At 59.0% G+C, this 57220-nt stretch carries 52 protein-coding genes, 1 tRNA gene, 1 pseudogene and 1 riboswitch (1 of these 55 cut by a window edge); of the genes and pseudogenes, 28 read left to right on the top strand and 26 right to left on the bottom strand.

Features of this window, described 5'->3' with window-relative positions:
* Positions 1 to 483: pseudogene (locus tag VGC33_RS09645) on the top strand (phage late control D family protein); the annotation flags it as partial.
* A 113-nt stretch (positions 484 to 596) separates the two neighbouring features.
* The gene (locus VGC33_RS09650; protein WP_331120534.1) at positions 597 to 812 is read left to right on the top strand and encodes a DNA-binding transcriptional regulator; all 216 of its coding nucleotides are present in this window, start codon (positions 597 to 599) and stop codon (positions 810 to 812) included.
* Positions 813 to 991: 179 nt separating this feature from the next.
* Here VGC33_RS09650 and VGC33_RS09655 read toward each other — a convergent pair.
* Positions 992 to 1068 (bottom strand) — tRNA-Ile (locus VGC33_RS09655).
* A 133-nt stretch (positions 1069 to 1201) separates the two neighbouring features.
* Here VGC33_RS09655 and mug point away from each other — a divergent pair.
* The gene (gene mug, locus VGC33_RS09660) at positions 1202 to 1708 is read left to right on the top strand and encodes a G/U mismatch-specific DNA glycosylase (RefSeq protein WP_331120535.1); all 507 of its coding nucleotides are present in this window, start codon (positions 1202 to 1204) and stop codon (positions 1706 to 1708) included.
* Between the two features lie 119 nt (positions 1709 to 1827).
* Here mug and rpoD read toward each other — a convergent pair whose 3' ends face one another.
* The 3 genes from rpoD to rpsU all read right to left on the bottom strand — a co-directional run bounded on the left by rpoD (position 1828) and on the right by rpsU (position 5912).
* A complete protein-coding gene (gene rpoD, locus VGC33_RS09665; protein WP_331120536.1) occupies positions 1828 to 3669 on the bottom strand; it encodes an RNA polymerase sigma factor RpoD in 1842 nt (613 codons plus the stop codon).
* Between the two features lie 154 nt (positions 3670 to 3823).
* Positions 3824 to 5572, bottom strand: coding sequence for a DNA primase (dnaG, locus tag VGC33_RS09670; protein ID WP_331120537.1), 1749 nt, complete (start codon positions 5570 to 5572; stop codon positions 3824 to 3826).
* A gap of 124 nt (positions 5573 to 5696) precedes the next feature.
* Positions 5697 to 5912, bottom strand: coding sequence for a 30S ribosomal protein S21 (gene rpsU / locus VGC33_RS09675; RefSeq protein WP_001144069.1), 216 nt, complete (start codon positions 5910 to 5912; stop codon positions 5697 to 5699).
* 448 nt (positions 5913 to 6360) lie between these two features.
* On the opposite strand from rpsU, the gene tsaD reads away from it, so the two are divergent.
* Positions 6361 to 7374, top strand: coding sequence for a tRNA (adenosine(37)-N6)-threonylcarbamoyltransferase complex transferase subunit TsaD (tsaD, locus tag VGC33_RS09680; protein WP_331120593.1), 1014 nt, complete (start codon positions 6361 to 6363; stop codon positions 7372 to 7374).
* A gap of 34 nt (positions 7375 to 7408) precedes the next feature.
* Here tsaD and plsY read toward each other — a convergent pair whose 3' ends face one another.
* Positions 7409 to 8107, bottom strand: coding sequence for a glycerol-3-phosphate 1-O-acyltransferase PlsY (gene plsY / locus VGC33_RS09685; protein WP_331120538.1), 699 nt, complete (start codon positions 8105 to 8107; stop codon positions 7409 to 7411).
* A 105-nt stretch (positions 8108 to 8212) separates the two neighbouring features.
* Between plsY and folB the strand changes: the two genes are divergently transcribed.
* Positions 8213 to 8572 carry a bifunctional dihydroneopterin aldolase/7,8-dihydroneopterin epimerase gene (gene folB, locus VGC33_RS09690; RefSeq protein WP_331120539.1) on the top strand — a complete coding sequence of 120 codons (360 nt, stop codon included), beginning with the start codon at positions 8213 to 8215 and terminating at the stop codon, positions 8570 to 8572.
* A gap of 144 nt (positions 8573 to 8716) precedes the next feature.
* Positions 8717 to 9535: an undecaprenyl-diphosphate phosphatase gene (bacA, locus tag VGC33_RS09695; protein ID WP_331120540.1), complete on the top strand. Its 819-nt coding sequence runs from the start codon at positions 8717 to 8719 to the stop codon at positions 9533 to 9535.
* Between the two features lie 79 nt (positions 9536 to 9614).
* Here the strand turns inward: bacA and VGC33_RS09700 are convergent, their stop codons facing one another.
* Both VGC33_RS09700 and VGC33_RS09705 read right to left on the bottom strand, forming a co-directional pair.
* On the bottom strand, positions 9615 to 10868 hold the full coding sequence (locus tag VGC33_RS09700) for a multifunctional CCA addition/repair protein (RefSeq protein WP_331120541.1): 1254 nt from the start codon (positions 10866 to 10868) through the stop codon (positions 9615 to 9617).
* Between the two features lie 146 nt (positions 10869 to 11014).
* On the bottom strand, positions 11015 to 11635 hold the full coding sequence (locus tag VGC33_RS09705) for a TIGR04211 family SH3 domain-containing protein (RefSeq protein WP_331120542.1): 621 nt from the start codon (positions 11633 to 11635) through the stop codon (positions 11015 to 11017).
* 419 nt (positions 11636 to 12054) lie between these two features.
* Here VGC33_RS09705 and VGC33_RS09710 point away from each other — a divergent pair, with 419 nt between their 5' ends.
* The 3 genes from VGC33_RS09710 to hldE all read left to right on the top strand — a co-directional run bounded on the left by VGC33_RS09710 (position 12055) and on the right by hldE (position 17793).
* The gene (locus VGC33_RS09710; protein WP_331120543.1) at positions 12055 to 13362 is read left to right on the top strand and encodes a CYTH domain-containing protein; all 1308 of its coding nucleotides are present in this window, start codon (positions 12055 to 12057) and stop codon (positions 13360 to 13362) included.
* 51 nt (positions 13363 to 13413) lie between these two features.
* A complete protein-coding gene (gene glnE, locus VGC33_RS09715; RefSeq protein WP_331120544.1) occupies positions 13414 to 16281 on the top strand; it encodes a bifunctional [glutamate--ammonia ligase]-adenylyl-L-tyrosine phosphorylase/[glutamate--ammonia-ligase] adenylyltransferase in 2868 nt (955 codons plus the stop codon).
* A 78-nt stretch (positions 16282 to 16359) separates the two neighbouring features.
* On the top strand, positions 16360 to 17793 hold the full coding sequence (gene hldE, locus VGC33_RS09720) for a bifunctional D-glycero-beta-D-manno-heptose-7-phosphate kinase/D-glycero-beta-D-manno-heptose 1-phosphate adenylyltransferase HldE (RefSeq protein ID WP_331120545.1): 1434 nt from the start codon (positions 16360 to 16362) through the stop codon (positions 17791 to 17793).
* 161 nt (positions 17794 to 17954) lie between these two features.
* Here hldE and ubiK read toward each other — a convergent pair whose 3' ends face one another.
* The gene (gene ubiK, locus VGC33_RS09725; RefSeq protein WP_331120546.1) at positions 17955 to 18380 is read right to left on the bottom strand and encodes a ubiquinone biosynthesis accessory factor UbiK; all 426 of its coding nucleotides are present in this window, start codon (positions 18378 to 18380) and stop codon (positions 17955 to 17957) included.
* A 129-nt stretch (positions 18381 to 18509) separates the two neighbouring features.
* A riboswitch (FMN riboswitch) is annotated at positions 18510 to 18685 on the top strand.
* 108 nt (positions 18686 to 18793) lie between these two features.
* Between ubiK and ribB the strand changes: the two genes are divergently transcribed.
* Positions 18794 to 19447, top strand: a complete 654-nt coding sequence (ribB, locus tag VGC33_RS09730; protein ID WP_331120547.1) for a 3,4-dihydroxy-2-butanone-4-phosphate synthase — start codon at positions 18794 to 18796, stop codon at positions 19445 to 19447.
* Positions 19448 to 19511: 64 nt separating this feature from the next.
* On the opposite strand, the gene tehB is transcribed toward ribB, so the two are convergent.
* A complete protein-coding gene (gene tehB / locus VGC33_RS09735) occupies positions 19512 to 20375 on the bottom strand; it encodes an SAM-dependent methyltransferase TehB (protein WP_331120548.1) in 864 nt (287 codons plus the stop codon).
* A 274-nt stretch (positions 20376 to 20649) separates the two neighbouring features.
* Here tehB and ygiD point away from each other — a divergent pair, with 274 nt between their 5' ends.
* On the top strand, positions 20650 to 21435 hold the full coding sequence (gene ygiD, locus VGC33_RS09740) for a 4,5-DOPA-extradiol-dioxygenase (protein WP_331120549.1): 786 nt from the start codon (positions 20650 to 20652) through the stop codon (positions 21433 to 21435).
* A 45-nt stretch (positions 21436 to 21480) separates the two neighbouring features.
* Here ygiD and VGC33_RS09745 read toward each other — a convergent pair whose 3' ends face one another.
* The 3 genes from VGC33_RS09745 to tolC all read right to left on the bottom strand — a co-directional run bounded on the left by VGC33_RS09745 (position 21481) and on the right by tolC (position 25026).
* The gene (locus tag VGC33_RS09745) at positions 21481 to 22641 is read right to left on the bottom strand and encodes a glutathionylspermidine synthase family protein (RefSeq protein WP_331120550.1); all 1161 of its coding nucleotides are present in this window, start codon (positions 22639 to 22641) and stop codon (positions 21481 to 21483) included.
* Positions 22642 to 22648: 7 nt separating this feature from the next.
* A complete protein-coding gene (locus VGC33_RS09750) occupies positions 22649 to 23305 on the bottom strand; it encodes a DUF1190 family protein (protein ID WP_331120551.1) in 657 nt (218 codons plus the stop codon).
* A 194-nt stretch (positions 23306 to 23499) separates the two neighbouring features.
* On the bottom strand, positions 23500 to 25026 hold the full coding sequence (gene tolC, locus VGC33_RS09755) for an outer membrane channel protein TolC (RefSeq protein WP_331120552.1): 1527 nt from the start codon (positions 25024 to 25026) through the stop codon (positions 23500 to 23502).
* Between the two features lie 229 nt (positions 25027 to 25255).
* Here tolC and nudF point away from each other — a divergent pair, with 229 nt between their 5' ends.
* The 5 genes from nudF (at position 25256) to parE (ending at position 29738) form a co-directional block, all read left to right on the top strand.
* Entirely contained in the window at positions 25256 to 25888 is a 633-nt protein-coding gene (gene nudF / locus VGC33_RS09760; protein WP_331120553.1) for an ADP-ribose diphosphatase, read from the top strand.
* Complete coding sequence (locus VGC33_RS09765) at positions 25888 to 26313, top strand: DUF1249 family protein (protein ID WP_331120554.1); 426 nt, start codon at positions 25888 to 25890, stop codon at positions 26311 to 26313. The genes nudF and VGC33_RS09765 overlap by 1 nt, the downstream gene beginning before the upstream one ends.
* A gap of 25 nt (positions 26314 to 26338) precedes the next feature.
* Positions 26339 to 27166, top strand: a complete 828-nt coding sequence (gene cpdA, locus VGC33_RS09770) for a 3',5'-cyclic-AMP phosphodiesterase (RefSeq protein ID WP_331120555.1) — start codon at positions 26339 to 26341, stop codon at positions 27164 to 27166.
* Positions 27166 to 27747, top strand: a complete 582-nt coding sequence (yqiA, locus tag VGC33_RS09775) for an esterase YqiA (RefSeq protein ID WP_331120556.1) — start codon at positions 27166 to 27168, stop codon at positions 27745 to 27747. Before cpdA ends, yqiA begins: the two co-directional genes overlap by 1 nt.
* 95 nt (positions 27748 to 27842) lie before the next feature.
* Positions 27843 to 29738, top strand: coding sequence for a DNA topoisomerase IV subunit B (gene parE / locus VGC33_RS09780; RefSeq protein ID WP_331120557.1), 1896 nt, complete (start codon positions 27843 to 27845; stop codon positions 29736 to 29738).
* Positions 29739 to 29760: 22 nt separating this feature from the next.
* On the opposite strand, the gene VGC33_RS09785 is transcribed toward parE, so the two are convergent.
* Complete coding sequence (locus tag VGC33_RS09785; protein WP_331120558.1) at positions 29761 to 30378, bottom strand: TetR/AcrR family transcriptional regulator; 618 nt, start codon at positions 30376 to 30378, stop codon at positions 29761 to 29763.
* A 207-nt stretch (positions 30379 to 30585) separates the two neighbouring features.
* Here VGC33_RS09785 and VGC33_RS09790 point away from each other — a divergent pair, with 207 nt between their 5' ends.
* The 4 genes from VGC33_RS09790 (at position 30586) to VGC33_RS09805 (ending at position 33799) form a co-directional block, all read left to right on the top strand.
* Entirely contained in the window at positions 30586 to 31809 is a 1224-nt protein-coding gene (locus VGC33_RS09790) for an MFS transporter (protein WP_331120559.1), read from the top strand.
* A gap of 147 nt (positions 31810 to 31956) precedes the next feature.
* Positions 31957 to 32571 carry a methylthioribulose 1-phosphate dehydratase gene (locus VGC33_RS09795; RefSeq protein WP_331120560.1) on the top strand — a complete coding sequence of 205 codons (615 nt, stop codon included), beginning with the start codon at positions 31957 to 31959 and terminating at the stop codon, positions 32569 to 32571.
* Positions 32568 to 33257, top strand: coding sequence for an acireductone synthase (gene mtnC / locus VGC33_RS09800; RefSeq protein WP_331120561.1), 690 nt, complete (start codon positions 32568 to 32570; stop codon positions 33255 to 33257). The genes VGC33_RS09795 and mtnC overlap by 4 nt, the downstream gene beginning before the upstream one ends.
* Positions 33254 to 33799: a 1,2-dihydroxy-3-keto-5-methylthiopentene dioxygenase gene (locus VGC33_RS09805; protein WP_331120562.1), complete on the top strand. Its 546-nt coding sequence runs from the start codon at positions 33254 to 33256 to the stop codon at positions 33797 to 33799. The genes mtnC and VGC33_RS09805 overlap by 4 nt, the downstream gene beginning before the upstream one ends.
* A 105-nt stretch (positions 33800 to 33904) precedes the next feature.
* Here the strand turns inward: VGC33_RS09805 and mtnA are convergent, their stop codons facing one another.
* Complete coding sequence (gene mtnA, locus VGC33_RS09810; RefSeq protein ID WP_331120563.1) at positions 33905 to 34954, bottom strand: S-methyl-5-thioribose-1-phosphate isomerase; 1050 nt, start codon at positions 34952 to 34954, stop codon at positions 33905 to 33907.
* A 123-nt stretch (positions 34955 to 35077) separates the two neighbouring features.
* Here mtnA and mtnK point away from each other — a divergent pair, with 123 nt between their 5' ends.
* Together mtnK and VGC33_RS23330 are read left to right on the top strand one after the other, a co-directional pair.
* On the top strand, positions 35078 to 36277 hold the full coding sequence (gene mtnK / locus VGC33_RS09815; protein WP_331120564.1) for an S-methyl-5-thioribose kinase: 1200 nt from the start codon (positions 35078 to 35080) through the stop codon (positions 36275 to 36277).
* Positions 36278 to 36415: 138 nt separating this feature from the next.
* On the top strand, positions 36416 to 36499 hold the full coding sequence (locus VGC33_RS23330; protein ID WP_442976089.1) for a small membrane protein YohP: 84 nt from the start codon (positions 36416 to 36418) through the stop codon (positions 36497 to 36499).
* A gap of 163 nt (positions 36500 to 36662) precedes the next feature.
* Here the strand turns inward: VGC33_RS23330 and VGC33_RS09820 are convergent, their stop codons facing one another.
* From VGC33_RS09820 to VGC33_RS09850, 7 genes are all read right to left on the bottom strand, one after another.
* On the bottom strand, positions 36663 to 37913 hold the full coding sequence (locus VGC33_RS09820) for an LVIVD repeat-containing protein (protein ID WP_331120565.1): 1251 nt from the start codon (positions 37911 to 37913) through the stop codon (positions 36663 to 36665).
* A 12-nt stretch (positions 37914 to 37925) separates the two neighbouring features.
* Positions 37926 to 38990, bottom strand: a complete 1065-nt coding sequence (locus VGC33_RS09825) for a sugar ABC transporter substrate-binding protein (protein WP_331120566.1) — start codon at positions 38988 to 38990, stop codon at positions 37926 to 37928.
* Positions 38991 to 39358: 368 nt separating this feature from the next.
* Entirely contained in the window at positions 39359 to 40714 is a 1356-nt protein-coding gene (glpT, locus tag VGC33_RS09830) for a glycerol-3-phosphate transporter (protein ID WP_331120567.1), read from the bottom strand.
* 239 nt (positions 40715 to 40953) lie between these two features.
* On the bottom strand, positions 40954 to 41952 hold the full coding sequence (locus VGC33_RS09835) for an ABC transporter permease (RefSeq protein ID WP_331120568.1): 999 nt from the start codon (positions 41950 to 41952) through the stop codon (positions 40954 to 40956).
* Positions 41949 to 43469, bottom strand: coding sequence for a sugar ABC transporter ATP-binding protein (locus tag VGC33_RS09840; protein ID WP_331120569.1), 1521 nt, complete (start codon positions 43467 to 43469; stop codon positions 41949 to 41951). The genes VGC33_RS09835 and VGC33_RS09840 overlap by 4 nt, the downstream gene beginning before the upstream one ends.
* Positions 43470 to 43697: 228 nt before the next feature.
* Complete coding sequence (locus tag VGC33_RS09845) at positions 43698 to 44009, bottom strand: putative quinol monooxygenase (RefSeq protein ID WP_331120570.1); 312 nt, start codon at positions 44007 to 44009, stop codon at positions 43698 to 43700.
* A 42-nt stretch (positions 44010 to 44051) separates the two neighbouring features.
* A complete protein-coding gene (locus tag VGC33_RS09850) occupies positions 44052 to 44633 on the bottom strand; it encodes an NAD(P)H-dependent oxidoreductase (RefSeq protein ID WP_331120571.1) in 582 nt (193 codons plus the stop codon).
* A 223-nt stretch (positions 44634 to 44856) separates the two neighbouring features.
* On the opposite strand from VGC33_RS09850, the gene parC reads away from it, so the two are divergent.
* From parC to ftsP, 3 genes are all read left to right on the top strand, one after another.
* Positions 44857 to 47145 carry a DNA topoisomerase IV subunit A gene (gene parC / locus VGC33_RS09855; RefSeq protein ID WP_331120572.1) on the top strand — a complete coding sequence of 763 codons (2289 nt, stop codon included), beginning with the start codon at positions 44857 to 44859 and terminating at the stop codon, positions 47143 to 47145.
* A 162-nt stretch (positions 47146 to 47307) separates the two neighbouring features.
* Positions 47308 to 48060: a 1-acylglycerol-3-phosphate O-acyltransferase gene (locus VGC33_RS09860; RefSeq protein ID WP_331120573.1), complete on the top strand. Its 753-nt coding sequence runs from the start codon at positions 47308 to 47310 to the stop codon at positions 48058 to 48060.
* Between the two features lie 5 nt (positions 48061 to 48065).
* The gene (gene ftsP, locus VGC33_RS09865) at positions 48066 to 49478 is read left to right on the top strand and encodes a cell division protein FtsP (protein ID WP_331120574.1); all 1413 of its coding nucleotides are present in this window, start codon (positions 48066 to 48068) and stop codon (positions 49476 to 49478) included.
* A gap of 117 nt (positions 49479 to 49595) precedes the next feature.
* On the opposite strand, the gene dkgA is transcribed toward ftsP, so the two are convergent.
* Positions 49596 to 50423, bottom strand: a complete 828-nt coding sequence (gene dkgA, locus VGC33_RS09870; RefSeq protein ID WP_331120575.1) for a 2,5-didehydrogluconate reductase DkgA — start codon at positions 50421 to 50423, stop codon at positions 49596 to 49598.
* Between the two features lie 292 nt (positions 50424 to 50715).
* On the opposite strand from dkgA, the gene VGC33_RS09875 reads away from it, so the two are divergent.
* Positions 50716 to 51585: an AraC family transcriptional regulator gene (locus VGC33_RS09875; protein ID WP_331120594.1), complete on the top strand. Its 870-nt coding sequence runs from the start codon at positions 50716 to 50718 to the stop codon at positions 51583 to 51585.
* 31 nt (positions 51586 to 51616) lie between these two features.
* On the opposite strand, the gene VGC33_RS09880 is transcribed toward VGC33_RS09875, so the two are convergent.
* A complete protein-coding gene (locus tag VGC33_RS09880; RefSeq protein WP_331120576.1) occupies positions 51617 to 52282 on the bottom strand; it encodes a DedA family protein in 666 nt (221 codons plus the stop codon).
* Positions 52283 to 52393: 111 nt separating this feature from the next.
* The gene (gene metC, locus VGC33_RS09885) at positions 52394 to 53599 is read right to left on the bottom strand and encodes a cystathionine beta-lyase (protein ID WP_331120577.1); all 1206 of its coding nucleotides are present in this window, start codon (positions 53597 to 53599) and stop codon (positions 52394 to 52396) included.
* A 460-nt stretch (positions 53600 to 54059) separates the two neighbouring features.
* On the opposite strand from metC, the gene exbB reads away from it, so the two are divergent.
* Both exbB and exbD read left to right on the top strand, forming a co-directional pair.
* On the top strand, positions 54060 to 54998 hold the full coding sequence (gene exbB / locus VGC33_RS09890) for a tol-pal system-associated acyl-CoA thioesterase (protein ID WP_331120595.1): 939 nt from the start codon (positions 54060 to 54062) through the stop codon (positions 54996 to 54998).
* A 4-nt stretch (positions 54999 to 55002) separates the two neighbouring features.
* A complete protein-coding gene (gene exbD, locus VGC33_RS09895; protein ID WP_331120578.1) occupies positions 55003 to 55428 on the top strand; it encodes a TonB system transport protein ExbD in 426 nt (141 codons plus the stop codon).
* Positions 55429 to 55567: 139 nt separating this feature from the next.
* Here exbD and VGC33_RS09900 read toward each other — a convergent pair whose 3' ends face one another.
* Together VGC33_RS09900 and VGC33_RS09905 are read right to left on the bottom strand one after the other, a co-directional pair.
* Positions 55568 to 56467: an SDR family oxidoreductase gene (locus VGC33_RS09900; RefSeq protein WP_331120579.1), complete on the bottom strand. Its 900-nt coding sequence runs from the start codon at positions 56465 to 56467 to the stop codon at positions 55568 to 55570.
* A gap of 241 nt (positions 56468 to 56708) precedes the next feature.
* Positions 56709 to 57220: the 3' portion of a class II glutamine amidotransferase domain-containing protein gene (locus VGC33_RS09905; RefSeq protein ID WP_331120580.1), read on the bottom strand. 184 nt of this gene lie beyond the right edge of the window; 512 of the gene's 696 nt are visible here — the last part of the coding sequence; its start codon lies beyond the right edge, outside the window; the stop codon is at positions 56709 to 56711.

The following is a 57220-nucleotide window of genomic DNA, read 5'->3' on the forward strand; positions in this document are numbered from 1 at the left end:
AGCTGGCTACATACCAAAGACCCGCAGCAGAAAAAGGCCAAGGCAAAAACCAAAGTGCAGCGCAAAAAGAAAGCGCAGCACCTGCGCGCCTTGCAACATCCCCAGGCCAAAACCACCAAGGCTAAAGTGATTAAAACGCCGAAAACGCCGGAGGCTAAGGAAGGGGAATACCTGGCGGGCAGCGAGGATAACGTATTTGCGCTGACCACCGTCTACGCCACCAAGGCCGCCGCCATGCGCGCCGCCACCGCAAAATGGAACAAGCTACAGCGCGGCGTCGCCGAGTTCTCGCTGACGCTTGCCATGGGCCGGGCCGATCTCTACCCGGAAACACCGGTGGCGGTGAAGGGCTTTAAATCGGTGATAGACGAGCAGGAATGGATAATCAGCAAGGTGACGCATAGCCTGAGCAATAGCGGCTATACCACGTCCCTGGAGCTGGAAGTGTTATTAAGCGATGTGGAATTTGAAAGCGATGAATAGGGAATGTTATTTAATATAAGGTTAATTAGATTTACATGATTCACTAATAGTGAATATCAGGATCGCCGGTGATAGACTTGCCAGCAGATTAAATCGGAAGGGATATTCAGCTTATGATGCATTGCCCGCTGTGCAAAAACGCCGCTCATGCCCGTTCAAGCCGCTATCTTAGCGATACCACCAAAGAACGTTATCACCAATGCACTAATATCAATTGCGGCCATACGTTTAAGACTATGGAAAGCATTACGGAATCCATTATGACCCCGGGCCATGTAAATCCGGCGCCGCCACATCCCAGGGCTAAGCAAGATGCGTTTTGGTTCTGAGCCAAGCCTGCGAGAGCAGGTTTTTTTACGCCTGCCGTTTGCCCGTTTCCGGTGTCTAAACTGCGTCACTGGTGAGGCACGATATTTTCTGGTGAGACACTTTTGAGACACTCGGATAAAACAGGGGAAATTGAAGCGGGGTAGGTTGGTTGTAATATGATGATTTACATGGTTTTTCTTGGTGGCCCCTGCTGGACTTGAACCAGCGACCAAGCGATTATGAGTCGCCTGCTCTAACCAACTGAGCTAAGGGGCCGAGTGGGCGTTGATTATAGAGTAACTCAGTTGCCAGATCCATAGGGCGGCGGTTTGCTTGGCGGATTTATCGCCAATTACGCGCTATTATTAACCGGCGATGATAGCATGCTGCATTTTCAGGAGTTTTCAAGATGATAGAGGACATTCTTACCCCGGGCCTAAGGGTGGTGTTCTGCGGTATCAACCCCGGGTTGTCCAGCGCCCACATGGGATTTCATTTCGCTAATCCTAATAACCGCTTCTGGAAAGTGATTCATCTGGCCGGGTTTACCGAGCGCCAGCTTAAACCCGAAGAGGAGCAACAATTACTGGTTACCGGGTGCGGCATTACCATGCTGTCCGAGCGGCCAACGGTGGAGGCGACGGAGCTTACCCGCGAGGAATACCGTGAAGGCGGCAAGCGGCTGATTGAAAAAGTCCGGGAATACCAGCCCACTGCCCTGGCGGTGCTGGGCAAGCAGGCCTATCGGCAGGCGTTCCGGGTGAGCAATGCGATCTGGGGCAAGCAGGAAGTCACCATCGGCAAGACCGAGATTTGGGTGCTGCCCAATCCCAGCGGCCTGAACCGCATGGGGTTCGAGACGCTGGTTAAATCCTATCGCGAGCTGGATGCCATTCTGGCGACGCGCGGTCGTTAGCCGCCCGGTTAATCCGGGCGAACAAGATCGATTACGCATAAAAAAGCCCCGCCGATGAGAGCGGGGCTTTTTTATGCCGTTAAACGCCGCGGCAGGCCCGGCTACGGGCCTGGCGGGGTCTAGTCGTCCAGGAAGCTGCGCAGCACTTCAGAACGGCTGGGATGGCGCAGCTTGCGCAGCGCCTTCGCTTCGATCTGACGGATACGTTCGCGGGTGACGTCAAACTGTTTACCCACTTCTTCCAGCGTATGGTCGGTATTCATATCAATGCCGAAACGCATGCGCAGCACTTTGGCTTCACGGGCGGTCAGGCCGGCCAGCACATCATGGGTGGCCGAGCGCAGACTTTCCGAGGTGGCGGAATCCAGCGGCAGTTCGAGGGTGGTATCCTCGATAAAATCACCCAAATGCGAATCTTCATCGTCGCCGATCGGCGTTTCCATGGAGATAGGCTCTTTGGCGATTTTCAGCACTTTGCGGATTTTATCTTCCGGCATCAGCATACGTTCCGCCAGTTCTTCAGGGGTGGGCTCGCGGCCCATTTCCTGCAGCATCTGGCGGGAGATGCGATTGAGCTTGTTAATGGTCTCAATCATATGCACCGGTATACGGATAGTGCGCGCCTGGTCGGCGATGGAGCGGGTAATGGCCTGACGAATCCACCAGGTGGCATAGGTCGAGAACTTATAACCGCGGCGGTATTCAAATTTATCTACCGCCTTCATCAAACCGATATTCCCTTCCTGGATTAAATCCAGGAACTGCAAACCGCGGTTGGTGTACTTCTTGGCAATGGAGATCACCAGGCGCAGGTTCGCTTCCACCATTTCCTTCTTGGCGCGGCGGGCTTTCGCTTCGCCAATGGACATGCGGCGGTTGATATCCTTCACCTGCTCGATGGTCAGGCCGGTTTCTTCTTCGATCTGACGCAGTTTTTGCAGGTTGCGATGGACATCGTCGTCCACTTCGCGCAGTTTTTCCGACCACGGCTTGTTCATCGCCAGCGCGGCTTTGAACCAGGCTTCGCTGGTTTCGTTGCCGGCAAACAGCGTGACGAAGTTTTTCTTCGGCATTTTGCTGACTTCGACGCACAGCTTCATGATCAGGCGTTCTTGCGTGCGCACGCGATCCATCATGGAGCGCATGTTGCTGACCAGGTAATCAAACTGTTTCGGCACCAGCCGGAACTGTTTGAACACTTCAGACAGTTTCAGAATTTCATCAGCCGATTTGGCATGACTGCGGCCGTTGGCTTTAATCACGTTGCGGGTGGCTTCGTACTGATCGCGCAGGTCGACGAATTTCTGGCGCGCCAGTTCGGGATCGATACTGTTATCGTCCTCGGCGTCGTCGTCTTCTTCCTCTTCGTCTTCGTCGTTATCAGCCAGCTCCGCCGTGGTTAACTCCGAGCCGATATGGGTCGCGGTAGGCGCCATTTCTTCTTCGGCGTTCGGATCGACAAAACCGGTGATCAGGTCGGACAGGCGCGCTTCGCCCGCTTCCACCCGGTCATATTGTTCCAAAAGATAGGTAATTGCCTCAGGGTACTCGGCAACCGAGCACTGCACCTGATTAATCCCGTCCTCGATACGCTTGGCGATATCGATTTCACCTTCACGGGTCAGCAATTCAACCGTACCCATTTCGCGCATATACATGCGCACCGGGTCGGTGGTTCGTCCGATTTCGGACTCCACGCTGGATAAGACCTGCGCGGCGGCCTCGGCGGCATCCTCGTCGGTGTCGGAGGTGTTTTCGGCCAATAGCAGATCGTCGGCATCCGGTGCTTCTTCCATCACCTGGATGCCCATGTCGTTAATCATCTGGATGATGTCTTCGATCTGGTCGGAGTCGACGATATCCTCCGGCAGATGGTCATTGACCTCGGCAAAGGTCAAATAGCCTTGCTCCTTACCACGAGTGACAAGTAGCTTGAGCTGTGACTGCGGGTTTTGCTCCATAAGACGGTATCCACACTTCAGATTATAATTCGGTGTTGGTCGGTGAAATTTCATCACCAACAAGAGATCAGGCCTTTGTTTAACGCCGCAGCCCAGTACGGCATCGCACAGGGCATTGCCCTGCCATATATAGGCAATTAAGCCTCGGTGTCATTCATGTCTTTTTGGCCAGAGCCATATTCAGCGACCAAAGCTCTTTTCGTTCTTCGGTCGTCAATCCGTGCGTTCTATCGCGTGCTATCAGCTCTTCCTGGCGTTGTTCCAGTATGGAATCGTAAAGGCTCGCCAGGGTATCAACAAACGTCGCTTCGATCATTTCTTCTATGATCATGTGGTTCCAAATCGCCAGCGTTTCAAGCTGCGGGCTGGATTTATTATCCCGGTACAGCTCAAGCAACTGCCCCGTGGTCAGGCCCGGCTGCGCCTGGCAGGTTTGGACTAATTCTATAAACAGCGGCACACCCGGTTGATTCGCCTGCTCCAAACCCTGTAAGGACGGGATTAGGGCCGACAGGCGCGGGTTTTGCACCAGCAATCCTATAAGTATACGCATGGTTGTGCGTTTTATCCGGGGTTGCGGTGAAATATTTGTGTTGCCCGCCTGCTTGGGCAGCAGCTTTTCCAATTGGTTATCGTCCAAAATGCCCAATTTATTACCCAACTGCCGGCGCAGGTACATGCGCAGCGTTTCTCCCGGCACCTGGCTTATCAGGGGCAGCGCCAGGGTGCTGAGCTTGGCGCGGCCGTCCTGGCTGCTTAAGTCCACCTGCGGCATCAGCGTCTCGAACAAAAATACCGACAGCGGCTGCGCCTGTTCCATACGTTGCTCAAAGGCCTCTTTACCAATCTGGCGCACCAGGGTATCGGGATCTTCTCCGTCCGGCAGGAACATAAAACGCAGCTGGCGTCCGTCGTTCAAATAGGGCAGCGCGGTTTCCAGCGCCCGCCAGGCGGCTTCCCGGCCCGCGCGATCGCCGTCGTAGCAGCAGATAACCTGGTCCGTGGCGCGATAGAGCAGCTGGATATGCTCGGCGGTAGTGGCGGTGCCGAGCGAGGCGACGGCATAATCGATGCCGAACTGCGCCAGCGCCACCACGTCCATGTATCCTTCCACCACCAGCAGGCGCGCAGGCGTCGGGTGTTTTTGCTGCGCCTCGTAAAGCCCGTACAGCTGGCGGCCTTTATGAAAAATCTCGGTTTCCGGCGAGTTCAGGTACTTCGGCTGGCCGTCGCCGAGGATACGCCCGCCAAAGGCGATAACGCGTCCGCGCCGGTCGCGGATCGGGAACATGACCCGCTCGCGAAAACGATCGTAGACGCGCCCCTGATCGTTAGTCACCAGCATTCCGGCATCGTTCAATGCCGTGCGATCGTCCGCGGACCGGCCGAAACCTTTTAACACGTTATCCCAGCCGGGCGGAGCGTAGCCGATGGCGAAATGGCTGATGATTTCCGCGCTTAAGCCTCGTTTGGCCAGGTACTGGTGCGCCGGCGCGGCGGCGGGCTGCTGCAGCGCCTGCAAATAAAAGCCGCTGAGCTTTTCCATGACCTGATACAGGCTCTGGCGCTGATGGCGTTCCTGCTGGTTGGGACCTGCTCCCGCCTCGGACGGCACTTCAAGCCCGTGCATGGTGGCGAGTTCCTCGATGGACTCGACAAACTCAAGCCGGTCGTAATTCATCAGGAAATCGATGGCGTTGCCATGGGCGCCGCACCCGAAGCAGTGATAAAACTGCTTTTCGCCATTAACGGTAAACGACGGGGTTTTTTCATGGTGAAACGGACAACAAGCGTGATAATTCTTGCCTTGCTTTTTCAGCTTCACCCGAGCGTCGATCAGGTCGATGATATCGGTGCGAGCCAACAAGTCGTTGATAAATACGCGTGGGATTCGTCCAGCCATAAGCCCTGATTAGTTAGCCTATAAACGAGAACAAGCCGCGCAATCCTTGCGGATCGCACGGCCTTCGTATGCAACTGCTAAGTCTGCGGATTAATCACGCGGTTGGGGTTTACACCCCGAAAAATTAATACAGACGAGTGCGGCGTGCGTTTTCGCGAGCCAATTTTTTTGCATGACGTTTTACTGCGGATGCTTTAGCGCGCTTGCGTTCGGTAGTCGGTTTTTCATAGAACTCACGACGACGAACTTCGGCCAGAACACCTGCTTTTTCGCATGAACGTTTGAAGCGACGCAGTGCTACGTCGAAGGGCTCGTTTTCACGTACTTTAATTACCGGCATGTAACTCTCACCTCGATAGAATTCGGATTTTGCTGCTGACTTGTGTCAGCCGTTTCAAAATGGTGCGGAATTTTACTTCAACCAGGGCTGCTTTGTAAAGCGCCACGGCCAATGATATTGCAGGCTGACTGGCAAACAGAGCGACTCATTGCCGCGCCTTTCATGATTTCTGGGACTGATTATACCCCAAAACGGCCAAATTTGCTGCACCTGATTGGCGTGCTCGATTAAAAAGCGGCAAATTAAATGGCCTGGCCTGTTGATCCGGGATCTTTATCGGCCCGATCCTGGATCTTCCCGCGGATCCCGCGTTCCGCAAGGGCCACACTTGTATCATGGACTGGGCTGGAAAGACACCGAATTTACGCGCGGACCACCGCGTCGGCGGGTGCCCCCGGGCGGGATTATGGTAGACTATGCGCCGCGCAACCTGGAGTTGATGAAAATTATGCGAGTTTTAGGTATTGAAACCTCCTGCGACGAAACCGGCGTGGCGATTTACGACGAGCAGGCGGGGCTGCTGGCCAACCAGCTTTACAGCCAGGTCAAACTGCATGCCGACTACGGCGGCGTGGTGCCGGAGCTGGCGTCGCGCGATCATGTGCGCAAGACCGTGCCGCTTATCCAGGCCGCGCTACGCGAGGCCGGGCTTGACGCGCGCGCTATCGACGGCGTGGCCTATACCGCCGGTCCCGGCCTGGTGGGGGCGTTGATGGTGGGCGCAACCGTAGGGCGCGCCCTGGCCTATGCCTGGAAGGTGCCGGCCATCGCCGTGCATCATATGGAAGGCCATTTGCTGGCGCCGATGCTGGAAGACAACCCGCCGGCATTCCCTTTTGTCGCGCTGCTGGTGTCGGGCGGGCATACCCAGCTGATTGCCGTCACCGGCATCGGCCGCTATGAACTGCTGGGCGAGTCGATAGACGACGCGGCCGGCGAAGCCTTTGATAAAACCGCCAAGCTGCTTGGACTGGATTATCCCGGCGGTCCGCTGCTGTCTAAAATGGCGCGCCGGGGCGCGGCCGGGCGTTTTACTTTCCCGCGCCCGATGACCGACCGGCCGGGACTGGATTTCAGCTTTTCCGGCCTGAAGACCTTCGCCGCCAATACTATTCGCGCCAACGGGCAGGACGACCAGACGCGGGCGGACATAGCCCGTGCGTTCGAGGATGCGGTGGTGGATACGCTGGCGATTAAATGCCGTCGCGCGCTGGATCAGACCGGGCTGGCGCGGCTGGTGATCGCGGGCGGCGTCAGCGCCAACAGCACCCTGCGCGAGCGTCTGGCGGAGATGATGCAAAAACGCGGCGGCCAGGTGTTTTACGCCCGTCCGGCGTTTTGCACCGATAACGGCGCGATGATTGCCTATGCCGGCATGGTGCGCCTGCAACACGGCATCCACGCCGATTTAGGCATTACCGTGCGGCCGCGCTGGCCGCTGGCGGAACTGACGCCGGTCTGATTTTCCGCCGCTGATGCCCTGGCCGCCGCCCGGTTTATTTGTCCTGCTGATGATCCGGGGATCCGTCATGCCGCGCCAGGGTATCGCGATCGCCGCCTTCTCCCGGCGTTCCCCCGTCCAGCCGGTCGATATCCTTGTCTTTTTGCCGTTTGCGCCAGATACGGCTTTCCTGGCCGCGCCACAGGCGCTGGATATTGTCGTGATGACGCAGCAGTACCAGGCATGACAGCATGGACACCGGGAAGGTGAACTGCGGTTTGAACCACCAGACGTAAAACGGCGCGATAAGCGCGCTGATAATGGCGCCCAGCGACGAATAACCGCTCAGCAGTACCGTCAGCAGCCAGGTCCCCGCCATCAGGCCGGTCAGGTCCCAACCGATGGGGGCGATGGCGCCGAACGCGGTGGCCACGCCTTTGCCGCCCTGGAAGTGAAAGAACACCGGATAGATATGGCCGATACAGGCGGCGATGGCAATCAGCCCCAGATAGAACGGCGGCACCCCGAGATGGTAGCCCAGCCATACCGGCAGCATGCCCTTGAAAACGTCAAACGCCATGACGCACGCCGCAGCCGTCTTGCCGCCGATACGCAGCACGTTGGTGGCGCCCGGATTACCCGAGCCGTGGGTGCGGGGATCGGGCAGCCGGGCAAGTTTGCAGATAAGTATCGCGCTGGACACTGAACCGCAAAGATAGGCGAAGATTATCATGCCAATCGCGATAGCATTCATAACCAAGTTCCATCCCGTAATCATCGTTTTATTTGCCTAAGTGTGGATAATACGCATATTCCTTTCGAAGTGGTATCCAACATCCATAAAAAGCGGGTATGGCGCATGGACATTGTCTTTATAGAACAGTTAACGGTTATGACGGTTATCGGGGTGTATGACTGGGAGCAAACCCGTCAGCAAAAGCTGGTGTTTGATATCGAGATGGGCTGGGATAACGGGCGCGCGGCGCGAAGCGACGACGTGGCCGATTGCCTGAGCTACGCCGATGTCAGCGAGGCGGTGCTGTCGTTTGTCTCGGGCGGCCGGTTTGCGCTGGTGGAGCGGGTGGCCGAAGAAGTGGCCGAGCTGCTCCGCCGGCGTTTTAACCTGCCCTGGGTGCGCATAAAACTCAGCAAGCCGGGCGCGGTGCCGCAGGCGAGGAGCGTGGGCGTGATAATCGAGCGCGGAAAACGAAAAGTCTGAAAGTTTATGACTCTTAATCTAAAATTCATGCAGCGGAAACCTTTTTACCGTATGTTTGTCTCATTTTCCGGGTTGTTTTAGCGGCTGGGTTTGATGTTGAACCGCCGCTTTTTTGTTGTCGGTTGATTGAGGGGAACGTTTTGTATGACAGGACTGCCTGATGTGTTTATTGCGTTTATTCTTGGGGTGGTGGAGGGGTTAACCGAATTTCTGCCCGTCTCTTCGACGGGGCATATGATTTTAGTAGGCACATTGCTGGGCTTCACTGATGACAGGGCGAAAACCTTTGAGGTGATTATCCAGCTGGGGTCGATCCTGGCGGTGGTGGTGATGTTCTGGCGCCGGCTGTTCGGCCTTATCGGCATCCATTTCGGCCAGGTGCCGCACGAGGGTATCGGCACCGGGCGCCTGCGGTTGGGGCATATCCTGCTGGGCATGATACCGGCTGTGGTCCTGGGCCTGGTGTTCCATGAACAGATCAAAGGGCTGTTCGAGGCGAAATACGTTATGTTCGCGCTGGTGGTCGGCGGCGTGCTGCTGCTGGCCGGCGAGTGGCTGAAGCCGAAAGTGCCCCGCGCCGTTGGCGTCGATGACATCACCTATTTGCAGGCTTTCTTGATCGGCTGTTTCCAGTGCCTGGCGCTGTGGCCGGGTTTTTCCCGTTCGGGCGCCACCATCAGCGGCGGCTTGCTGGTGGGTGTCAGCCGCTACGCGGCGTCGGAGTTCTCCTTTATCCTGGCGGTGCCGATGATGCTGGGGGCGACGGTGCTCGATCTTTACAAAAGCCTGCCTTTCCTGTCCTGGCAAGATTTCCCGATGTTTGCCGTGGGATTTGTCACCGCGTTTGTGGTGGCGCTGATTGCCATTAAACTGTTCCTGCAGATCATTAAGCGTATTTCGTTTGTTCCTTTCGCCATCTACCGCTTTATCCTGGCGGGGCTGGTGTATTGGGTGCTGATGTAACGCTTTTCGACGCCGATATATCATGACCATAAAAAAACGCCCGTCGGGCGTTTTTTTATGGTCATGATAGCGCGGGAGGTCAGTCCTGCAGGGTCTCGGCGCGCGACTGCTCCTGGCCTTGTTTCCATACCGTCAGCGCCTTCAGGCGACGCAGGCGGATCTCCTCGCCGATTTCCGCGCCGGTAAAACCCGCGTCGATGACGTCGCGGTTGGTCACCGCCGCCGCCGTCCGGTAGGCCTCGCGCAGGTAGTCTCCCTGCGGATAAGGATTATTTTCAAAACCGGTGCGCCCGCGGGCGTCGGCCTCGCTGGTCATGATCATCTGCTCCAGGCGCTCCGGCTTGCGCCAGACATCGATGGCGCTGAACAGTTTCATCAGTGTCTTGGGGGTGAGGCGGTCCACGGTATGGATCAAATCGTGGTATTCGGCGACGATTTTTGCCAGATCCCGTAGGCTGTTCGGCACCCGCATACGCGTACACAGGTCCTCCACCAGCTTGACGCCGGCCGGGCCGTGGCCGTGATGGTGAGGCCACAGATTACGCGGGGTCAGGCCCTTGCCCACATCATGGCACAGGGTGGCGAAACGCACGGCGACCTCGGGCGTGAGCTGCGCCGCCACCGAGAGCGTCATCAGCGTATGGATGCCGGTATCGATTTCCGGATGCCATTTAGCCGGCGCCGGCACGCCGAACAGGCGGTCGATCTCCGGAAACAGCGCCGCCAGGGCGCCGCAGTCGCGCAGCACCTGGAAATAGACCTGGGGATTGCGGGTCGCGAGCGCTTTGTCGGTCTCGGTCCACACCCGTTCCGGCGAGATGGAGGGCAGTTCGCCGTCGTCGGCCATTTGCCGCATCAGCGCCAGGGTTTCCGGAGCAATGCGAAAATTCAGGTGGGCAAAACGCGCGGCGAAGCGCGCCACGCGCAAGACGCGCAGCGGGTCTTCGGCGAACGCGTCGGAGACATGGCGCAGCAGCCGCTGCTCGATATCGGCGGCGCCGTGATAGGGGTCGATAAGCCGCCCCTCTTCATCCTGGGCAATGGCGTTGATGGTCAGATCCCGTCGCATCAGGTCCTGCTCAAGCGTAACATCCGGCGCGGCATGGACGGTAAAGCCGGTGTAGCCCGGCCCGGATTTGCGTTCGGTGCGCGCCAGGGCATGCTCCTCGCGCGTGCGCGGGTGCAGGAATACCGGGAAATCCTTGCCCACCTGCTGGTAGCCTTGCGCCAGCAACTGGTCCGGGGTGGCGCCCACGATAACCCAATCCTTCTCATGCACCGGCAATTGTAATAACCCGTCGCGGACAGCGCCGCCGACCAGATATTTTTTCACTGTGAACTCCTGACAAAGTCGGTTTTGCCATCATCTGTTAAGTGTAGTCGCATCCGCAACGCCGCCTCTCTCATATCAGGCATATCACGACCAGCGTAAACGGCAATGCCGCGATGGCGTTAAACACGACGCCGGCAAACCCGCGATCAGTTCATCCAGCGATTGTCTTTTTTGCGGCGCGGGATCAGGTGGGGCAGCACCAGGCCAAGCACCAGGCCGACGCCGGCCACGCCGCCGCCGTACAGGAACCACTGCATGATAATGGCGCGCTGTTTGTCATCCAGCTGTACCGCCACGGCATCGACCTTTTTCCTGGCCACCACCAGTTGATCCTTCAGGCTCTGGTTTTCGTCGCGCAGGCTCTGGATATTGCCATCGCTTTCGGTGACCTTCTTTTGCATCTCGGCGGTGCGCTGGTTCCAGCCGGCGTCGATGGTATTAAGTTTTTGCGTCAGGGTCTGGACCTGCTGCTCCAGCGCCGGCACCTTGATCCGCAGGCTGGGCTGATCGCTGAGCTGATCGAGGGGGATCCAGGCGGTGCGGCCTTTGTCATCCTTTATCTGGCCATAGTTATTGCTTTCGCTGACGCTGAGCAGGGACACTTCCTCCCCGGAATTCAACGTGCCGACAATCCGGTATTGATTGCCCGGCCCGCTGTGGATATAGGTGATGAGATCATCGGATATATAGCGCTTCTCATCGGCATGAGTACCGGCGGCGAAGCCTAGACTCAATAACGCGAAGCAAATATGGCGTAATTTGTACATAGTTCCGTCGTTTTCAGGCAAATGTGGGTCGATAGTAGTGGGTTCAGTTTGACGACGCAATGCCTAAACAGAAATGGGAACTATCTTACTATCAGGCTGCGCAAGGCTTTGGCCGGGGGATTAACCGCGTAGCCGGGCGGCTTTAGCGGCAAAGTCCGCTGCGTTGCCTGGGGAATTCAGTGCTTATGGCGCGAAATAGCGCTGTAACGGACAAAAGCGGCGGCATAGAGCGTTAAGCACATCGGTTTTTTGTTATAAATTGTCATTCAAATCATATCAGTGCTTGTCGGCAAGCGGCAATAAGGCGATGATTAAGCTCATTAACCCGACAACCGCGTGGGTTCCCCGAGGCAAACGGCGCCGGTGCTGGGTGTCGTTTATCAGCGGCTCGTTCAGCAACCAGTGGTGTATCCGAAGCTATGAGTGAAGAAATTGAAATAAAATTTATCGTTCATCCCGATGCGGTATCGGCCATCGCGGGGCGCGTTTCCGCCTGCGGGGGCAGCCATACGGACCCGCAGCATCTGATCAATATCTATTATGACACCGCCGGGCTTGAGCTGCGCCAGCATGGCGTGGGTTTACGCGTACGCGGCAATAATGACCGTTACGAAATGACGGCCAAAACGGCCGGCACCATTGTCGGCGGCTTGCATCAGCACCCGGAATACAATATCCCGTTGGCCGGTCCCGAAATCGATATTGCGCTGCTGCCCGCCGATATCTGGCCGCCCGGCACCGATGTGACGACGCTGCAACGGCGGCTGGAACCCTTGTTTCGCACCGACTATCGGCGCGAAAAGTGGGTGGTGACTTACGGTGAAAGCGAGATAGAGGTAGCCTTTGATCAGGGAGAGGTGGCGGCGGGTGATCTGCGCGAGACCATTTGCGAACTGGAGATGGAAATCTTGCGGGGCAATGTCGCGGATTTACTCGCATTCGCCGGCACGCTGTGCGCCGACGGCGGCCTGCGCCAGGGCGGGCTGAGCAAAGCCGCGCGCGGCTACCATCTGGCCGCGGGCAATGAACCGCGGGAAATCAGCGCCCTGCCGTTGCTGCGTCCCGCGCCGAAGGCGACCGTGGAGGAAGGGTTGACAGACGCGCTGTCCCTGGCGCTGGCCCATTGGCAATATCACGAGGAGTTATGGCTGCTGGGCACCCCCCTGGCACGGGAAAGCATCCTGTCGGCCATTATGCTGATTCGCGAAACCTTCGTGGTGATGGGCAATATGATCCCGCGCAAGGCAACCAATATGCTGCGCGCCCAGTTGGCGGAAGTCACCGACCGGATACAAGCCCCGGACAGCAACCCCCGGGACCTGTGCTATGACGCCGTTTACCTGCAATGCAGGCTGGCGCTGACCCGTTGGCTTATCCTGAGCGGCTGGCGGGATAATCTTGATGACAAGGCGCGCCGCAAACTGGACGGTTCCTTTAAGCGATTTGCCGATATCATGCTGTCGCGCTGCGCCGCCGAGTTGAAGGTGGCGTTCGGCCGCGTCATGTCCCACGAGGAATACCAGCAGCAACTGCCCCGCCTGGAGCGGCGGATCATGGCCTTTCATCTGCTGTCGGGCGCTTACCCGGTGAAGAAGGTGTTGTCCTATATCCTGCACTGGCAGGCGCTGCAGCAGGCGATTATCCTGCCCGCAACCAACAATTTGGAATTTATGCGGCGCCAGGCGCTGACCCAGCCGGGTTTTTGGCGCAGCGTCAGTAATCGCTGAACCCCGCCGGGCCGCAGCCGTGCCCGCGATAGCAACAGCAACAGGAGTCCGATGATGACGTTGCCTCTTCCGCCCCTGCTGAGCCGCCAGGCGCAGGCCATGGCCGTCCAACTGACGTCGTCCTGCGCGGCGGACCGGGATGCGGCCGCCGGGTCTGGTCCCACCATCGACGGCAATACGGCCGTCGCGCTGGCGTTAAGCGATTTTATCAGCGAAGCCTTGATTGCCCGGCCGGACTGGCTGGAGGAATTGCGACGCGATCCGCCCCGCGCGGGTGAATGGCGCGGTTACGCCGCATTGCTCCAGGCGCGGCTGGCGCAGGTACGGGACGAGGCGGCGCTGATGCGCGAGCTGCGTTTGTTTCGCCGCCGCGCCTTGGTGCGTATCGGCTGGGCGCAGGCGCTGGGCTGCTGTGAAACCGACGAGACCCTGGTCCAGCTAAGCCAGCTTGCCGAGACGCTGATTATCGCCGCGCGCGACTGGCTTTACCAGGCGTGCTGCCAGGAGTGGGGCACGCCGGGCAATGCGCAGGGAGAAAGGCAGCCGCTGCTGGTATTGGGCATGGGCAAGCTGGGCGGCGGCGAGCTGAATTTTTCCTCGGATATCGATTTGATTTTTGCCTATCCGGAAAACGGCCATACCCGGGGCGGACGGCGCGAGCTGGATAATGCGCTGTTTTTTACCCGTCTTGGACAGCGGCTTATCAAAGTGCTCGATCAGCCGACCGCCGAGGGGTTTGTCTATCGGGTCGATATGCGCCTGCGGCCGTTCGGCGACAGCGGGCCGCTGGTGCTGAGCTTTGCCGCCCTGGAGGATTATTACCAGGAGCAGGGGCGCGACTGGGAACGTTACGCCATGGTCAAGGCCCGGCTGATGGGCGATGATGGCAATGCCCGCAGCCAGGAATTACGCAGCATGCTGCGTCCTTTTGTGTTCCGGCGCTATATTGATTTCAGCGTTATCCAGTCCCTGCGCAATATGAAAATCATGATTGCCCGGGAAGTGCGGCGACGGGGGCTGAAGGACAATATCAAGCTGGGCGCCGGCGGCATTCGCGAAATAGAATTCATTACCCAGGTGTTCCAGCTTATCCGCGGCGGGCGGGAACCGCGCCTGCGGCAGCGCGCGCTGTTGCCTACCCTGAGCGCTATCGGCGAGCTTGGCCTGCTGGAAACCCGCCAGACCGAACAGTTAAGCCGGGCCTATCTCTACCTGCGCCGGCTGGAAAACCTGCTGCAGGCCATTAATGATGAACAAACCCAGACCCTGCCGGCCGACGCGCTGAACCAGGCCCGCCTGGCCTATGGCATGGGGGTGGCCGATTGGCCGGCGCTTGAGGACGAACTGGCCGGCCATATGCGCAGGGTACGGCTAATTTTTGACGAGCTGATAGGCAATGACGCGCCCGACCCGGCGGACCCGGCGGATTTCGGCCGTTACGGCGCGCTGTGGTTTGACGACGCGCCGGGGCAGGATGACGGACTGCCGGCGCCGCGGCTGGATGATGACGGACGCGATCGCCTGCTGGCGCGGCTGGCGGAGTTCCGGCGCGACGTGGCGAAACGCACCATCGGGCCGCGCGGGCGCGAGGTGCTCGATCAGCTGATGCCGCGGCTGCTGGCGCACATCTGTCCGCGGCCGGCCGCCGACGACGCCTTCGGCCGGCTGGCGCCGATGTTGCTGAGCATTGTATCGCGTACCACCTACCTGGAGCTGCTGGTGGAGTATCCGGGCGCGTTGACCCACCTGATCCGCCTGTGTTCCGCCTCGGCGATGATCGCCACCCAATTGGCCCGCCATCCCCTGCTGCTGGATGAATTGCTGGATCCGGCCACGCTTTATCATCCCCTGGCCCCGGAAGCCTATGGCGATGAGCTGCGCCAGTATTTACTGCGGGTGCCGGAGGAGGACGAAGAGCAGCAGCTCGACGCCATGCGCCAGTTCAAGCAGGCGCAGCACCTGCGCATCGCCGCCAGCGATATTACCGGCGTGCTGCCGGTGATGCGGGTCAGCGATCACCTTACCTATCTGGCCGAGGCCATGATCGCCGCCGTGCTCCAGCAGGCCTGGAAGACCATGGTGGCGCGCTTCGGCCGTCCCGCCCATTTGGGTGAACAGGGCGGGCAGGGTTTTGCGGTGATAGGCTACGGCAAACTGGGCGGCTGGGAACTGGGCTACGGCTCGGATCTGGACGTAGTGTTTTTGCATGATTGCCCGGCCGAGGTCATGACCGACGGCGAGCGCAGCATCGACGGACGCCAGTTCTACCTGCGCCTGGCGCAGCGGATCATGCATTTATTCAGCACCCGCACGCCCTCGGGCGTGCTGTATGAGGTCGACCCGCGCCTGCGGCCTTCGGGCGCGGCCGGCATGCTGGTCAGCACCCTGGACGCCTTTGCGGATTACCAACTGCATGAAGCCTGGACCTGGGAACATCAGGCGCTGGTCCGGGCGCGCCAGGTGTATGGCGACGACGCGCTGCGGGCGCGTTTCACCGCCATCCGCCGCGAGGTGCTGTGCCGGGAGCGCGATCCGGCGGCGTTACGCACCGACGTGCGCGAGATGCGCGCCAAAATGCGCCGCCACCTGGCCGGTAAAAGCGGCGGGATGTTTGATCTCAAGACCGATGAAGGCGGCATCACCGATATTGAGTTTCTGGCGCAGTACCTGGTGCTGCGTTATGCCCCGGCCATTCCCGAGCTGACGCGCTGGTCCGATAACGTGCGCATTTTCGAGCTGATGGCGCGCCACGGGATAATCAGCCCGGACGACGCGGAACAACTCTGCGCCGCCTATACCAGCCTGCGCGACGAAATCCATCATCTGGCCCTGCAGGATCTGCCGGGCCGGGTGGACGACAGCCGTTTCCAGGCCGAACGGCAGCTGATTACCGGTTACTGGCGAAAATGGCTGGACTAGCCGGCGGGTAGCGAGAGAATTTGCGCAGCCTATGCTAGAATCCCGCGCAAGTAAAATCCTTAACTCTGGAGCGAGTGGATGAAAGTTACGTTGCCTGATTTTCGCCGGGCGGGCGTGCTGGTGGTGGGTGATGTTATGCTGGACCGTTACTGGTCCGGCCCAACCAGCCGTATCTCACCGGAAGCCCCGGTGCCGGTGGTCAAAGTCGATACCATCGAGGAGCGCCCCGGCGGCGCCGCCAACGTGGCGATGAATATCGCCGCCCTGGGCGCGGGTTCGCGCCTGGTCGGCCTGACCGGCGTCGACGATGCCGCCCGCGCCCTCGGCGAACGATTAAGCGGCGTCAGCGTAACCTGTGATTTCGTGGCCGTGTCCTCCCATCCCACCATTACCAAACTGCGGGTGCTGTCACGCAACCAGCAGCTGCTGCGCCTGGATTTCGAACAGGGCTTCGACGGCGTGGACGCCGGGCCGCTGCTGGAGCGCATCAGGACGGCGTTGCCCGCGGCCGGCGCGATGGTATTGTCGGACTACGCCAAAGGGGCGCTGGCCCGCGTGCAGGATATGATCCAACTGGCGCGCGCCGCCGGGGTGCCGGTTCTGGTCGACCCCAAGGGCACCGATTTCGCCCGTTATCGCGGCGCGACCCTGCTGACGCCAAACTTATCCGAATTCGAGGCGGTTGCCGGGCGCAGCGCTGACGAGGCCGATCTGGTCGGCCGCGGCATGAAGATGATTGCCGATTACGGCCTGTCGGCATTGCTTATCACCCGTTCCGAGCAGGGCATGACGCTGCTGCAACCCGGCAAGCCGCCGCTGAATCTGCCGACGCAGGCGCAGGAAGTGTATGACGTCACCGGCGCCGGCGACACGGTGATCGGCGTGCTGGCGGCGGCGCTGGCGGCGGGAAATCCGCTGGAAGAGTGCTGCTTCCTGGCCAACGCCGCCGCCGGCGTGGTGGTCGGCAAGCTTGGCACGTCCACCGTCAGCCCCATTGAGCTGGAGAACGCCATTCACGGGCGCGGCGACGCCGGTTTCGGCGTCATGACCGAGGCCGAACTGGAGCAGGCGGTGGCGCTGGCGCGTCAGCGCGGCGAAAAGGTGGTCATGACCAACGGCATCTTCGATATATTGCATGCCGGACATGTGACCTATCTGGCCAACGCCCGGCGGTTGGGCGATCGCCTGATCGTGGCGGTGAACAGCGATGCCTCCACCCGGCGCCTGAAGGGCGAGTCCCGTCCGATCAATCCGCTGGCGCAGCGCATGATCGTGCTGGGGGCGCTGGGCGCGGTGGACTGGGTGGTGGCGTTTGAAGAAGATACCCCGCAGCGGCTGATCGCCGGGATCTTGCCCGATGTGCTGGTCAAAGGGGGCGATTATCTGCCCGAACAAATTGCCGGTAGTCGGGAAGTCTGGGCCAACGGCGGCGACGTCAAGGTGCTGAACTTTGAAGACGGCTGCTCCACCACCAATATCATCAACGCCATCAAAACCGGCAAGCGCGGCTAGCCTGGACCCGGGTGCGGCGAAGGCGCCCTGTCGATCTGGGGCGGCGGATTTGTTCATCGCCGCGCAGGTCCTTTCGCCGCGCAGATCCTTTGCCGGTGCTTTTATGTCGTTGACGCGCTTAAGGCCGGTTTTCCGGCCGTTGGCCGGGGTTTCGCGGCGGGCTAAAGATCCTTGCCGGTGTCTTTGATTCCTTTAGTGGTCGCCTTGGCCTGTTTATCGGCGTTTGGCTCATCGTTTACCGGTGCGGCGGCGGGGGCGGCGGCTACGGACGGCGTGGTTCCGGCCGCGGTGGATGCGCTGCCGGTAACCGGCGTGGCTCCGGCGACGGTTGACGCGCCACCGGCAACCGGCATGGTTTCCAACGCGTTAATGCGCAGCTCCAGCTGGTTCAGCTTTTCACGGGTGCGCAGCAATACCTGGGTCTGGACGTCGAATTCCTCGCGGCTGATTAAGTCCATCCGGCTGAACTGGCTTTGCAACACCTGGCGAATTTTTTTATCCACATCATCGCCCAGATCGCGGATACCTTTTGGCAGGGACTCATGGATTTGACGGGCAAGCTGTTCGATTTTTTTGGTGTCTATCATCTGTGATTCCCTAACGCGTTAGTTTGGGTTAAGTGTAATGCCAGATCGGTCGGGAAGAAACTAAAAGAGCAACTAGAAATTATACGTTTGCTAATTGCTCCGATAATCCAATGGCGTTATAGTAATTCCGCTTATTCTCAGGGCGGGGCGAAACTCCCCACCGGCGGTAAACCCGTGTGATAATCGCTGTTAATGATTATTGCACAGGAAGCCCGCGAGCGCTCAGATTGCCGTAAGATTTGAGGTCAGCAGACCCGGTGTAATTCCGGGGCCGACGGTTAAAGTCCGGATGGGAGAGAGTAACGGCCAACAATGAGCTATCCGCTCATTCTCGTTATTTTTTAGCCTGTTAAGGCTGCTCCTAAGTCTGCCCTGGTTCTGGTAATCCATATACTTTATGAGGTTTTTTTACCATGAATCAGACGCTTCTTTCCGAATTCGGTACGCCGACAGAACGCGTGGAAAACGCACTTAACGCATTGCGCCATAGTCGCGGTGTGCTGGTGCTGGACAATGAAGATCGTGAAAACGAAGGCGACATGATTTTTGCCGCCGAAAACATGACGGTTGAGCAGATGGCCCTGGCCATTCGCCACGGCAGCGGCATCGTCTGCCTGTGCCTGACCGAGGAACGCCGCCAGCAGCTGGATCTGCCGATGATGGTGGAACGCAACTCCAGCCACTACCAGACCGCGTTTACCGTGACCATCGAAGCCGCCGAAGGCGTCACCACCGGGGTTTCGGCCGCCGACCGGCTGACCACCATCCGCGCCGCCATTAAAGATAACGCCAAACCAAGCGATCTCAATCGTCCCGGCCACGTGTTCCCGCTGCGCGCCCAGCCGGGCGGGGTGCTGACCCGCGGTGGCCATACCGAGGCCAGCATTGACCTGACTACCCTGGCCGGGCTCAAGCCGATGGGCGTGCTTTGCGAAGTGACCAACGAGGACGGCAGCATGGCCCATGCCCCGGAAATCATCGCGTTCGGCCGGAAATATGACATGCCGGTGGTCACCATTGACGATCTGGTAAACTACCGCCGCGCGTTGACCCGCCAGGCCAGCTGACCCGCGGGCCGACACCGCCCCCGGCACTCACCGGCCGGGGATTAACGCGGGCATGCCGGTTCTTTCAGGGCCGTTTGCGTGCCAGCAGCGTGGCAAATCGCAGCTTGATGCGGTTGCCTTCGGCGTCGGTTTTATGCAGCTCGCCCGGATCCTCGTTATATTTTATGATTTCCCACTCTTGATAATACCCGGCCAGCTCGCCGGCGCTGAAGGTAAACGGAAACGGCAGCGGGCAGGGGTAGTCCTCGGTGGACATGGCGGCGACAATAAGATTCAGCCCGCCGTCATTGGTGCTTTGCTGCATATTGCGGATAACGCGCTCTATCCTGTCGGCCTGTAAAAACATCAGCACCACGGTCGAGAGAATAAAGTCGTACCGGCCGTTTATCAGCTGTTCATTGATATCATAAACGCCGGCCGAGATATGATCGCGTTGTTCAATATCGATGATGGTCTTCAGGGCGTCAATGCTTTGCCGGCTTTTATCACAGGCCGTGACATCAAACCCCAGCAGGTTCAGGTACAAGGCATTGCGGCCCGCGCCGCAGCCCAGGTCCAGCGCTTTGCCCGGCGCCACGTATAGCGCGGCGTTGATGACCTCCGAATGGGTGCGCGTCATGCCATGTTTTAGATGATAATACTCCTCCGGCCGGCAATAGAACGCCAGCTGGCAGCGCATATCCGCCGAACCGGAGACGATACGATGCCAGCGCTGTGGCGCTACCAGCGGTGGCGGGGCGTCGCGCGTAAACTCGTGGGATTCCACAACCTCATTGTTTTCACTTAAAAACGCGAAGCACAGCGTTCCCTGCAACACCGTAAGTTTCGCCCATACGCCCTCATGGGTATTGTGCCGCTGCCGGAAGGCTTCGGGCAGCGTGCGGCTATCCCATTCGGGCAAGGTTTTATAACAGATTAAATCCTGCATGTTGTTCTCCGCCGCGGGGGACGCGGTTATAGGTTTTGCTCAACTTAGCGCTGATCCGGCGGCGGGTAAACCCCTCTTCCACCATGGCGGCAAACGCCGCTGCAAAAACGCCGCCAGCGCTATGGGGCGTCGTTGCCTGGTCGCGTAAATAGATATAGTTCAAATAATTTGAATATCATTATCATGCTTATCCGAGTTTATTCGCCGGCGACAAGGCGTAAGTTAATATGCATAAGGCGCCAGGCGCGACAAGATGCTAAATAAGGAATCACCCATGAGCGAACCCCGCATGCCCGCGCTGTTTCTCGGCCACGGCAGTCCGATGAACGTGCTGGAAGATAATAAGTATACCCAAACCTGGCAGCGCCTGGGGCAGACCTTGCCGCGCCCCCGCGCCATACTGGCTATTTCCGCCCATTGGTACACCCGCGGCACCGCGGTGACCGCTATGGAAAACCCGCGCACTATCCACGATTTCGGCGGTTTTCCGCAGGCGTTGTTTGATATCCGCTATCCGGCGCCGGGCTCGCCCGATCTTGCCAAAACCATTCAGGAACTGCTGTCGCCGGTCGCCGTCACCGCCGATCTGACTGAATGGGGGTTCGATCACGGTTCCTGGGGCGTGGTGAAAAAAATGTACCCGGAGGCGGATATTCCCATGGTTCAGCTCAGTATCGATGGTAGCCAACCGCCGGAATATCACTACCAGCTGGGGAAAAAACTGGCGGCGCTGCGCGATCAGGGCGTGATGATTGTCGCCAGCGGCAATGTGGTGCATAACCTGCGCATGATCCGCTGGCAGGGCGAGGCGGAGCCTTATCCCTGGGCGGCGTCCTTTAACCGGTTTGTGCGCGACAATATCGGCTGGCGCGGCGAGGGGGTTCACCCGCTGGTGGAATTTATGGATCATGACGGCGCGGCGCTGTCGAATCCCACTCCGGATCATTACCTGCCGCTGCTGTATATTCTGGGGACCTGGGATGGCGAAGAGCCTCTCTCCATACCGGTGGACGGCATCGAGATGGCGTCATTGAGCATGCTGTCGGTGCAGGTGGGATAAATTTCCGACACGCGGCGCCGCCGGCGCGGCGTGTCGATGAGGGCGTCAGTCGAGGATGATATGCGGATAGAACCGCGATAAATCCTGGGTGATCATCTCTTTATCTTCCCGAATGCTGATGCCGCAGGGCATATCGTTCACCAGCCAGCTGCCGATAACGGTATAGCTGTCGCCAAAGCGCGGCAGCGGGCAAAACTGCTGCACTATGCTTCCCTCTTCGCCGTAGGGGCCGTCCACGTGGGCGGTTTCCTTACCGTGCTCGACAATGCGGATATTGGCGCCTTCACGGGAAAACAGCGGCTTCACCACATAGTGGTCCATCGGCGGCGGATTGTCTTCGGCAAAATAGGCAGGCAGCAGGTTGGGATGACCGGGGAACATTTCCCACAACATCGGCAGCAACGCCTTGTTGGAGATAATGCTTTTCCAGGCCGGTTCCAGCCAGCGCACTCCGGCGTCTTCAAGCTTGGTGGAGAACATCTCGCGCAGCATGAATTCCCACGGATACAGCTTGAACAGGCTGCCGATCACCCGGTTTTGCGGGTCGGTAAACTGGCCTTTTTCGCCCAGGCCGATTTCCTCTATAAACAGGAAATCGTTGGGCAGCTCCGCTTCCAGCGCGCAGTCCTGCAGGTACTGCACCGTGCCGCGATCTTCGGTGGTGTCCTGGCAGCAGGCAAAATGCAGCAAACTGAAACCGTGCTGCTCTTTTAACTCGCGAAAGCGTTCAATCAGCTTTTCCTGCAGGCTATTATACTGATCGGCCCGCGCCGGCAGTTGGCCGGACTTAATCTGATCCTCAAGCCAGATCCACTGGAAAAAAGCGGCTTCATACAAAGAGGTGGGCGTGTCGGCGTTGTTTTCAAGCAGCTTGGGCGGCTGCCGGCCGTCATAGACCAAATCCAGGCGGGAGTAGAGCGAGGGCTGGTGGCTATGCCAGGCGTCGCGCACAAATTTCCAGGTATGCCTGGGGATGCGGAATTTGGTCATCAGCGCGTCGCTGTCCACCACTTTTTCCACGACCTTCAGGCACATCTGATGCAGCTCGGCGCTAACGTCCTCGAGGGTTTCTATTTGCGCCAGCGTGAACTGGTAATACGCATCCTCGCACCAGTAGGGCTCGCCGTACATGGTATGGAATTCAAAACCATATTCCGCGGCTTTTTCGCGCCAGTCCGGGCGTTCATTCAATGTGACTCGTTTCATGCTTCGCTTAGCCGCCCATGCTGCGGCGGGGCGCGGTGGCGCTGCTGCGCTGCATGGTGGCGTTTTGTTTCGCCACCGTCTCGCCAAAGCCGCCGCGCGTCACGGTGTTGGTGGTCGGGGTTTTGGGCGCCATGGCGGTTTTCGGCACGTTCATGCTGCGCCCGGAGGTGGCGGGGCCGTAGTTACGGCCGGTGGCGTCGACAAATTTGCCGTTGGCCGGGCTGTTGGGGGCGCGCGAGGTGAACAGCGGCTGCTGCGCATAGCCGCCGCCGCCCATCATGCGGCCCATCATATAGCCGGCCATCAGCGGCATCCAGAAGCTGCCGCTTTGCTGTGGTTCGGCGGCCATGCCGGCCTGGGCGGGTGCCTGGGTGCATTGCCCCTCGCCGAATTCGGCGACGCAGTCCTCGCGCGAGGCGTATTTGGGCGCGGTTTTCACCGCCTCTTTCTGCGCGTTGGTAAACGCGGTGGCGCACTGCTCGCTCATGGACGGATTGGCGCGGGTACAGTCATCGCTGTTTTGATAGAGCGACACGTTCTCGTCGCTTTTTTCGCAGCCGGCCAGCATAAACACCGCGCCGACCGCCAGCGCGACCGGCGCCATGCGGTAAGCCCGCCATTGCTTGCGGAAACTGGCATGGTTGATGTCTTTTGTCCGTTTCATTATTTTCCTGCTTTATTAACGATTTAACATTCCCGGAGATACTCTCTAAGAATAGGGTAAAAACGCCTAAATAAGAAGCATCGGCGGCGACTGCGGAAACATCTTTACATAGTTATACATAAATGTGGGATCGCGGCGGAAAGGAGGGATATCGCCGGATGGACCAGACGGGCGCGCCGCCCGTCTGGAAACGCTTAATGCCTGAAGGGATTGCGGCCGGTGGCGGAGCTGGAATCAACCGGCGCGGTGGCGCTGACCGTCGCGGCCTGCGGTCGGGTCGCCTGCTCGCTTTGGTTGGCTCGCGGCGCGCTGGCGGTCTGGCTTGGGCTGACGCCTTCGGCCTTGGCCACCTGCGACGGATTTTCCGGCGCCACCTGTTCGGGGCTGGTGGCGATCGGCTGGCCGAGGGAAGCGTTAAGCTCCTGGATATCGGCTTCATTGAGAGTGCCGAGCGCCTGTTTCAGGTTCAACTGATTGATAACGTAGGTATAACGCGCATTCGACAGCTCACGCTTGGCGTTATACAGCGTAGTGGTGGCGTCCAGCACGTCGACGATGGTGCGGGTGCCGACTTCATAACCGGCCTCGGACGCGTCCAGGGAGCTTTGCGCCGATATGACCGCCTGTTGATAGGCGTCGATGGTGCTGACGGAGGCGGAAATATTATTAAAGGAGGACCGCACGGTTTGCACCACGCTGCGGTGCGCGCTTTCCAACTGCTCGCTGGCGCTGACAAAACCGTACTGCGCCTGTTTGACCTGTGAGGTTACCTGTCCGCCGGAATAAATCGGCACGCTCAGGGTCAGGCCGATGGCGTTCTGGCCGATACGCTTGTTGGTGTAGTTTGCGTTATTGTCAGTTTGGGAGCCGTTGTAATCGGTATTGGTCACCGAGGTGGACGCGGTGAGGCCTAACGTCGGGTAGTGGCCGGTTTCGTAGTAACGTATCTGCTCGCGCGCCACATCCTGGGCCAAACGGGCGCTTAACAGGTTCAGGTTACGCGTTTCCGCCTGTTTAAGCAGGCCGGCGATGGGCTGCGAACGCTCGGCTTTAAAGCGCTGGATGTTGAGCGACGACAGCTGCGGGTAAAAATTGCCGCTGACCTGGCGCAGGCTTTCCAGCGCGTTATCCAGGTTATTGCGGGCGGTGACCTCATCGGCCAGCACCAGATCATACTGGGCGCGGGCGTTCTGAACGTCGGTAATCGCCACCAGGCCGACGTTAAAGCGCTGGGTGGTTTGATCCAGCTCGCGATAAATGCTCTGCTTTTGCGCCTCGGTATAAGACAGTGTGTCAATGGCGCTTAATACGTTAAAATAGGCGGTGGCGGTATTAAGAATCAAGGTCTGCTGCGCGGTCTGGTAGGTGACGTCCTGGATGCCGGCGGTTTTTTCCTGGATGGTCAACTGGCGCCATTTCGACATATCGAAGATAGTCTGTGTCAGCTGCAGCGACCCGCTGGCGACGTCGGAATTGACATTCTTGGCGTCGCGAAACCCGTTATTATAAGTATAATCCGCGCCCAGTCCGAGCTGTGGTAATAATGGGCCGCGCGTCTCATTGATTTTTTCAAATGCTGCGTCGCGGTCGGCCGCGGATTGACGAAGATCCGGATTGGACAACCGCGCCTGCTGATATACCTGTAGCAGATTTTCTGCCTGACTTAACGCACTGAAGCCGCCGAGGCCGAGTCCGATAAGAAGGGGGAGCAGTTTCTTCATTTGCATTCCTTTTGATACAGCAAAATTGCTATGGTAGCGCTGGCGATAATTAGCCGTGAACGTGAAATAGTGCACGATTCTACCAGAGTCCGTCAGAAGTAGGTGGTGGCTTAACGTGCCATCTGGAATCTGTTGGATAAAATTTATCACATTCCTCCTAATTAGCGAGAAAAGTGATTTGCCTGGCGCCGCCGTTACTGACAAATTAACCGTATAAGGAGTCATTTTCATGGCATTACCGCAAGCCACGCCGGTAACTTTTGGTAAAAATGATGTAGAAATTATTGCACGAGAAACGCTTTACCGGGGTTTTTTTTCCATGGAGCTGTACCGTTTCCGCCATCGCCTGTTTCACGGCGGAATGAGCGCGGAGGTGCAACGTGAAATTTTAGAGCGCGGACATGCCGTGGTATTGTTACCCTATGATCCGGTGCGCGATGAAGTAGTCTTGTTGGAACAAATTCGCATTGCCTCTTATGATAGCAGTCCAACCCCCTGGCTGTTGGAGTTGGTAGCCGGTATGATCGAACCCGGCGAATCGCACGAACAGGTGGCGCGGCGTGAGTCCATGGAGGAAGCGGGGTTGGACATCGGCCGATGCAAACCGATGCTGAGCTATCTGGCAAGCCCGGGCGGCACCAGCGAGCGCTTGACGATTATGGCCGGCGAGGTGGACGCGCTACTGGCCGAAGGTATCCACGGATTGGTGGAAGAAAACGAAGATATCCGTCTTCACGTGGTCAGCCGGGAGCAGGCTTACCGTTGGGTTGAGGAAGGGATTATCGATAACGCGGCCTCCGTCATTGCCCTGCAATGGCTGGCACTACACCATGAATCCTTGAGAAAAGAGTGGGCCGATTAATGATCAAGCGCTACACCCCTGATTTTCCTGAAATGATGCGCCTGTGCGAAACCAATTTCGCCCAGCTGCGCCGGCTGTTGCCGCGCACCAACGAGGTGGGGGACGCCATAACCTATAAGGTCAACGGCGCCAGCTACCGTCTGACCATCCTGGAGGCGACGCGCTACACCACCCTGGTGCAGATACTCCAGACCGAGCCGCTGGTGAGCTACTGGAGCCTGCCCTCCATGAGCGTGAGGCTGTACCGGGACGCCATGGTTGCGGAAGTGTGTTCCAGTCAGCAGATCTATCGTTTCAAGGCAAGGTATGATTACCCTAATAAAAAGTTACACCAACGTGACGAAAAACATCAAATCAACCAATTCCTTGCGGATTGGCTACGCTATTGTTTAGCGTATGGAGCGATGGCGGTTCCTGTTTGTTAGGCAGATTGATAACCAAGGATACCCTTTGGAAAGCCTGTTGACACTTCCTGCGGCGAATGGGGCCATTATCAGGATTTTACAAATCACAGACACTCATTTGTTTGCCGGTGAGGATGAGGCGCTGCTCGGGGTAAATACCTACCGTAGCTATTGCGCGGTATTGGACGCGGTCGAGGCTGAACGGCACCATTATGATTTGGTGGTGGCGACGGGGGATTTGGCCCAGGACCATTCGCTCGAGGCCTACCGGCATTTCGTGAGGGGGATCAGGCGCTTGCCCGCTCCCTGTGTCTGGTTGCCGGGCAATCATGATTACCAGCCGACCATGTTCCAGACGTTGGCGGAAGGCGGAATATCACCGTCAAAACACGTATTGCTCGGCGAGCAATGGCAACTGGTGCTGCTCGACAGCCAGGTGTTCGGCGTGCCGCACGGCGAACTGAGCGACTATCAGCTTGAATGGCTGGAAAAGGCCCTGGACTCGCAGCCCGAGCGCTATACGCTGCTGCTGCTGCATCACCATCCGTTTGCCTCGGGCTGCATCTGGCTTGACCAGCACAGCCTGCGTAACGCGCATATGCTGTCGGCGGTTCTGGCCCGGTTTCCCAAGGTCACCACGCTGCTGTGCGGCCATATACACCAGGAGCTGGATGTGGATTGGCAGGGACGGCGCGTTTTGGCGTCCCCTTCCACCTGCGTACAGTTCAAGCCGCACTGCACTAATTTTACCATCGATTCCGTCGGGCCAGGCTGGCGTTATCTTGATTTGCATCCCGACGGCCGGCTATCGACCGAAGTCCATCGGCTGGCCGGCGGCGAGTTCCTGCCCGACACGGATTCGGAAGGCTATTAATGGCGGTCCTGCTCTATCTTCATGGTTTCAACAGTTCCCCTGCGTCGGCCAAGGCCACGTCTTTCAAGGCCTGGCTCGCGCGGCATCATCCCGACATCGACATGCTCGTCCCCCAGTTGCCGGTGTATCCGGCCGACGCGGCCGAAATGATTGAATCGCTGGTCATGGAACGGGCCGGGGAACCGCTGGGCATTGTCGGCTCCTCCCTGGGCGGTTTTTATGCCACCTGGCTGTCGCAATCCTTTATGCTGCCCGCCGTGGTGGTCAACCCCGCGGTGCGTCCGTTCGAGCTGCTGGCGGAGTTTTTAGGCAACAATGAGAATCCCCACACCGGCCAACATTATGTGCTAGAGTCTCGTCATGTCTACGACCTGAAACTGATGCAGGTTGACAAGCTGGAATCGCCGGACCTTATCTGGTTGCTGCAACAAACGGGCGACGAAATCCTCGATTACCGGCAGGCGCAGGAGTATTACACTCACTGCCGCCAGACCCTGGAGTCGGGCGGGAACCATGCATTTGTCGGGTTCGACCATTTTTTCTCTCCCATTATTGACTTCCTGGGGCTGAATAAAGTCTGAATCGCCGCCGTTTGAGCCACGCGAATAACGCTTCCCGAGTGGGGGGCCTTTGCGGTAGGCTCTCCAACAATTTGTCACGAAATATACTTTAAGCCATGACTCAATCTAGCTATAACGCCGATGCGATAGAAGTATTAAGCGGACTGGAACCGGTACGTCGTCGTCCCGGCATGTACACGGACACCACCCGGCCCAATCATCTGGGGCAGGAGGTTATCGATAATAGCGTCGACGAAGCGCTGGCGGGACATGCGCGTCGTATCGATGTGGTGTTATATGCCGATCAATCCCTGGAAGTGACCGACGACGGCCGCGGCATGCCGGTGGATATCCATACCGAGGAAGGCGTGCCGGCGGTCGAGCTGATTATGTGCCGCCTGCATGCGGGCGGTAAGTTCTCCAACAAGAGCTACCAGTTTTCGGGCGGCCTGCACGGCGTCGGTATTTCCGTGGTCAACGCCCTGTCCACCCGGGTGGACGTGACGGTGCGCCGCGACGGCAATATTTATGCCATCGCGTTCGAAAACGGCGACAAGGTCGAGGACCTGTCGGTTATCGGCACCTGCGCTAAACGCAATACCGGCACCAGCGTGCATTTCTGGCCCGATCCGCAGTTCTTCGACAGCCCGCGTTTTTCCGCGTCCCGACTGGCCCACTTGCTTAAAGCGAAGGCGGTGCTTTGTCCCGGCGTGGAAATAGTCTTTACCGATAAGGTCAACAACACCGAGCACCGATGGTGCTATGCCTCCGGGCTGACCGACTACCTTAACCAAGCGATCAACGGGCTGATTACCCTGCCCGAGGCGCCGTTTACCGGCGCCTTCGCCAGCGATACCGAAACCGTCGACTGGGCGCTGCTCTGGCTGCCCGAGGGCGGCGAGCTGCTGACCGAGAGCTATGTTAACCTGATCCCCACTCCCCAGGGCGGCACCCATGTCAACGGGCTGCGCCAGGGTCTGCTGGACGCCATGCGCGAATTTTGCGAATACCGCAATATCCTGCCGCGCGGCGTCAAGCTGTCGGCGGAAGATATCTGGGAGCGCTGCGCCTATGTGCTGTCGGTGAAAATGCAGGACCCGCAGTTTGCCGGCCAGACCAAGGAGCGTTTGTCTTCCCGCCAGTGCGCCGCGTTTGTCTCAGGCGTAGTGAAGGATGCCTTTAGCCTGTGGCTCAATCAAAATACCCAGGTAGCCGAACAGTTGGCGGAACTGGCGGTGGCCAGCGCCCAGCGGCGTTTGCGCGCCTCGAAAAAAGTGGTGCGCAAAAAATTGACCAGCGGCCCGGCGCTGCCCGGTAAACTGGCGGATTGCACCGCGCAGGATCTGGCGCGCACCGAACTGTTCCTGGTGGAAGGGGATTCCGCCGGCGGCTCGGCCAAGCAGGCGCGCGACAGGGAATACCAGGCGATCATGCCGCTGAAGGGCAAGATCCTCAATACCTGGGAAGTCTCCTCGGACGAAGTGCTGGCATCGCAGGAAGTGCATGATATTTCGGTGGCGATCGGCATCGATCCCGATAGCGACGATTTAAGCCAGCTGCGCTACGGCAAGATCTGCATCCTGGCGGATGCCGACTCCGACGGCCTGCACATCGCCACCCTGCTGTGCGCGCTATTTGTGCGCCACTTTCGCGCGGTGGTGAAACAAGGCCATGTCTATGTCGCCATGCCGCCGTTATACCGCATCGACCTGGGCAAAGAGGTGTTTTATGCCCTGGACGAGGGCGAAAAAGCCGGCGTGCTGGAACAGCTGAAGCGTAAAAAAGGCACGCCGAACGTACAGCGCTTCAAGGGGCTGGGGGAAATGAACCCGCTCCAGCTGCGTGAAACCACGCTCGATCCCAACACCCGGCGTTTGGTGCAGCTCACCATCAACGACGAGGATATGCAGCAGACGCTGGCGATGATGGATATGCTGTTGGCGAAAAAGCGCTCGGAAGATCGGCGCAACTGGCTGCAGGAAAAAGGCGACGAGGCCGAGATCGAGGTGTAGCCCGGCCGAAACACGGCGGCCACTACGAGGATATTGTGGTTGCCGCATCCCACAATGTCATCACCTGCGCAATCGCCGCTTCGATATCGGCCAGGGGTACCCCGTCACGGGATAGCGTGGATATTCCCAGCAGGAAGCTGTCGAAGATAACCGCAAGCGCCCGCGTGCCCGCCTCTTCCCGCAGCTCGCCTGAACTGATGCCTTTTTCAACGCAGTGTCTCAACCCTTCACGTGTGCGCCGGCGGGAATCCGTAAGCGGTTTGAGTACGTGACGGTACTCGGGAGAACTGGCGGACATCACGCCCAGCGCCACCATGCACCCTTGGGGATGATCGGGTTCGCACTGCATGCGGGCAGAACGCATCAACGCCCGCTCGATAGCCTCACGCGGCGGTAGGGTCGAATCCCATAGGGAATCGGTGACGCGTGCGTGCGTGGTCAGGTAACGGCTCACCGCTTCACCAAACAGCGCTTCTTTTGAACCAAATGCGGCATAAAAACTGGGCGCGGTGATTCCGCGGCCCATAGCGGCTTTAAGCTGGGCAAGCGAGGTAGATTCGTAGCCATATTGCCAGAACAGGTGCATGGCCTGTCGCACCGCTTCGTCGCGATCAAACTGCCTGGGTCGTCCGGTTCTCATCTCGTCGTACTCCCTATTCAATATATTTATACTAATCGGTACATAAATGTTTGACAAGCGTTTTGACTGAGTATATTTATACCAATCGATATATAAATAGGTTGGCGCATATTGTTGAACCACCGGCAACACAGCGGGTCGGGATGACGGGAGAATATGCCGCTTTTTCAATTGAATTAATACCGAAAGATACATAAGAGCAACGCGATGAATTTACAGCATTCTCCCCGCAAAGACGGCAATCAGGAAAACGGGACCCTGCCAGTGCTCGCCCTATTGGCGCTCGCCATGACGGGGTTTATCTGCATCATGACTGAAACGATTCCCGCCGGCCTGCTGCCCGCAATCAGCGCGGGGCTGGGTATTTCGGCCTCGCTGGCGGGCCAGATGGTCACCGCGTATGCCGCCGGTTCACTGGTTGCGGCCATTCCGCTGACGATGGCGACCCGTGCATGGCCTCGCCGGCATGTCTTGCTGGCAACGGTTGTCGGCTTCCTGGCATTTAATACCCTCACGGCGATTTCATCGGATATAACCCTTACGCTTGTGGCGCGCTTTCTGGCGGGAGCGTCAGCCGGCCTCGCCTGGAGCCTGCTTGCCGGTTATGCCCGCCGCATGGTGCATCAAGCGTTGCAGGGCCGGGCAATGGCCCTGGCGATGGTGGGAACCCCCATTGCGCTTTCCCTGGGCGTGCCATTGGGCACCTGGATGGGGAATCTGCTGGGCTGGCGTCTTACTTTCGCCGTGATGTCCGGACTGTCGGTGATCCTCATGGTCTGGGTGCTGCTTGCGGTTCCGAATTATCCGGGTCAGTCGGACAGGCGGAAAACGCAGCTAAACAAAGTCTTTTTCACGCCGGGCGTCAGACCTGTACTGGCGGTGGTATTAACCTGGATGCTGGCTCATAACATTCTTTATACCTATATCGCTCCGTTTATCGGGCCGGCCGGACTGGCCGGCGGCACCGATCTGGTCTTGCTGGCTTTCGGTCTGGCGGCCTTGGTGGGTATTTTCATTACAGGACGTATTGTCGATCACCATCTGCGGCGGGCGGTGCTGGTGTCGCTGTCGGTGTTTGCGCTGATAGCGCTGCTGTTCGGCCTGGACGCCACCTCGCCCCCGATCATTTATGCCGGTGTTGCCGTATGGGGGCTGACGTTCGGCGGCGCCGCCACGCTGCTTCAGACCGCGCTGGCCGACGCGGCCGGCGAGGGCGCCGATGCGGCGCTGTCCATGAACGTGGTGGTCTGGAACAGCGCCATTGCCCTTGGCGGGCTTGTCGGCGGACTGCTGCTTGACGATTGGGGGGTACGCTCATTCCCCTGGGTTATGCTGGTATTGTTACTCGCAAGCCTCGCCATCGCCTCACGCGCGTCACGGCATGGATTTCCGGCCGGCGGCCGGCAGACCGGCGTCTCGGTTACCGATTAAAAAAAATTTATCCTGTCGAACCGTCCGCTCGCGTGATATTGCCGTGCCGTTAACCCGATGTTACTATTTGGCTATCAAGACATACAGACGGTTAAGCGGCTAAAATCGCATTGACCGGCCTCGCCCGCTTCAGGAGAACCGACAGATATGGCAGAGAATCAGCAGTTGGCCGCATTGGTGGACGCGTGCCATTGGATCGGCGCCAAAGGATGGAGCCCGGCGACCGGCGGCAATATGTCGGTGCGCGCGCAGGAGGGGCTTTGCCTTATCAGCGAATCCGGCAAGGATAAGGGCCGGCTGCGCGAACAGGATTTCGTGCCGGTGGACATCGCCACCAATCGGGTGCCGGACTCGCGCATACCTTCCGCCGAGACCGGGCTGCATACCTTGATTTACCGGATTTTCCCGGCGGCAGGGGCCATTTTGCACACCCATTCGGTGAATGCCACCGTGCTGTCGCGCCTTGAACCCGGCCAGGCGCTGCTGCTTACCGGCTACGAGATGCAAAAATCCCTTGAGGGCATAACCAGCCACCTGGAGCAGGTGGCGGTGCCGATTTTCGATAACGATCAGGATATACCGGCGCTGGCGGCCCGGGTGGCGGCCCGTCACGGGATCGCTCCGTTGCGCCACGGTTTCCTGGTGCGCGGCCACGGCCTTTACTGTTGGGGGCGCGATGTTTTCGCGGCGCGGCGCCATCTGGAAGGGCTGGAGTTCCTGTTCCAGTGCGAACTGCAGCGCCGCCGGCTGGAGGCGATATGATCAGGGCCATCGTCACCGATATCGAAGGCACCACCAGCGATATCCGCTTTGTCCACCAGGTGCTGTTCCCCTACGCCCGCGAAAGGCTGGCGGGTTACCTGCGCCGAAATGCCGGCGAACGGAAGCTGGCGCAGGCGCTGGCGGCGTTGCGCCGTGAAATCAACCAGCCCAACGCCGATACCGAGGCGCTTATCGCCACGCTGTTCGGATTTATGGATGAAGACCGCAAGTCCACCGCCCTGAAAGCCATACAGGGCATGATATGGCGCGACGGCTACCTCGAAGGCGATTTTCTCGGCCACCTTTATCCCGATGTGGCGCCCCGGCTGGCCGAGTGGCGAGGGCGGGGGCTGGGGCTGTATGTTTACTCCTCGGGCTCGGTGGAGGCACAGCAATTACTGTTCGGCCACAGCGAGGCCGGGGACCTGCGCCCGCTGTTCAGCGGCTATTTCGATACCCGCGTCGGCGCCAAACGCGAGGCGGCGTCCTACCGCGCCATGGCCCGCGAGCTGCGGCTGCCTCCCGGCGAGCTGCTGTTCCTGTCCGATATCGTGCAAGAGCTGGCGGCGGCGCGCGCGGCGGGCTGGCGAGTGTGCCAACTGGTGCGCGACGAGCCGGACCCGCAGCAACATTATCCCCAGGTTAACCGTTTTGACCAGATTGACTTACAGGAGTTAGCCCAATGAGTGCGTTAACGATTTTCAGTGATACCGATGCCGGCCAGCCGTTGTGGCAAAGCCGCGACGCCCCGGCCATCCGCCGGCAGCTCAACGATATCGGCGTTCGTTTTGAGCGTTGGCAGGCCGACCGGGAACTGGGGCGGGATCCGGCGCCGGCGGAGGTGATTGCCGCCTATCAGCCGGCCATCGACCGGCTGGTGGCGGAAAAGGGCTACCAGAGCTGGGATGTGATCAGCATGCGCGCCGATCATCCGGAACGCGAGCAGCTGCGGGCCAAATTCCTGGCGGAACATACCCACGGCGAGGACGAGGTGCGCTTTTTTGTCGAGGGCGCCGGTTTGTTTTGCCTGCACCTGCACGGGAAAATCTGGCAAATCCTGTGTGAGAAGAACGATCTGATTTCGGTGCCCGCCGGCACGCCGCATTGGTTTGATATGGGCAGCGCGCCGCATTTCACCGCCATAAGAGTGTTCGACAACCCGGAAGGCTGGGTCGCCAGGTTTACCGGCGATACCATCGCCGACAGCTACCCGCGCCTGGAGAGGTAAACGCCAGCGTCAAAACCGGGCATCCCGCCGGGACATAACACCCCCCGGCGCCTCCCGGTCACCCGCATGGCGCAAGGCTGCGACAAACCGGCCTCCACGGCCGGACTATGCCCCCGTTTCGCCCACGGGAGCCAGCGGGCGGCGGAACAGGCCGTCTTGCGCCTGCTGCGGCGTCACCACGCCGGTGTCCAGCACCCAGGCGCTGATAAGCGCGGCCGGGGTGACGTCAAAGGCCGGATTATAGACCTCGGCGTCTTGCGGCGCCCATTGGCAACTGCCGAAGCTGCCGGCTACCCCGGTGACCTCGCTTGCCGCGCGCTGTTCGATGGGGATGGCGTCCCCGTCGGGGCAGGCGGGATCGTGGGTGGTGTGCGGCGCGGCGACAAAAAAAGGAATGCCGTGGAAACGCGCCAGCACCGCCAGGCTGTAGGTGCCGATTTTATTGGCCACGTCGCCGTTGGCGGCGATTCGGTCCGCGCCGACCCATACGGCATCCACTTCCCGCCGCGCCATCAGGCCGGCGGCCATGGCGTCGCAAATCAGCGTATAGGGTATGCCCAGTTCGCCCAGCTCCCAGGCGGTCAGGCGCGCGCCCTGCAGCAGCGGACGGGTTTCATCCACCCAGACCTGGTCTACCTTGCCCTGGGAGGCGGCCACGCTTATCACGCCAAGGGCGGTGCCGATGCCGGCGGTGGCCAGCCCGCCGGTATTGCAATGGGTCAGCAGGCGACTTCCTGGACGTACCAGCGCCGCGCCGTGACCGGCAATGGCGTCGCACAGCAAGCGATCCTCTTCCACCAGGCGCAGCGCCTGGGCGACCATGGCGGCGGCATAGGCGTCCTGCTCCAGCGCCTGACGCATCCGCGCCAGATTATTCATCAGGTTAACCGCCGTGGGCCGGGCCTGGCGTAAGTCGGCAAGCGTTCGCGCCAGTTCCGGGCGCGCCATGCCGTTTTCCGCCAGCAACGCCAGCAGCAGGCTGGCGGACAGGCCGATAAGCGGCGCGCCGCGCACCCTGAGCGCGCGGATATGATCGATAAGATCCGCCGCGTTGTCCGTGGCGCACCAGTTCTGCCGCTGCGGCAGCGCCTGCTGATCCAGTATCCACAGGCGACCGTCGCGCACGCGCATGCTGGTGGTGTTAAGGTTTTGCATTAATTGTTAAATCCTTTTAGGTTATTGCATCTTATGGGCTATTCTGCCAACATGGCGGGAAGATGTATAGACGTCTATATGCTTTTACGCCTTTACGGCCTTAATTTTTTTATGAGGTGCCCCTTGTCTGTTTACCATACCCTCACCGCCGCCGATGCCGTGGAATATGCCCGCCGCCATGCCGGCGTGGATCAACCGGGCGCCCTGGTGGCCGCCGAAGAAGTCGGGGACGGTAACCTGAACCTGGTATTCAAGATCCTGGACGGTCAGGGCGTCAGCCGCGTTATCGTCAAACAGGCGCTGCCCTATGTGCGCTGCGTCGGGGAATCATGGCCGCTGACGCTGGATCGCGCCAGGATCGAGGCGGAAACCCTGCTGGTCCACGGCGGCTTCTGCCCACGGCATACGGTGCGCATCCTGCACCACGACGCGGGTCTGGCGGTGATGATCCAGGAAGACCTCAGCGACCATACCATCTGGCGCCGCGAACTTATCAACAACGTCTATTATCCCCAGGCCGCCGGCCAGCTGGGCGAGTATCTGGCGCGGGCGCTGTTCCACACCTCGGATTTTTACCAGCTTCCCCAGCATAAAAAAGCGGAGGTCGGGCGGTTTTCCAATCCGGAAATGTGCCAGATAACCGAAGATCTGTTTTTCACCGATCCTTATATCGACCATGAGCGTAATGCCTACCCGCCGTCGCTTGCCGCCGACGTGGCGGCAATACGGGGCGACGGCGCGCTGAAGGTGGCGGTGGCCGGTTTGAAACACCGCTTCCTCAGCCAGGCGCAGGCGTTGCTGCACGGCGATGTCCACAGCGGGTCGATTTTCGTCGCCGAGGGGCGGCTTAAGGTGATTGACGCCGAGTTCGGTTATTACGGTCCGATGGGCTTTGATCTCGGCACCGCCATGGGCAACCTGCTGCTCAATTATTGTGGTCTGCCGGGGCTGCTGGACCTGCGCCAGGCGGCGGACGCCCGCGAGCAGCGCCTGCGTGACGTGCGCGAACTGTGGCTGGCGTTTGCCGGGGGGTTCCAGGCGCTGGCGCTGGAAAAAAGCCGGGATATCATGTTGGCCGAGCCGGGTTATGCGCGGCAGTTCCTGCATCAGGTCTGGGTGGACGCGGTGGGTTATTGCGGCACCGAGCTTATCCGGCGCACCATCGGTTTTGCCCATGTGGCCGATCTCGATACCATCAGCGATGAGGCGATGCGCCATCAATGCCAGCGCCAGGCGCTAAGCCTGGGAGGAACGCTTATCCTGGCGGCGGCGCGCATTCCGGATGTCGATGCGCTGGTGGCGCGCGTCAGGCAGAACGGCTGAACGGGCGGGGCGCTCGCCCACGGCGCGCATTTTTTCGCGCGCGCGGCCTGCATTCCTGATTTCTTCTTCTATACTGACATAACGATATCATCGACTTAAGCGCTGAACGATGACAACCCAAACGAGAAGGAAAAGGGAATGAAAATATTTCTGTGGATTATTGCGATTATCTTTATTGTTGGCCTGTTAACCCTCACCGGCGTATTTAAACTGATCTTCTAAGCTATTTCCTTCCATTGCTTACGCAGCGCATGCGCTGGAGCTGAGCTTGCAGCGGGCATAATGGGCGAGGAGGGTAAAGCGAAGGGTCGATGCGTCTTTACCCTCCTCGCCCATCCTGCCCGTGGCAACCTTTTCGCCCTCAGAGACCAACTTCGCCCGCCGATCATCCCAGGTATTCAATAATCGACAGCCCCGCGTTGTAATCGGTGCTGTAGATAATGCCCTGGGCGTCAACAAACACATCGCAGGATTGTATGACCTTCGGCCGGCCGGGGCGTTTATCCATGAGCGCCGCCGGCGCCGCCGGCACCAGCGCGCCGGTTTCGCGCGGATGATAGGGATCGCTGATATCATAAGCGCGAACCCCGGCATTCTGGTAGGTGGCAAAAATCAGCGTCGAGCTGATAAAGCTGCCCGGGCGGTTTTCATGCAGGTTATGCGGGCCGAAATGCGCGCCTTTGCGCACGTAGTCCGTTTCGTTTGGCTGGGGAAAGGTCGCGATGCTCACCGGGTTGGCCGGCGCGCGAATATCAAATACCCAAATCAGTTTCTCGCCGTCCTCCTGGTTATCCAGCACCGCTTCGTCCAGCACGATAAGCAGGTTGCGGTCCGGCAGGGGCAACGCGGTATGGGTGCCCCCGCCAAACGGCGGGCTCCAGTTACGGTGGCTTATCAATACCGGCCGCGCGCGATCGCTGACATCCAGCAGGGTAAGGCCGCCGTCGCGCCAACTGCCGTAGGCGGTGTCGCCGCTGACGATAGCATGGTGCAGCGCATAACGTTTGCCCTGCGGCCAGTCAGGCCGTTCACCGCCGGCGGTGTGCATGCCCGGTAGCCAAAACTTGCCCGCCACCGCGGGTTTGGCCGGATCGGCCAGATCGATGGTCAGGAAAATATAATCGCTGTAGCCGTCGAGCAGGGCCGAGACATAGGCCCAGCGGCCACCCACATACCAGATGCGGTGAATGCCGATGCCGTCCAGGGGAAGAAAGCTGATTTCCCGCGGCCGGTCGGGGGTGCTGATGTCAAAAATACGCAAACCGGCGCTCCAGCCCCGATTCGCCGGGCCGTGGCTGACGGTATCGTTGACCTGGCGGGTGTAATAGACTTTTTCATCGGCAAAACGCGCGTCGGCAAACAGATCGCGCGCGTTGATGACCAGCAGCAGGTCGTCATGGGCCTGCAAATGCACGTTCCAGGTGCCTGGCGGCGCGGCGATAAACCCGGCGGGCCTGGGATGTTTAACATCGCGAACGTCCACAATGGATACGCCTTGCGACACCATATGGCCGATATAAGCGTAGCCACGGTGCACCATCACCTGTACGCCGTCGGGTTTTCCGCCCTGGTCGCTGTGGCTGAGCAGCCGCATATTGCGGCTGTAATCCGGGATGGGAAGCGGCTTATCTGCCATCGGTCCGGCTCCTTAATTCTTGGCGTGCGCGGTTTCAAGCGTGGCGAACCAGGGCGCGACAAAGTCGTCCGCCCGGCCCCAGCCCGGGATAATGGTAGCCAGCGCCGCCATGTTTACCGCCCCCGGCTGGCTGGCCAGCAGGGCCTGCGGGATAACGGCGGCGCGGAACTCATAGGTCGCGGGCGTCGGCTCGCCGGCAATTTTATTGGCCACCAGGCGCAGGTTGATTTTGCCGATAAGCTTCGGGTCCACCGCCACGCTGACCTTCCAGGGACTGTCGGACTCGCGCATTAACTGCAGATCCTGGTTGGATATGTCAATGCTGTAGAGCTTGATTTCGCTTCGGCCGTTTTCCTTAAGCGCCTTATAGGCTCCCTGGCTGAAGGCATCCCAGGTACCCCAGATTGCGTCGATCTTACCTTTGGGGTATTTGGCCAGCACCGCGCCAACCTTATTGGCGGTATCGCCCTGCACATCCGACGACACCGCGCCGATGGATTCCAGCTCATGAATGCCGGGATTTTCCCGCAGCAGGGTCTGATAGGCCGCCTGGCGGCGCTCCATCGGCGGGAAACCGGCCACCCAAAGTTTAATGATGTTGGCCTTGCCGTTAAAATCCTTGATCAACCGGCCAAAGGATTCCCTGGTCAGCGAAGCGTCATCCTGTTGAGTCACGGTTACGCCCGGCACCGTACCCTGGACCGCCGTATCAAACACCGATACCGCAATACCGCTGGCGGTAATGCGCTTGACCAGTTCGGTGGAGTAGGGATCGCGTCCCTGGGACAGGATAATGCCGTCGTATTTCTGGGTAATTGCCTGGTTAACGAAATCCTGGAACCGGGCATCGTCGCCATTGCTTAAAAAAGTGCTTACTTTGAAACCCAGTTTTTTCCCCTCCTCGATCACCCCCGAGACAAACTGCGTGGTGTTGTCGTCGGACCCCAGGTTGCGGATTACCGCGATACGGATGGGGCCGTTATGCTGGGCAATGGCGGCGGGAACGGGCGCGGCGGCGAGGGCCGGCATGCCGGTCAGCAGGCCCAAAGCCAACAGCGGGGATAATAATTTTTTCATCAACGGCTCCATGAGGTGGACAGGATAAACGAGGGCGCAAGATAGCAGCCTGTATGTCTGGATGTCTATTTTGCCCGGCAATGCATCATAGCCAGCGCGACGGGATTAAGAAATGTTTTCCGTTATGACTTTTTGGCAGATGTTATGCCATTTCGTGCGCATGAGAATACGGGCTTGTGAGCAGGAACGTGAACCCGCTATCTGAAACAATGAATGTACTTAAAGCCGCCAAAATCCCCAATGGCCCGGGCCGCGGGCATAGTTCGCAATTGATGGGCATATTGTTGATGAAATAAGCCAAATCGAGAAAAACCGTGGTGTTTATAACCACGGTATGGCGTGTTATGGGGGACCAGCCGCTCAGCCGCTCAGCCGTTCGCCGACGCCAGCCGGCGGCGATGCTGTTTTTCACCGATCATGGTCAGGGCCAGCAGCAGCACCGCCAGGAGGCAGCCGCCGATCATCACGATAAAACCACCGTTCCAGCCAAAATAATCCACCGTATAGCCGACCACCGAGCTGGCCGCCACCGAGCCACCGAGATAACCGAACAGGCCGGTAAAACCGGCGGCGGTGCCGGCGGCTTTTTTCGGCGCCAGCTCCAGGGCGTGCAGCCCTATCAGCATCACCGGACCGTAAATCAGGAAACCGATCACCATCATGCACAGCATATCCACGCCGGGATGGCCGACCGGGTTAAGCCAGTAGACGACAGTTGCGATCGTGACCAGCGCCATGAAAAACATGCCGGTGGCGCCGCGATTGCCCCTGAATACCTTATCGGACATCCAGCCGCACAACAGCGTGCCGGGAATGCCGGCATACTCATAGCAGAAATAGGTCCAGGAGGTCTTATCCAGCGTGAAGTCCTTTACCTCCTTCAGATAGGTCGGCGACCAGTCCAGAATGCCGTAGCGCAGCAGGTAGATAAACACATTAGCCAGGGCGATATACCATAACAACTTATTGGGGAAGACATATTTTTGCAGGATCTGGCGCGTGGACAGTTCCTGTTCGGCGGCCTGTTTATCATAGTCCGGCGGGTAATCGTTTTTATACTCCTCAATCGGCGGCAGGCCGCAGGATTGGGGGGTATCGCGCATCAGCGCGTAGGCCGCCACCGCGATGACGATGGCGACCAGGGCGGGCATATACAGCGCGCTATGCCAGTCGTTAAACCAGATCATGCCCAACAGCAGCAGCAGCGGCGGAATACCGCCCCCCACGTTATGGGCGCAATTCCATACCGAAACAATGGCGCCGCGCTCCCTATGTGACCACCAATGCACCATGACCCGCCCGCACGGGGGCCAGCCCATGCCCTGGAACCAGCCGCAGGCAAACAGCAACACGAACATAATGGCGATACTGGAGGTGGCCCAGGGCACAAATCCCATAAACAGCATCACCGCGGCGGCGAGCATCAGCCCGGCCGGCAGGAACACCCGCGGATTGGACCGATCCGAAACCGATCCCATAACAAATTTGGATATGCCATAGGCAATGGAGATGCCCGAGAAGGCCACGCCCAGGTCGCCGTGACTATAACCTTGCTCAACCAGGTAAGGCATAGCCAGCGCGAAATTTTTTCGCACCAGGTAATAGGCGGCGTAACCGAAAAAGATACCTAAAAACAGTTGCCGGCGCAGGCGGCGGTAAAGGGGATCAACCCCATGTTCCGGCACGCGGGGCCGATGGACGGCGGGTTTGAACAAACGTAGCATGTCGTCTCCGGTGGTGTTTAAAAAATGACCAGCCTGAACTTTTGTAGAGGCGACCGAAGTATGACCGGAGGGATGGAATGAAGTCGCGCGTTGGTCCCGTGATCCGGGATCTGCGTCGGCAGGCATATTCAATTTTTAATAGAAATCTGCGAAATATGATAGAAACCATATTATAAACATGGATTTACCGGCGGCTTGCCCGCGGCGCCGCCGGGGTCCGGCCTTGGCGACGGGACGGATCAGCGCCGCTGGATATAGGTGATGGCCAGCGCCGCGGCCAGCACCAGGCCCTTGATAATATCCATCGCATAATAGGGCACCGACATCATCACCAGGCCGTTTTGCAATACGCCCAGGATCACCGCGCCCACCAGCGTTCCCAGCGCGTTGGGTTTGCCGGAACCGGCCAGGGAAAAGCCGATATACGCCGCGGCCACCGCGTCCATCAGGTAGCCGCCGCCGGCGTTGACCTGGGAGGACCCGATGCGCGAGGCCAGTAAAATCCCCCCAAGCGCAGCAAGCCACGACGAGATAACGTAGGCCAGGATGCGGTAACGGGCGGTGCGGATGCCGGCCAGCCGCGCCGCTTCAGGATTGCCGCCGATGGCGTACATCCGGCGTCCGTGCCTGGTCAGGGATAAGCCGAGCTGCACCACTACCGTGACCGCCAGCATGATAATCACGATAACCGGCACCTGGCCCAGGGCGGAAAATACCGCCGGTATTTCGCCCTGGGCCATATCGCCGCCCGGCAGCACCATATTCTGCGTGATGGAGCCGCCGAAGCTGTAGGTCATCGCAACGCCCTGCACCACAAACAGCGATCCCAGCGTGGCCAGCATATCCGGAATTTTCAACACGACGATCAGAAAAGCGTTGAACAGGCCCACCAGGGTACAGACGGCGAGCGTCAGGGCGATCGCCTGCGTGGTATCCAGGCCGTGCCAGACAAACATCGATACCACCAGCGCATTGGCCAGCGAAGCGGTGGATCCCACCGACAGGTCGAAACCGCCCACCGCCAGCGACAGCGAGACGCCGATGGCGATGATGGTCACGATGGCGATGGAGCGCAGAATATTGACGATGTTATTGGCATCGAGAAAATTATCCGAGGCCAGGCCGAACAGCGTCACCAGCGCCACCACCGTCAGCAGCATCCCCCAGCGGTATAAAAAGTCAAACAGGCGGTGACGCCAGGGCTGCGCGCCCGACTTCAGGAACAGTTCATTACTCAAGGGAGCGTACCTCCGGTTGAATATAACAGCAGGGTTTCTTCATCCGTGGTTCGCGCGTCCAACTGCGCCACGATGCGCCCATCCCACATCACGCAAATACGATCGCAAAGGCCCAGCAGCTCGGAAAACTCGCCCGAGGCGTAGATGATGCCTTTGCCCTGGCGCGCCAGGCCGTCAATCAATAAAAACAAATCCTGCCGGGCCTTGATATCCACGCCTTTGGTCGGCTCGTCGAAGATGAGCACCTCGGCGTGGCCGCGCAGCCATTTGCCGACCGCCACCTTTTGCTGGTTGCCGCCCGACAGGCGCAGCAGTTTTTGGTCCAGGCCGCTGGCGCGGATGCCCAGGCGTTCCACCATCCGGCGCGCGAAGCGGCGCGCCCGCCCGGCGCTGAACCAGCCCCAGCGGGTAAAGGTTTTATCGGCGCAAACGCTCAGGTTCATGGGCAGGTTTTCGTGAATAAAAATGCCTTCCTTGCGCCGTTCCTCCGGCACCAGGGCCATTCCGCGCCTTACCGCATCATAAGGCGTGGTCGGTCGCCAGGGCTTGCCGTTGAGTTCGCCGTCGGCGACGCTTACGGCCGAGGCGCCGAACAACGCTTTGCACAGCTCGGTTTTGCCGGCGCCCGCCAGGCCGGCGATGCCCAGGATTTCGCCCCGGCGAAGCGAAAGGGAAATATCGCGCAGCAGCCGGGCGTCATGCAGCCCCGTCACCCGCAGCAGGATCTGCTCGCGGGCAAGAGGACGCGGCGGCGGGAAAATAGCGTCCAGGGCATGGCCGAGCATTTTTTCAATGATTTGCCCGCTGGTCAAACCGGCCATGGGGCCGGCGCCGACCTGTTTGCCGTCGCGCAGCACCGTTAGCCGATCGCAGACTCGCGCCAGCTCGTGAATGCGATGGGATATAAACACCACGCCGATGCCTTCCGCCCGCAAACGCCGCGTTAGCGCAAACAGCCTTTCGCTTTCCGCCAAATCGAGCGGCGCGGTGGGTTCGTCGAGGATCAGGAGTCGACAACGGTGGGACAACGCCCGCGCCAGCAGGATATGCTGCTTTTCCGCCAGCGTGCAAAGGCCCGCGGGCCGGCGCACGTCAAGCGTGACCCGCAGCTGCGCGAGCAGGGCCTGCGCCTGGCGGTAGAGTTGGGGCCAGTGGCACAGCTGGCCGCGTTCCGCCAACTGGTCCAGCATGATATTTTCGCCCACGGTCAGCGTCGGCACCAGCGCCACGTCCACTTCCTGCTGCACCAAATGGATGCCCAACCGCTTGGCCTGGCGCGGCGAGCGCAGATCCACCGGTTGGCCGTTTATAAGGATTTCGCCCTGATAATGGGCATGGGTGCCGGACAGGATGGCCATCAGGGTGGATTTGCCGGCGCCGTTAGCGCCGATTAACGCGTGCACCGAGCCGCCCTCGAGCGTGAAGTCGACCCGATCCAGCGCCCTGAAACCGGCGAAGGCGATGGAGATGCCACGCATTTCCAGGGTGAACGTCTCTTTTGACCTGAGTGTAGTCATCAGCGCGGGGACTCTTTTCAGACGATCGGCAAACGAGACCGTTATGCCATAATGGCGGGATTTTTCATCAATAGGGGGATTTTGGCAATAACGGAAAAAGCATAAGCTACATAAAAACGGTCTTGATCTTTATCGCCGCCGGCGGGTCGATAAACCGACAGCCCCGCTCCTCGGGCCGCTGCCGGCATGGTATCAGCGCGGGCATGACACGGGGCCGCCCGCGAAAGATCAGTCGGTACGTCTTTCCAGGATGTGGAAAGTCACATCCATGACGTCATTGCGGATATAGGCACGGTGATCGTCCATATGCTGCGCCTGCTGGTGCTGCTCAAGATGACGGATACTTTTCCACTGCTCCAGCATGAAAATGGAGTCGGGCGCGGTTTTGCGCCACGGCACCTGCGCCTTATAGTCGGTAAGCAAGGTATATTCGCTGCAACCGTCTTCCGCCAGCACGTTGGGCCGGAGTGCCTGGATGGCGGCTAAAACCGCTTCTCTTCGTCCCGGTTTTACTTTGATTTCTGCAATTACCGTGATCATCGATTCCTCAGTCTTTGAATAAAAAGTGTTGTTCGGCACTAGTTAACCAAAGACGCGGCCCAGATGCTCGCGATATTTTATTATATCCTGCTCTATCCGCGGTTGTTTTATGACATCGTTGCAGATGAACGTCGGCAACATCGACATGCCGAGGAACTGATTGGCCTTATGGAACGGCAGGTAAACGCCGTCCACGCCCACGCCTTCGAAAAACTGATCCGGATCGGTAAAGGCTTCCAATGGGGCGTTCCAGGTCAGCGACAGCATATAGCCTTTCCCTTGGATAAGGCCGCCGGACCCGTATTTTTTCGTGCTGTCCGATCGCGTGCGTCCATCGCTGGCGTAGAGCCGTCCGTAGCCGACGGTAAACACCTCGTCGATATATTTTTTCAGGATCCAGGGCTGCCCCATCCACCATCCGGGCATCTGGTAGATTACCGCGTCCGCCCAAAGATAATTATCGACCTCGCGTTCACTGTCATACCCCTGGTCGACCACGGTCACGCGCACGTTCAGGCCGGCCTCCGTCAGGAACGTGACGGCCACGTCGGTCATGGTGTCGTTTAACGCCCCTTCGGAGTGGGCGAATTTTTTGCCTGCGTTAATAATAAATACATTGTTCATTTTATTGCGCCTTAAATACGTTGAACGGCAGTGTAGCCCGCGGCGGCAAAATGAAACAGGGCGCCGGGCGCATAACATTTTTGTCCGCGACGCAATAAAGCCGCGTTATCAAGCTCTGTGACAGCCGGGTGCCGGATAGGGTAGTATCAGGGGCTATTACCACCAAACCAAAGGGTATGGCTAGCCATCCAGACCATACCGCGGTGAGAGGAAACAACGATCAATGAGTGATTTGGCTCATGACGGCGCGGAAAGCCTGGCGCTGCATACATTTACCGAGAACGCCTACCTTAACTACTCCATGTACGTCATCATGGATCGCGCGCTGCCGTTTATCGGCGACGGCCTCAAGCCGGTGCAGCGCCGTATTGTCTATGCCATGTCGGAACTGGGGTTGAACGCCAACGCCAAATACAAAAAATCCGCCCGCACCGTGGGCGATGTGCTGGGCAAATACCATCCCCACGGCGACAGCGCCTGCTACGAAGCCATGGTGCTGATGGCGCAGCCCTTCTCCTACCGTTATCCGCTGGTGGACGGCCAGGGCAATTGGGGGGCGCCGGACGATCCCAAGTCCTTCGCCGCCATGCGCTACACCGAGTCCCGGCTGTCCAAATACGCCGAGCTGCTGCTGGGCGAACTCGGCCAGGGCACCGTGGACTATGCCCCCAATTTCGACGGCACGCTGCAGGAGCCGAAAACCCTGCCGGCGCGGCTGCCCAATATTCTGCTTAACGGCACCACCGGCATCGCCGTCGGCATGGCCACGGATATACCGCCGCACAATGTCAGCGAGGTCGGCGCCGCGATCATCGCGCTGCTGGATAATCCGAAAACCACCCTGGATCAATTGCTGGAATACGTTAAAGGGCCGGATTACCCCACCGAGGCGGAAATCATTACCCCGGCCGAGGACATACGCAAAATCTACCACAGCGGACGCGGCTCGGTGCGCATGCGCGCCCTGTGGAAAATCGAAGACGGCGAGGCGGTGATTACCGCCCTGCCGCACCAGGTGTCCGGCGCCAAGGTGCTGGAACAAATCGCCGCCCAGATGCGGGCGAAAAAGCTGCCGATGGTGGAGGATCTGCGCGACGAGTCGGATCATGAAAATCCCACCCGTCTGGTGGTGGTGCCGCGCTCCAACCGGGTCGATCTGGAGGCGGTAATGCACCATCTGTTCGCCACCACCGATCTTGAGCGCAGCTACCGCATCAATATGAACATGATAGGCCTTGACGCCCGTCCGGCGGTCAAGAACCTGCTGGAAATCCTCAACGAATGGCTGGTCTATCGCCGCGACACGGTGCGCCGCCGCCTGAACTACCGGCTGGAGAAAGTACTGCGCCGCCTGCATATCCTGCAGGGGCTGCTGGTGGCCTATCTTAATCTGGACGAGGTTATCCATATCATCCGCACCGAGGATGAGCCGAAACAGCAGTTGATGCAGCGCTTTGCGCTCAGCGATACCCAGGCCGACGCCATCCTCGAATTGAAACTGCGCCATTTGGCCAAACTCGAAGAGATGAAAATCCGCGGCGAGCAGGCGGAACTGGAAAAAGAACGCGATAAGCTGCAGGGCATCCTGGCCTCCGAGCGCAAGCTGAGCAATCTGCTGAAGAAAGAGATCGAAGCGGATATCGCCGCCTACGGCGATCCCCGCCGTTCGCCGCTGGTGGAGCGGGGCGAGGCCCGGGCGCTGAGCGAAAACGAACTCACCCCGTCGGAACCGGTGACCATCGTACTGTCCACCATGGGATGGGTACGCAGCGCCAAGGGACACGATATCGATCCCAGCGCGCTGAACTATAAATCCGGCGACAACTTCCTTTCCTCCGCCCGGGGCAAAAGCAACCAGCCGGTGGTGTTTATCGACTCCACCGGACGCAGCTACGCGCTGGAACCCTCCGCGCTGCCGTCGGCCAGGGGGCAGGGCGAGCCGTTAACCGGCAAGCTGACGCTGCCGCCGGGCGCTACCGTGTTGCATATGCTGACCGGCACCGACGAGCGCAAACTGCTGCTGGCCTCCGACGCCGGGTATGGGTTCGTCTGCACCTTCGACGATCTGGTGGCCCGCAACCGCGCCGGCAAGACCATGCTGACCCTGCCGGAGAACGCCCGGGTGATGCCGCCGCTCTGGGTAAACCCGGAGATCGAGCAATTGCTGATGGTGATTACCGAGGCGGGACGGCTGCTGCTGTTCCCGGTAAGCGATCTGCCGCAGCTCACCAAGGGCAAAGGCAATAAAATCGTCTCGATAACCGCGGCCGACGCGGCCGCCGGGAAAGATCGCCTGGTGTGGATGCAACTGTTGTCCACCAAGGGATCGGCTACGCTTTATGTCGGCAAACGCAAATTAACCCTGCGACCTGAGGACTTGCAAAAATACCGCGCCGAGCGGGGACGTAAAGGAACGCTGCTGCCCCGCGGCCTGCAGCATATCGACCGTATCGTGGTGGATGACCCGCTGGCCGCGACCGACCCTGACCAGGCGGCGCTGCCGGACCAGTAGCGGTCGGGCCGTTCGGCCCGCGATTCCTTAGCGGACGCGGGCCGGCTATCGGGGCCAAGCGTCGCGGTTTGACGTAAATGTTATCAGCGCCGTACCGGGAATAACCGTGTATTTTGTCATGAAGCCGGTATACTAGCGGCGGCTGATGGTTAAGAGGTTAATATGCTAGCGATTATTCGTACCATTGTGGTGGTGCTGCTTTCTATTTGTATCTGCGTATTTGGCTTGATTTATTGTCTGTTCAGCCCGAGAAATCCACGTCATGTCGCCACCTTCGGCCGGCTGTTCGGGCGTATGGCGCCCATTCTCGGCCTCAAGGTCGAGCTGCGTTATCCCCAAACCATGGTCACCCGGCAAAACTGTATCTATATCGCCAATCATCAAAACAATTATGACATGGTGACCGCCGCGAGCATGGTGCAGCCGCGCACGGTGACGGTGGGCAAGAAGAGCCTGCTGTGGGTACCCTTTTTCGGCCTGCTGTACTGGCTGACGGGCAACCTGCTTATCGATCGCGACAACCGCTCGCGCGCCCACGGCACCATTGCCGAAATTGTTAAGCAGATAAAGAAAAAAAACATTTCCATCTGGATGTTCCCCGAGGGCACCCGCAGCCGGGGCCGCGGGCTGCTGCCGTTTAAAATGGGCGCATTCCATGCCGCCATCGCCGCCGGGGTGCCGGTAGTGCCGATTTGCGTTTCCAATACCTCCAACGATAAGATCAGGCTGAACCGCTGGAATAACGGCCTGGTGATCGTGGAAATCCTGCCGCCGGTGGATATCACGCCTTACGGCCGCGATCAGGTGCGCGAACTGGCCGCCCATTGCCGCGAGATCATGGCGGCCAAACTGGCGGACCTGGATGCGGAAGTGGCCAGGCGCGAAGGGCGCGCCGCCGCCCAAAAGGCCGGGTAACGGCTATGTCATTCAACAGACGCCAGTTTATCCAGGCATCGGGTATTGCGTTATGCGCCGGCGCGCTGCCGCTGGGCGCGCGCGCCGCCGGGCAGCCGACCGCCTTACCCATCCCGCCGCTGCTGGAATCGCGCCGCGGGCAGCCGCTGTTCCTGACGCTGCAACTGGCGCACTGGGAGTTTATCCCCGGCAGGCGCGCCGCCACCTGGGGCATCAACGGCGGCTACCTTGGCCCGACGGTACGGGTTTACAACGGCGACGACGTCAAGCTTATCTATAACAATCGGCTTAACGAGCCGGTTTCCATGACCGTCAGCGGCCTGCAGGTGCCCGGCACGCTGATGGGCGGCGCCCCGCGCATGATGTCGGCCAGCGTCGACTGGTCGCCGGTTATCCCGATACGCCAGCCGGCCGCTACCTGCTGGTACCACGCCAATACCCCCAATCGCATGGCGCCGCATATCTATAACGGCCTGGCGGGACTGTGGCTGGTGGAGGACGAGGTGAGTAAATCCTCACCTCTGCCCAATCACTATGGCGTGGACGATTTCCCGGTGATTATCCAGGATAAGCGCCTGGATAATTTCGGCGCCCCGATATACAACCCGCCGGCCAGCGGCGGTTTTTTCGGCGACACGCTCTTGGCCAACGGCGCGCAGAGCCCTTTCGTGGAAGTATCCCGGGGCTGGGTGCGGCTGCGGCTGCTTAACGCCTCCAACGCCCGGCGCTACCAGCTACAGTTAAGCGACGGACGCACCATGCAGGTGGTGGCCGGCGATCAGGGCTTTTTACCCGCCCCGGTGCCGGTGAGCCAGTTGTCGTTAGCCCCCGGCGAGCGCCGGGAAATCCTGATTGATATGTCGAAAGGCGAAGAAGTGTCGATCACCGCCGGCGCGGCGGCGGGCATCATGGATCGGGTGCGCGGATTTTTTGAGCCATCGTCCAAGCTGATTTCAACCATCGTGCTGACGCTGAAACCCACCGGGCTGCTGCCGCTGGTTACCGATAACCTGCCGATGCGGCTCCTGTCGGACCAGCTTATCGACGGCAATATCACCCGCACGCGCGAGTTTCACCTCGGTGACGGGCAGCCTGAGATCAACGGCGCCATGTGGGATATGAACCGCACCGATTTCCGGGCGCTGCAAGGCAGTTTTGAGCGATGGATAATCCACGCTGAAACGGCGCAGCCGTTTCATATCCAGGGCGTGGCGTTTTTGATAAAACGGGTCAACGGCAACTCGCCCTTGCCGGAAGACCGCGGCTGGAAGGATACGGTTTGGGTCGACGGCGATGTGGAGCTGATGGTCTGGTTTCCGCAGGTGGCGGGCGACCATTTTCCTTTCCTGTATTACAGCCAGACGCTGGAAATGGCCGACCGCGGCTGCGCCGGCCAGTTTACCGTCAGCCCCGGCTAACGCGGCCTGTTCGGCGGTACACCTGGCGCGGGCACCTTCGGCCGCAACAATAAAACGCGGCGCCCGCGGCTTTTATACGGCGCTCGCGAGCGACACCCTCGCGCCCGCGGGAACGGATTAGGGTTTAACGAAGGTATCCGGGTTTGGTCCCAGGCGTTTACCGCTATCCAGTCGGGCAATAGCGTCCAGCTCGTCCTGCTGTAGCCTGAAGTCCAGCACCGCGAAGTTCTCCTTTATACGCGACGGCGTTACCGACTTTGGTATCACCACCAGGCCGGAGTCGAGGTGCCAGCGTATCACGACCTGTGCCGGGCTTTTGCCGTATTTTTGCGCCAGCTCACGGATAATCGCCTGATCGAATACCCCTTTCCCGCCCTGCGCCAGCGGACTCCAGGATTCGGTCAGTATATCGTGCGCGGCGTTCCATTGGCGCAGTTCGCGCTGTTGCAGCAGAGGATGCAGCTCGATTTGATTAATCACCGGCGTAACCCCGGTTTCATCCAGCAGGCGCTGCAAATGAGGGGCATGGAAGTTACATACGCCGATGCTTTTTGCCAGCCCCTCCTCCTTTAGCTTGACCATATCGCGCCAGGCCTGGACATAGGTATCCTGGGCGGGCACCGGCCAGTGCATCAGATACAGATCGACATAATCGAGCCGCAATTTCTTCAGGCTCTCTTCCAGGGCCTTAGGCGCCGCCGTCTGGTCGGCATTCCACAGTTTGGTGGTGATAAACAGCTGTTCACGCGGCAACGAGGCCGCTTGCAGCGCCTCGCCCACGCCGGTCTCGTTCTTGTAAATGGCCGCGGTGTCGATAGAGCGGTAACCGACGTTCAGCGCTTCCCGCACCGCCGTCAGAACCTCTTCGTTGCTGGCTTGCCAAACGCCCAGCCCGAGCTGTGGCATGGTACGTCCATCATGAAATTTAACCGTAGGTTGCGACATCATTTCTCCTTTCTTGTCGTACGCCGGTCCCATTCGGGCCGGCAGGGGTCTATCGTTGGTAGATCAATTATTCTAGTAGAATCTGCGACCTTATGTGGCGAAGGCACATCTCCATTGTGGTCATACCCTGGCCGCGACTCAATGCATAATCCTGCCTGCCATTTGCCTGTTTCTCCAAAAGGGTATAGAAAACGAATAAAAAATGGCAATATATCTGTAGGATCGTATCCACAGGAGAATACATGCCATGACGCAAAATCAATCCCTCAGTACCCGTTTGTCGCTGCGCGCCATGCAATTGCTACGCGAGAAAAATGCCGTGGCCATTCCCCATGTCAAGCTGCTGTATGCCGATGCCTACTACGCCCGCACCCCGGTAATGTACGAGCCGTGCATTGTCATCCTGTTCCAGGGCCGCAAGACCGGGTATCTCGGCGGCAAAACCTTTTTTTACGACGCCAGCCAGTATTTGCTGCTAAGCGTGCCGCTGCCGTTTGAATGCGAAACCTTCGCTTCAAGCGAACAACCGCTGGTGGGGTTATCCATCGGCGTCGATACCTTGATGTTGCAGGATTTGATTATCGATATGGGGGACGATGCGCAATTCAGGGCGGTTACCCCCCAATCAAGCGGGATAAACGCCGCGCCGCTGACCGAAGAATTGTTCTGCGCCGCCGAACGCCTGCTCGATATCATGGATAAGCCGCTGGACGCGCGGGTGCTGGGGCAGGCCGTGGTGCGGGAAATTCTCTATTATCTGCTGCAGGGTGAATGCGGCGACGCGCTGTACGCCCTGGCGAACCGGCAATCGCATTTCAACCAGATAGCCAAGATCCTGAAGAAAATTGAACGGCAGTTCGCTGATAACCTGACCATCGAACAGTTGGCGACGGAGGTCAATATGAGCCTGTCGGCGTTTCATCATAATTTCAAAGCGGTGACCAGCACCTCGCCTCTGCAATACCTGAAAACCTACCGGTTGCATAAGGCGCGCATCCTGATGCTGCATGACGGGCTGAACGCCGGAACCGCGGCCATGCGGGTGGGGTATGAAAGCCCCTCGCAGTTCAGCCGCGAGTTCAAGCGGTATTTCGGCCTTTCGCCCAGGGATGATGTGGCACGGGTGAGGATTGCGGGACAGCAGCTGATGTTGCCGGCATAACCCGGTTGCGCGGCGCGGCGAAACCGGGGCGTCAGGCGGTGTTCTTGACCTTGCGTTTGCGCAGCAGCAGCAGCAGCGTGCCCACCAGTCCGCTGCACAGCAAGACCAGCGGCAGCACCATCAGGATCGTCATCACCTGGTCCTCATGGTGTTTTACCAGCGGCACATGGCTAATGGCATACCCGAGCGTCAGCAGGGTGCCGACCCATATCAGGGCGCTCAGCCAATTGAACAATTGAAAACGCGTGCTGTTCAAACCGGAAATGCCCGCCATGGTGGGCAGAAGCGTACGGATAAAAGCCAGGAAACGGCCGACCAGCAGCGCCATCAGGCCATGGCGATTGAACATCGCATAGGCGCGCTGATGGTAATGGGCGGGCAGATGCAGCAGCCAGCCGCGGACAATACGGGTATCACCCAGCCAACGGCCCTGCAGGTAGCTGAACCAGCAGCCAAGGCTTGCCGCCACGGTAAGGATGATCAAGGTCGGGATAAAGGCCATCACCCCTTTCGCCACCATGGCGCCCGATAGCAGCAGCAGACTGTCGCCGGGTAAAAAAGAGGCCGGCAGCAGGCCGTTTTCCAGGAATAGGGTGGCGAACATCACACAATAGACAATTCCGATTACCCGCGGATTTGCCAGGGCGGCAAAATCCTGTTGCCACAGCGCACGGACAATCTCATGTAATACGCTCATCTCTACCCGCTTATCTCATTTTATTGGCAGCTTAACGTTAACATCCCTGTCTGTCCTCGATCGCCTACGCAATTGGACAATATTTATTAACTATTTTAGACCTGATCCCGCTTATGTGCGACGCGCCGCTTCCTCAATCCGGTCAAAGCCGGCGGCGAGATCGGCAATCAGGTCTTCGGTATTTTCCAGACCGATATGCAACCGGACCAGGGTGCCGGTAAAATCGACCCCGCCGGCGGGACGGATGGCCGCGATATCCTCGGGCTGGTTGGCCAGGATCAGCGATTCAAAGCCACCCCATGAATAGGCCATGCTGAAATGGGTGAAGTGATCGAGATAATACGCCAGCTGCGCCTGGCTCAGGCGCGCTTTCAGCACAAAAGAGAACAGCCCGCTCGCGCCGGTGAAATCGCGGATAAAAAAGGCATGGCCTTTACACCCGGGCAGCGCCGGATGATTGACCACCGCCACCTCCGGACGATCCGCCAGCCAGGATGCCACCCGCATGCCGTTCTCGGCGTGCTGCTTAAGACGCACGCCCAGGGTGCGCAAGCCGCGAGCGGCCATATAGGCGGTATCGGCATCCACCATCTGGCCCATTAAATAAGACTGTTCGCGCAGCTGATCCCAGCAACGGGCGTTGGCGACCGCCGTGCCCAGCATGGCATCGGAATGGCCGATAATATATTTGGTGCCCGCCTGGATGGAAATATCCACCCCCAGCGCCAGCGCAGGCAACAAAATTCCCGCCGCCCAGGTATTATCCAGCATGATCACGATATCGGGATTGATCGCCCGCACGGCTGTGACGATCGCCGGAATATCCTGTACTTCCATGGTGATGGATCCCGGTGACTCCAAAAATACCACCCGGGTGTTCGGCTGGATTAAATCGGCGATCCCGGCGCCTATCAGCGGATCGAACCAGGTGGTGGCGACATTCAGCTTGCCCAGGATATGGCGGCAAAAATCAGTGGTCGGCTCGTAGACGGAGCCGGTAACCAGGATATGATCGCCCGCCGAGACAAACGAGAGAATGGCGTTGGTCACCGCCGCCGCGCCGCAGGGATAAAGGGCGCATCCCGCTCCGCCTTCCAGTTCCACCATGGCCTGCTGCAGGGAAAAATGGGTCAGGGTCCCACGCCGGCCATAGAACAGCTCGCCGTGGGCACGCCCGGCGGTAGCCTTTTTTTTCGCCTCTACCGTGTCGAAAACCAGCGAAGAGGCCCGCTGGATAACCGTATTGACCGAACCCAGGGTGTATTTTTTATCCCTGCCGGCGGTAATCAACGCCGTCTCGATTTTCTTAGCCTTCATTATCTACGCTATGCCTTTAACTGAAAGTCTGTGCTGATAGGTCCACAGGCGCGATGAAGCCCGTATTCGCTGAGCTACGTTAACATGTTTACGCGGCGGCGGCAGGCGTTTTGGCCGGCCTGAAACGATTTATAATAATATTAATTTGGATTTGAAAAGACCAAAACGGCATAACCGTCCCAGGCGTTAACTACCCCGGGCGGAGGGTGGCGGAAGACGCCGTCAAAATGTTAATGAGGTTATTTTTCCCGGCGAGGTGTTATGGGATTGCTTTGCGCGGGATACATTTTAGGGTGAGTTGTCGCCGGCATAAGGATCGTTGATACAAATAATAATGAGAACCACTATCAATTCCCGTTCTGTTTGCTATCATTCTGGCTGGAAAATTCTTTAGCTAAGCTTAAGGTGGAGGCGCAGCGTGAAAATGGCTGTTTTGAAACTTACCCCGGTTCTGTCCCAGATGGCGCGGCGACGTACCTGTTCATGGCCCGCGCTGCTGCGCGGCCTGCCCGTCGCCATGCTGCTGGCGTTTGGCCTGGCGGGGCAGGCTACGGCCGCCGCGCCGGATACCGTCGCCGCGCCGTTGGGCACCGCCGCGACCACCGCGCCGGAAGGAGAGAGCGCGCCGCAAATGCTACCGCAGGCAATACCTGTGGACGCCTCCGGCCAGCGGCTGCTGCCGCAAATGGATTTGTCGGTGTGGGGTATGTATCAGCATGCCGACGTGGTGGTCAAAACCGTGATGATCGGACTGCTGATGGCCTCCATCATTACCTGGGCGTTGTTTTTTGGCAAAAGCGCCGAACTGTCGTCGGCTAAACGCCGGCTGCGCCGCGAAATGGCGGGACTGAAGGATGTGAAGAACCTGGATGAGGCTTTTTCAATCGCGGCGTCATTCAAAGATACCAGCGTCGCCAGCCGTCTGCTGGCCATGACGCACGATGAGCTGGCGTTGTCCGCCGATTCCAACGACAACAACGGTATTAAAGAGCGCGTCGCCTTCCGGCTCGAGCGCAGCGTCGCGGCCACCAGCCGCGCGATGGGCAAAGGCAACGGTTTCCTCGCCACTATCGGGGCCATTTCGCCGTTTATCGGCTTGTTCGGCACCGTTTGGGGCATCATGAACAGTTTTATCGGCATAGCCCATACCCAGACCACAAACCTGGCGGTGGTGGCGCCGGGCATCGCCGAGGCGCTGCTGGCCACGGCGATTGGTTTGTTCGCCGCTATCCCCGCCGTGGTTATTTATAATATTTTCGCGCGCACCATCGCCGGCTATAAAGCGATGGTGGGAGATTGCGCCGCGCAGGTACTTTTGCTGGTGGGGCGTGATCTGGATCTGGCCGCCAGCGCCGGCCGGCATAGCGCGCATTCCGTGGCCAAGTTCCGGGTAGGTTAACGCGATGGCGATGCACTTGAATGAAGATATTGACGGTGACGGCGAAATGCACGATATCAACGTGACGCCATTTATCGATGTGATGTTGGTATTGTTGATTATCTTTATGGTGGCGGCTCCATTGGCGACGGTGGATATCCGGGTGGATTTGCCCAACTCAACCGCCACCCCGCAGCCGCGCCCGGATAAGCCGGTTTATCTCTCGGTAAAAGGGGATAAGCAGCTGTTTCTCGGCGATCGCGCCGTGACATCGGCTAGCCTGGCAACGGCCCTGGATGCGCTGACCCAGGGCAATAAGGATACCACCATCTTTTTTCAGGCTGATAAAAGCGTTGATTATGAAACGCTGATGTCGGTGATGGATAACCTGCGTAGGAGTGGGTACTTCAAGGTCGGACTGGTGGGGGTGGAAGCCGGCGGGAAAGGTTAGGGAACCCGCTGGGTTTATGCCCCCGGCCGGGGGGCTTGCCGAGGTTCGATTTTCTGTTGCCTTGGCAGGCGCAATCTGCACAAAGGCAACCTATACCGTACCGCCAACCCCCTTTGCATCCAAGGCGCGCGCCGGGACATCAACCTAAGTGGTTGCCGCCGGTGACGCCGTGAACTTCGGCCGTGACGTAGCTGGATTCCTGCGAAGCCAGGTAAACGTAGATCGGCGCGAGTTCGGCGGGCTGACCGGCGCGGCCAAGCGGGGTCTGGCTGCCGAATGAAGGCAGCTTTTCGGTGGGCTGGCCGCCGGACACCTGCAATACGGTCCAGATGGGGCCGGGCGCCACGCAGTTGACCCTGATGCCTTTAGCGGCGACCTGTTTCGCCAGCCCACGGGTATAGTTCAGGATGGCGGCCTTGGTGGACGCATAGTCAAGCAGGGACGGGCTGGGTTGATAGGCCTGAATGGACGACGTGGTGATAATGGACGCCCCGGCGGGCAGGAACGGCAGCGCCGCCTTGGTGATCCAGAACAGTGAAAAGACATTGGTTTCATAGGTTTTGCGGAACTGTTCGGTCGTCAGGTCGGCAATATCCTCCACCGCCGTTTGCTTACCCGCCACCAGCGCCAGGATATCCAGGCCGCCAAGCTGGTTTACCGCATCTTCCACCACTTTTACATTAACCGATTCGTCGCTTAAATCACCGGGCAGCATGAACACTTTGCGCCCCGCTTCCTTTATGAGCTCCGCCACCTGCTCGGCGTCTTTATGTTCATCGGGATGATAAGCCAGGGCGATATCCGCCCCTTCCCGGGCATAGGCGATAGCCACCGCGCGGCCGATGCCCGAATCGGCACCGGTAACCAGAGCCTTGCGTCCGGCCAGGCGGCCGCTGCCACGATAGGTTTGCTCACCGCAATCGGGAACCGGCGTCATCTCGGTTTGGAGCCCCGGCGCGTCCTGGCTTTGTTCGGGGAATTCTTCGCGGGTATATTGGGTCACCGGATTACGCATGGTGTATTGATCAAACTCGGCCATTTCTCTCTCCTGAAAAATAATAATCAAGACTATCGTAACGATAAGCTTAGTTGATTTTTATGATTTGTCGAATAATAAAAATTCAACATCTGTTATTGTCATAATAATTACTTTTCATAAAAATATTCTTTGTTTCGTTATTATTTATCTGTAACCATGTCGAGTAAAGCTGAGGTTATAAATTAAACAGATTATGAGAATATAATATTGAAAGGAATAATTTTTTAAAAATAGCTAGCGGCTAGAAAATATATTGTGTGACATCAGGCGGGCCGTCGCTGTTTATTTCCCGGCCGGGGCAAGCCGCGGCGGAATCGAGGGGGGCGCGAAAGCTGCGGATAAACTGGAGATGATTATCACGCCAGCGCGAAATGGAAATCGGGCATTGACTATCATAGTCGCCCGCGGGACTCCGGCATGCCGCGACGACGTCGCGACGGGGTATTTTCCCGCCCCTGTCGCGCGAAGCACAGGGGCTTGCCGCCGCCGTATAGGCTGCCTGGTCACAACCCGTGCCGCAACCCGTGGCATATTCGTCTTGATGTTTAACGGCGCCGGCGGACGCGCTCTGCTCTTCAACTTCCGTAACCAGCGTAAGGTTACCTTCCGGGTCTTCCTGGATGATACAAAAATTCCCCCTTAGCAACTCTATGATACTCATGCCGTGGCGTTTCACCGCCAGGCTGATGATTTCTTCGCTAATAAAATCGGTGTTTGAGGGATAGTAATTGAATAATAAGTAATTTAACAGCG

Origin of the sequence: Acerihabitans sp. (assembly GCF_036398755.1) — a bacterium.
Taxonomy (GTDB): Bacteria; Pseudomonadota; Gammaproteobacteria; order Enterobacterales; family Enterobacteriaceae; genus Acerihabitans.

Coding starts and splice junctions, on each gene's coding strand:
- VGC33_RS09650 (WP_331120534.1), top strand. CDS start 597: ATGATGCATTGCCCGCTGTGCAAAAACGCCGCTCATGCCCGTTCAAGC.
- mug (WP_331120535.1), top strand. CDS start 1,202: ATGATAGAGGACATTCTTACCCCGGGCCTAAGGGTGGTGTTCTGCGGT.
- rpoD (WP_331120536.1), bottom strand. CDS start 3,669: ATGGAGCAAAACCCGCAGTCACAGCTCAAGCTACTTGTCACTCGTGGT.
- dnaG (WP_331120537.1), bottom strand. CDS start 5,572: ATGGCTGGACGAATCCCACGCGTATTTATCAACGACTTGTTGGCTCGC.
- rpsU (WP_001144069.1), bottom strand. CDS start 5,912: ATGCCGGTAATTAAAGTACGTGAAAACGAGCCCTTCGACGTAGCACTG.
- tsaD (WP_331120593.1), top strand. CDS start 6,361: ATGCGAGTTTTAGGTATTGAAACCTCCTGCGACGAAACCGGCGTGGCG.
- plsY (WP_331120538.1), bottom strand. CDS start 8,107: ATGAATGCTATCGCGATTGGCATGATAATCTTCGCCTATCTTTGCGGT.
- folB (WP_331120539.1), top strand. CDS start 8,213: ATGGACATTGTCTTTATAGAACAGTTAACGGTTATGACGGTTATCGGG.
- bacA (WP_331120540.1), top strand. CDS start 8,717: ATGACAGGACTGCCTGATGTGTTTATTGCGTTTATTCTTGGGGTGGTG.
- VGC33_RS09705 (WP_331120542.1), bottom strand. CDS start 11,635: ATGTACAAATTACGCCATATTTGCTTCGCGTTATTGAGTCTAGGCTTC.
- VGC33_RS09710 (WP_331120543.1), top strand. CDS start 12,055: ATGAGTGAAGAAATTGAAATAAAATTTATCGTTCATCCCGATGCGGTA.
- glnE (WP_331120544.1), top strand. CDS start 13,414: ATGATGACGTTGCCTCTTCCGCCCCTGCTGAGCCGCCAGGCGCAGGCC.
- hldE (WP_331120545.1), top strand. CDS start 16,360: ATGAAAGTTACGTTGCCTGATTTTCGCCGGGCGGGCGTGCTGGTGGTG.
- ubiK (WP_331120546.1), bottom strand. CDS start 18,380: ATGATAGACACCAAAAAAATCGAACAGCTTGCCCGTCAAATCCATGAG.
- ribB (WP_331120547.1), top strand. CDS start 18,794: ATGAATCAGACGCTTCTTTCCGAATTCGGTACGCCGACAGAACGCGTG.
- tehB (WP_331120548.1), bottom strand. CDS start 20,375: ATGCAGGATTTAATCTGTTATAAAACCTTGCCCGAATGGGATAGCCGC.
- ygiD (WP_331120549.1), top strand. CDS start 20,650: ATGAGCGAACCCCGCATGCCCGCGCTGTTTCTCGGCCACGGCAGTCCG.
- VGC33_RS09745 (WP_331120550.1), bottom strand. CDS start 22,641: ATGAAACGAGTCACATTGAATGAACGCCCGGACTGGCGCGAAAAAGCC.
- VGC33_RS09750 (WP_331120551.1), bottom strand. CDS start 23,305: ATGAAACGGACAAAAGACATCAACCATGCCAGTTTCCGCAAGCAATGG.
- tolC (WP_331120552.1), bottom strand. CDS start 25,026: ATGAAGAAACTGCTCCCCCTTCTTATCGGACTCGGCCTCGGCGGCTTC.
- nudF (WP_331120553.1), top strand. CDS start 25,256: ATGGCATTACCGCAAGCCACGCCGGTAACTTTTGGTAAAAATGATGTA.
- VGC33_RS09765 (WP_331120554.1), top strand. CDS start 25,888: ATGATCAAGCGCTACACCCCTGATTTTCCTGAAATGATGCGCCTGTGC.
- yqiA (WP_331120556.1), top strand. CDS start 27,166: ATGGCGGTCCTGCTCTATCTTCATGGTTTCAACAGTTCCCCTGCGTCG.
- parE (WP_331120557.1), top strand. CDS start 27,843: ATGACTCAATCTAGCTATAACGCCGATGCGATAGAAGTATTAAGCGGA.
- VGC33_RS09785 (WP_331120558.1), bottom strand. CDS start 30,378: ATGAGAACCGGACGACCCAGGCAGTTTGATCGCGACGAAGCGGTGCGA.
- VGC33_RS09790 (WP_331120559.1), top strand. CDS start 30,586: ATGAATTTACAGCATTCTCCCCGCAAAGACGGCAATCAGGAAAACGGG.
- VGC33_RS09795 (WP_331120560.1), top strand. CDS start 31,957: ATGGCAGAGAATCAGCAGTTGGCCGCATTGGTGGACGCGTGCCATTGG.
- mtnC (WP_331120561.1), top strand. CDS start 32,568: ATGATCAGGGCCATCGTCACCGATATCGAAGGCACCACCAGCGATATC.
- VGC33_RS09805 (WP_331120562.1), top strand. CDS start 33,254: ATGAGTGCGTTAACGATTTTCAGTGATACCGATGCCGGCCAGCCGTTG.
- mtnA (WP_331120563.1), bottom strand. CDS start 34,954: ATGCAAAACCTTAACACCACCAGCATGCGCGTGCGCGACGGTCGCCTG.
- VGC33_RS23330 (WP_442976089.1), top strand. CDS start 36,416: ATGAAAATATTTCTGTGGATTATTGCGATTATCTTTATTGTTGGCCTG.
- VGC33_RS09820 (WP_331120565.1), bottom strand. CDS start 37,913: ATGGCAGATAAGCCGCTTCCCATCCCGGATTACAGCCGCAATATGCGG.
- VGC33_RS09825 (WP_331120566.1), bottom strand. CDS start 38,990: ATGAAAAAATTATTATCCCCGCTGTTGGCTTTGGGCCTGCTGACCGGC.
- glpT (WP_331120567.1), bottom strand. CDS start 40,714: ATGCTACGTTTGTTCAAACCCGCCGTCCATCGGCCCCGCGTGCCGGAA.
- VGC33_RS09840 (WP_331120569.1), bottom strand. CDS start 43,469: ATGACTACACTCAGGTCAAAAGAGACGTTCACCCTGGAAATGCGTGGC.
- VGC33_RS09845 (WP_331120570.1), bottom strand. CDS start 44,009: ATGATCACGGTAATTGCAGAAATCAAAGTAAAACCGGGACGAAGAGAA.
- VGC33_RS09850 (WP_331120571.1), bottom strand. CDS start 44,633: ATGAACAATGTATTTATTATTAACGCAGGCAAAAAATTCGCCCACTCC.
- parC (WP_331120572.1), top strand. CDS start 44,857: ATGAGTGATTTGGCTCATGACGGCGCGGAAAGCCTGGCGCTGCATACA.
- VGC33_RS09860 (WP_331120573.1), top strand. CDS start 47,308: ATGCTAGCGATTATTCGTACCATTGTGGTGGTGCTGCTTTCTATTTGT.
- ftsP (WP_331120574.1), top strand. CDS start 48,066: ATGTCATTCAACAGACGCCAGTTTATCCAGGCATCGGGTATTGCGTTA.
- dkgA (WP_331120575.1), bottom strand. CDS start 50,423: ATGTCGCAACCTACGGTTAAATTTCATGATGGACGTACCATGCCACAG.
- VGC33_RS09875 (WP_331120594.1), top strand. CDS start 50,716: ATGCAATTGCTACGCGAGAAAAATGCCGTGGCCATTCCCCATGTCAAG.
- VGC33_RS09880 (WP_331120576.1), bottom strand. CDS start 52,282: ATGAGCGTATTACATGAGATTGTCCGTGCGCTGTGGCAACAGGATTTT.
- metC (WP_331120577.1), bottom strand. CDS start 53,599: ATGAAGGCTAAGAAAATCGAGACGGCGTTGATTACCGCCGGCAGGGAT.
- exbB (WP_331120595.1), top strand. CDS start 54,060: ATGGCGCGGCGACGTACCTGTTCATGGCCCGCGCTGCTGCGCGGCCTG.
- exbD (WP_331120578.1), top strand. CDS start 55,003: ATGGCGATGCACTTGAATGAAGATATTGACGGTGACGGCGAAATGCAC.
- VGC33_RS09900 (WP_331120579.1), bottom strand. CDS start 56,467: ATGGCCGAGTTTGATCAATACACCATGCGTAATCCGGTGACCCAATAT.